The organism is Streptomyces sp. NBC_01214 (assembly GCF_026340975.1).
In the GTDB taxonomy this organism is placed as follows: domain Bacteria; phylum Actinomycetota; class Actinomycetes; order Streptomycetales; family Streptomycetaceae; genus Streptomyces.
Genome location: NZ_JAPEOS010000003.1, coordinates 1 through 57671, shown reverse-complemented (window position 1 = coordinate 57671; position 57671 = coordinate 1). Strand labels below are relative to the sequence as shown.

Below are 57671 nucleotides of genomic sequence, written 5' to 3'. Positions count from 1 at the left end.
GAGGCAGGGCGACGGCGGCCGTAGCGAACGCGGCGTTGAGGAAGTTCCTGCGACGGAGCATCACGAATCTCCCGAGGTCGGTGGCGTTGGCCAGTGGATCGGCCCCCAGGGCCTCGCCGGTGCCTGCGCAGCCTAGACCGATCTCTGTGGGCGTGACCTTCCGCTTCATCCTTCTGGTGAGGGCTTCGGCGATGTACGAGCGGGTCTGACCGCTTGGTGTACCACCCATGACCCAGGAGTGAACGGCCGAGCGGGAGGTATGCAGCGTCACCCCGGACTCGGCGGCCACCGCACGGACGTCCCTGGCCAGAACCCCGTAGGTACATCCGGCCTCGGCGATGACGTCTGCCAGCGCGGTGTTCGGACTACGACTCTCCGCCAACTCGCACTCCCCGCAGCGATCTTGAACAGATTGAACAAGGTGCCCCGCCGCCCACGGTACCCCCACCCGATCACCGTGAGTTCAATAGCCGTAACGCCAAACGCGATCGGCCCGGAACCTGTCCGGAAACCCGGCCCCACGCCGACGCTTCGCCCTACACGGACCACCGCGAAGAGGAGCCAGGGAGATGTCTCGTACGACAGCACCGCTCCACCCCAGGACCGGCGTCACCTCCGCCGGGCCGCGTACTCCCGGTCGCCTCCTACGCGGTGGCGAGGAACGACACGGCCCGCTCGTCCAGCTCGGCCGCGCAGCGAAGCCCCCGTGCCCGGAAGGGTGCGAGGTCGGCCCGCATGGTCTTGACGGCCTTGCGGGTCCGCACGGAGCGGACGCCTTCCATGTGGTCCATGGCCTGCCCGAACGTGGCGCACGCCTGCTCGATCCGGCCGCGCTTGAGGTGGAGCTCCGCCCCCGCGACCAGGTCCAGGGCCACGATCCGGGCGTAGGTTCCGGCGGGCCTCGTGGCGGCGGCGTGCAGGTACTCGGCGGCGGCGGCCCGGTGGTCCCCGAGGGTTTCGAAGACCTTCGCCGTCCGGGAGAACACCGACGGCGCCACAGGCCCCCACGCCAGGCCCCAGAACGGCACCTCGTCGCCCCGCTGGCTGCCCTGTTCCAGCAGGGCGCGGGCTCGGCCGACTTCGGCGAGGGCGGCGGCCGACAGCCCGGTCTTGGCCAGGGTGTGGGCGTGGACGACGCGGAAGAGGGCTTCGGTCTGGGAGTCCACGCGGCCCTTGGCCCGGGTGAGGCCGGTCTCGGCGAGGCCCTGGCAGTGCTCGGGACGGTGCAGCTTGAGCCCCTGCATGGCCATGGTCCGCATCACGAACCCGTCATGGCCGGGCAGTCCGGACTCTACGGCGAGCCCGTAGGACTGGAGGTAGTAGCGCTGGGCAAGGCCCTGCTGTCCGGCGTCGTAGGACTTCCAGCCCAGCAAATGGACGCCCCGGCTCGCGGCGGACAGCATCTGGGCACGGATCTCGTCCGTGCGGAACCGGCCCCGGCACAGCGGCGCGACGTCGTCGCGGAGGTAGGTCACCAGGGCGGAGCGGCCGTGCTGGCCGCCATGGCGTTCGTCCATTTCGGAGAACATGCCGATCATGTCGCGCACGGCGTTGACCTCGGCCATCCCGATGACCTGACCGGTGCGGGCGGCTGCGGTCCTCTCCGCGATGTCGCGTACGTACGCCAGGGGCAGGGCTGCGGCGGCCACCGAGTAGGCGGAGGCCGACAGGAAGCGTCTGCGGTCCAACTCGGCCCTCCACATCGGGATCAGGGAGTCGATCGGATCGCCCCCCAGCGTAAGACCGATGCTGTCATGGCCGCCGTCCGGGTCGGCGTCGGCGAGGCCCAACTCCACGGGGGTCAGGAGCCGGCCCAGGCGGCGGGAGAGCGCGACGGCCAGATAGCGGGCCGTGTCGGGCTGTGGTCGGGCGCCCTGCACCCAGTGGTCCACGGCCGACTTGTTCGTCCGCAGAGCCATCCCGCACTCGGCCGCGACGGACCGGACCGCCTTCGCGACGGCTTCGTACGTTAAGCCGGACTCCGCGATCAGATCGCGGAGACGGTCGTTCGGTGTGCGTGTGGCCATGAAGCACCTGCCCGTATACCCGATATACCGCTTGCCCTCGCCGACACGGTACCCCTGCCCGATCACCGTGAGTTGAATAGTCGTCATGCCCGAGGAACCGGCCGCCCGGCGGCCTTCTCGGTGCTGCTCTCATCCGGATCAGCCGTGAACAGGAGCTTTGGAGATGTCCCGCACGAGCGCACCGATCCTCCCCGCCCGGCCCAGGGCCGGCATCGCACCGCCGGCCCAGGTACCGCCGGTCACCTCTTCCGTGGACGTCGCCTGCGACATCGACACCGCGCTCGCGCTCGCCGACCACGCCCCCCACGGCACGGCCGCCGCGCAGATCCGGGAGCGGCTGCGGCAGCACATCACCAACCTGGCCGGGCCCGCACAGGAGTTCGCCGACTGGATGCCGGACGGCCGGGGCCGCGACATAGCTCTCGCCACGGTCCACCACGCCCGCAACATGGCCGCCACGCGGGGCGGGGACCCGGCCGCCTCGCTGAGGCTGCTGGCCAAGCTCGCCCAGCACCTGGCCCGGTACGCGGCCGACAACCACTCGCCCGCCAGACGGCGGGCCGCCTGACCGGCCCCGGCCGTGGCCTGGCCTTGGCGGCCATGGCCGGGGCCCTCCACCCGCGGCAGGTGCTCCACAGCACCTTCGCCGGCGCACCTGCTCCACACCACCTTCGACCGTCATCGAGGAGCCCACCGTGAACACCACCGTCAGCCCGGACAACGTCTTCGCCTACGCGGACGAGCGGATCGCCCAGGCCGCCGCCGCCCTGTGGCCGGACGGCCCGGTGGTGGTCGGCCCGCACATCCCGTCGGTGACCGGGTATGTCCGCCGGGTCGAGGCCGCCGGACGGCCGCTGTTCGCGAAGGTGTCCCTGCTGGGGGTGTCGCTGGCGTCGGTGCTGCGCGGCACGCACGGGGACTGGGCGGAGGTGAGGGCCAAACAGGCCGCGTACTTATCGTCGCCCGGCGCGCTGCTGGAGCGGGAGGCCGCCCAGTACGGGGCACTGGCCGGAGCCGGACTCGGGACGGCGACGGTGGCCGGACTGGCCGGCGGGGTCCTGTTCACCGAACCCGTGGACGGTGTGACGCTCGGCGAGATCCTGGCGAAGGACCCGCACCGCACGTTCGACGTTTTGGCGGGTGTGGCGGAGGAGCTGGACGCGCTCCAGAAGCCTGCGGTGGCCGCGCTGGTGGGGGGCGCTGCGATCCGTGAGCGGTCCGTCCACGGCACGTTCGCCCGCAAGTTCAACGGGATCTCCGGGGACACGTACGTGTCCCTGACCGGGCCGTCTGCGCCGGTACTGGGGGCCGTCGTGGCACGGCTGCGGAAGATGCGGCTGTCCGGCACCTACGGCATCGGGATCGTCTACGGCGACTTGAAGCCGGAGCACGTCGTCTTCCCGGACGGGCCGGAGAGGCGGCCGACGTTCATCGACCCGGGCCTGGCCTTGGGCCACCCGGCGTCCGACGTCGCCAAGCTCGTCTCCCGCATGGTCCTCGGGCTCATCGTCCAGCCCCCAGCCGGGCCCGGCGCCACCGCAGTCCTCCAGGGCATCGGCCAGTTCACCGACCTGGCCACCTACCGGCTGACCCCTGCGGAGCGGGCGGCGTGGCTGAGGCAGTTGGTCGTCCTGTGGCTGATGGACACCGTCAACATCTTCACCACCTACCTGACAGCTCCCACCGGCCTGCCCCTGCCGGAGTCGGCCCGCACGCTGATCGCCCAGGCCCCCGTCGTGTGCACGCTCCTCGACCGGGTCTCCGCTCTCCTTGCGGCCGTGTCGATGGACGGCCGCACCGTGTGGCGCCTGGCCCTGGATCACGCGGCAACGGCGGCCGGACGATGAGCTCGCGCACCGGCCCCGTCGGGGTCATCGGAGCCGGAGCTGTCGGCCAGACCGTCTCAGCCCTCCTCGTGGCCGCCGGATGGTGCGAGGAAATCCTGATCGCCTCCGGCAGCGACCGCTCGGCCGCCGCTCTGGTCACCGACCTCCAGGACATGGCCCAGATCGTCGGCTCGCCCGTCCGGGCCCAGACTGCCCAACCCGCCGACATGCGCGACTGCGCGGCCGTGGTCGTCGCCCCCCGGGCGAAGTTCACCAACACCGCGACCGCCGACGTCCGGATGGCCGGTCTGGAGGCCAACGCCCCGCTGATCGCCGCCCTGGCCCGCTCCCTGACCGGGTACGAGGGGACGGCCGTGGTCGTCACCAACCCCGTCGACCCTTTGACGTGGCTGTTCGCCCGCGCCTCCGGCGCGGCCCGCGTGTACGGGGTCGGCTCCGCCACCGACACCGCCCGCTACCGCCTCGCGCTGGCCGCCGAACTCGCCGTCCCCGTAGAGAGCGTGGCCGGGCACGTGATCGGCGAACACGGCGACGCCTCCGTGCTGTGCACATCCACCACCCGGATCGACGGCCGCCGCGTCCATGTACCCGTCCGGGCCGTACGGGCCGAGCTTGGCGCCCGCCCACGCCGCATCAACGCCGGGATCGGCCGGGGCCGCTGCGGCCCCGCCGGCGCTGTGCTCCACGCCCTCACCCACGCCCTCGGCCTTGAGGACGGGCCGGTTGAGCTGTCCGTCGACCACCAGGGCGCCCAGCTCGGCCTGCCCGTCCACTTCACCGCCGGACGCCCGGCCGTCCGCCTGCCCCGCCTGGACCCGGCTGAACGGCGTCTCCTCGCCGCCGCCGACCACAAGATCCACCTCGCGTGCAAGATGATCTCCCACCACCTCGAAGGAGCCCGATGACCCTCGCGACCCGCATCAGCGCCGCCCAAGCCCACGTCACCGTTACCAGCAGTACGGCGGTGATCACCGACTGGTCCATGCGCTATTTCGGCCCGTGGTGGAACGCCGTGGACGCCGTCGCCCCGCACGCGGGTCCGGTCGTGGCCGCCGACGTCGAGGCGGTCGAGGTTGCCGCCCTCGCCCAACAGATCGGCGAGGGCCGGCACCAGGAGTGCGTGTACGCCAACGAGCCCATGCTCTACGCCCGGGGCAACGACGGTGTCGTGGCCGCTGTCCAGCCGGGCGAGCGCCTGGCCTACCGGTACGAGCCCGGCCTCCTGCGGATCGTCGGCTGCGACGAGGTGCCCGTCGCGCTCGCCGCCGCCCGCCTGGCCCGCGAGGTCCTGCGCTCCAGGCTCCTCACAGACGGCTGGCGCATCCTGCACGCCTCCGCCGCCGTCCGCGACGGGCGTACCGTGCTGGCCCTCGGCGAGAAGGGCGCGGGAAAGTCCACCGTCGGGTTCCTCCTGGCCCGCGCCGGCTGGCAGCTACTGGCCAACGACCGCGTGTTCGTCCGCCCCAACGAAGACGGCGGGGTCGCCGTGCTGCCGTGGCCGTCGGCCGCCGCGATCGGTCTCGGCTTCCTCGACGCCATCGGTCTCTACGACGACGTACGTGCCCGCGTCCTCTCCGGGGAACAGCTCCACCCCACCCAGCACGAGTCCGTCACCCGCGCCCTTCTGGACGGCCGTCGCCTGCCCATTCGCTCCTCTTCCGGCAAGGAGCTCAAGCCGCAGTTCTTCCCGGACCAGCTGGTGACCTGGCTCGGGTTGACCCTGGCCACCGAGGGCAGCGCCGCCAAGATCGTCTTCCCGCGTATCGACCCCGACGCCGCCCCGGCCGTCCTCAGCGAGGGCAGGGCCTTGGGCGAGGACGACTTCTTCACTGGGGCCACCGAGGACCGCTACCCCGACGTCTTCGGCCTCGCCCCCACCGGCGAAGCCAGCCGGGTCACCCGCGAACTCCTGGCCACCCGTCTCGCCGACCTGCCCCGCCACAGCGTGGTCCTCGGCCACGACGTCAAGGCGAACGTCGAATTCCTCGCCGAACTCGCCACCACCTGAACCCGCGGCAGGTCCTCAACAGCACCACGCCGGCGTGCGTGCTCCCGGTCACCTCCGCCGGGCGCGTCCCCACCAACACCACACCCGGTATGGCCGGTGGTGTGAGCTGAACCCCCGCCACGGGCCCCCGGGGCGGGACGTGGCGGGACCTGCCCCGGAGACCGACAAGAAGGAAGAGAGACGTTGACCGACACGACGGATGACAATGCGGCCGCGCTGCGCCAGGCGATGACCAGCGACATGGTCAAGGCCGGAATGATCACGAGCGAGCGGGTCGAAGCCGCGTTCCTGACGGTCGCCCGTCACCGGTTCGCGCCCGAAGCGACGCCCGAGAAGGCATACGAGGTGGAGTCGGCGGTCCCCACCAAGAGGGACCAGCACGGCATCGCCGTCAGCTCGGTATCGGCGCCGCGCATTCAAGCCATGATGCTGGAGCAGGCCGAGCTGAAGCCCGGTCAGGACGTGGCCGAAGTCGGATCGGGCGGCTGCAACGCCGCGCTCATGGCCGAACTCGTCGGCGACGACGGGGTGGTCACCACCGTCGACATCGATGCCGACGTCACCGCGCGGGCCCGCAAGCTCCTGGACGAGAACGGCTACGCCCGGGTCAAGGTCCACACCGTCGATGCTGAGGGCGGTATCCCGGACACCGGAGCCCTCGACCGGCTGATCGTCACCGCCGGGGCCTGGGACATCCCGCCCGCCTGGACCGACCAGCTGAGCGACGGCGGGCGCCTCGTCGTCCCGCTGCGGATGCGGGGCCTGAGCCGGTCGGTTGCTTTCGACCTCGACGGCGACCGGCTCGTCTCCCGGTCCGCCCAGATGTGCGGCTTCGTCACGATGCAGGGCGCCGGAGAACACCAGGAACGCCTGCTCCTGCTGCGGGGCAGGGAGATCGCCCTGCGCTTCGACGAGGGCTGGCCCGAGGACCCGGAGGCCCTGAACGGTGTGTTCGACACCGAGCGGGCCGAAGTCTGGTCCGAGGTCACCGTGGCCATGAGCGAGCCGTTCACCGGCCTGCAGATGTGGCTGGCGACCGCCCTGGACGGCTTCTGCCTCATGTCCGTGGACGGGGACCTGGACACCGGTCTCGTCGCCCCGCAGAACAAGTCGGCCTGCCTGTCCCTCCTCGACGGGGCTTCCCTCGCCTACATGACCATCCGACGCAACGGCGACCGGGCCGAGTTCGGGGCGCACGGCTACGGCCCCGACGCCAAGGCCGTGGCCCAGGCCCTGGTGGAGGAGATCCGCGTCTGGGACCGCGACCACCGCCGCAGCGAGCCGGTGATCTACGCCTACCCCGCCACGACCCCCGAGTCCGAGCTGCCCGCCGGTCGGGTCATCACCAAGCGGCACCGCCGCATCGTCATCTCCTGGCCCCGCGAGGACCAGGCCAACAAGAGCACCACCGCGAACAAGGAGAAGTGATCATGACCAAGCAGATCGCCACGGCAACGACCGGCCTGAGCGGCGAATTCAACCTGGACGTGCGCGTGGTCGAGGCCGGGGCGCCCGTCGCGAGCCTCCTGCGCAGCACCGACGACGGCTGCGGCTCGACCTGCTCCAACGGCTCCACCGCGTGCGCGTCGTCCGTCAACGACCCCTCCTGACCGGACCGCCGCGAAGGTGAGGCGGAGCAGGGAGGCCGGCCGCCGTGCTCCCCGTCACCTGCACCATCCCCGCCGCCGGGCACACGTGTGTGCCCGGCGGCACCACGACCACACCACGACAGCTGCCAGGGGGCGAAGAGTTATGGGGCGCGGAGCACGGCTGTATCGGCACACGCAGGCCCTGATGGTGCGGGCCACCACGCACCCCGGCACAGGGGTTCCCGCGTCCGACGTGGACCCGTCCGGGCCCGGCGGGCCCGAACGCGGCCGGGCCTGGCTGGCGGCCGTCGGGGAGCATCCCCAGGCCCGGCAGGCGCTGGAGGCCGCAAGCCCCGTCCTGGCCGCGCAGACCACGGCCCTGCTCACCGCTCCCGTGCCGTCCGGGAAGGAGGTCCGGCGGCTGGTGCATTCCACAGCCGCCTACCTGCTGCGCTGGCAGGGACGGGCCACCCCGTTCGGGTACTTCGCCGGAGTCGCGTCGGCCCGCACCGGGCCCACGCCGCAGGCCCTGTGGGGTCCCGGCCACCGGGCCGTGCTGCGGCCGGACGCCGTCTGGCTGGGCGCCGTGACCGACCAGCTCGCCTCATACGCTGGCATCCGCGAACGTCTGCTCGTCGTGGCGAACCCGGCCGCGTGTGCCCGGGGAGGCCGGATCGTGGGGCCCGGCCGTACGCCCGCCGACGGCCTCTCCCCGTTGGAGGTGTCCGTGGCGGCCACCGGGCCCGTCCGTACCGCCCTGGCCGCCGCCACCGCCCCCGCCTTGTTCCCGGACGTCGCCAAAGCCGTCGCCGCCGACTACCCGCACGCCGACAACGAGAGCGTCCACGGCCTCCTCGTCCAGCTCTTGGAGCATGGCGTGCTGCTGTCCGTCCTGGATGCCACGGCCACGGCCGCCGACCCGCTCGCCCACCTCCGTTCCCTCACCGACCCCACCGTCACGCCCGGTCCTCTCCTGGCCCCCACCACGGAAGTGACCGGCAGCACCTCGCCGTCCTGGCCGGACGCCGTCCTCGACGCCCAGGTCACCATTCCCGCCGGCGTGCTGTCCGAGGCCGAGTCGGCGGCTTCCGTGCTGGCCCGGCTCTCGCCGTACCCGTTCGGGAATCCGGCCTGGCGTGACTTCCACCAGCGATTCCGGCAGACGTACGGGGCCGGTGCTGCCGTGCCCGTCATGGAGTTGGTGGGTGACGGGGGGCTCGGCTTCCCGCCCGGGTTCCTGGGGTCTGACCGCCCGACCCCGGCCCGGATGCTGTCCGCCCGCGACGAAGCGTTCCTCGCACTCGCCCAGCAGGCCGCCCTCGACGGGGCCCGCGAGGTGGCCCTCACCGAACCCCTCCTCGCCTCGCTGGCCGTGGTCGACGCCGACGAGCTGGTGCCGCCGCCCTCGGTGGAGCTTGCCTTCCAGCTGTACGCCGACGATGCGGACGCCGTGCGGCGGGGCCGGTTCGAGCTATGGCTGACGGCAGCGGCCCGGCCCTCGTCGTCCATGGTCGGACGGTTCGCCGACCTCCTGCCCGAGCAGGATGCCGCCGCGCTGGCCGCCGCCTTGGCGGGCCCGGCCGGGCCGCTGCCCGCCCAGCTCGTCTTCCCCGCCCGCAGACGGCGCAGCTCCAACGTCATCCGGACCCCGCGCCTGCTGGAGCACACGGTCTCCCTCGGCTGGCCCGAACCCGGGCCCGGCAGCATCCCGCTCGATGATCTCGCCGTCACCTGCGACGCCCGCCACCTGTACCTGATCCGCTGCTCCACCGGACAAGTCCTTGAGCCCCGCGTGCTGCACGCGCTGGAGCCGCGCGTGCAGACGTCGCCGCTGGCTCGGTTCCTCGCCGAAGTCGCAGGCGCCCGCCGTGCCGTCTGGCGGCTGCCCGACTGGGGCGCCGCCTCCCGCCTCCCGTTCCTGCCCCGGGTCCGCCACGGCCGGACCGTCCTGGCCCCGGCCCGCTGGCTACTGGCCGCAAGCGCCTTACCCGGCCCGGCCGCCGCGCGCTCCGAGTGGGAGGAGGCATTCGCCCGGTGGCGGAACCGGCAACGCGTCCCGGCGCAGGTGGTCCTGGCCGAGACCGAGATGCGGCTGCCCCTCGATCTGGACGTGCCGCTCCACCGCGAACTCCTCCGGGCCCGCCTGGATCGGGCCGGGGAGGTGGAAGTGCGTGAAGCACCTTCGCCGGCCGCAGGCTCCACGTCACCTGTCGCGGGCGGGTTCATGGGCCGCGCCCACGAGTTCCTGACCGTCCTGCACGCCACCACCCCCACCCCCGCCCCGGTCGGGCCCGCCGTCCCAGCGGCCGTACCACAGACGCCCGGTGTCTCCCCCATGGTGTGCGCGCACCTGCACGGGCACCCCGCCCGGCAGGACGAGATCCTGACCGAGCACCTGCCCCGCCTGCTCGACGGATGGAACCCGGCCCCAGGCTGGTGGTTCACCCGCCACCACGACGCCTCCCACCCCAACCGCGACCGCCCCCTGGTCCTCAACCTCCACCTGGACGGCGCCGCCGCTTATGGGCAGGCCGCCGAACGGCTCGGTACCTGGGCCGACGAGCTGCGAAGCCTCCATCTCGCCTCCCGGCTGGACCTGATCGCCTACCGGCCGCAGGACGGCCGTTACGGGCACGGGGTGGCCCGCGATGCCGCCGAGCGGGTGTTCGCCACCGACAGCGCGGCCGCGCTCGCCCAGATCGCGTACGCGGCCCGTACCGGCCTTCCGGCCCAAGCGGTCACCGCCGCTTCGCTCGCCGACCTCGCCACCGCGTTCGCGCCCTGCCCGGCCGACGGCTGGGCGTGGCTCGTCGCAGCCCTGCCGCGCGAGAGCGGACCCGTCGATGCCGCCCTCATCCGGCACGTGCGTGCCCTCACCGCCCCTGGCGCCGCCTGGCGCGACGACCCGGACGCCGCTGCCGTGGCCGGGGCGTGGGCGGCCCGCGCCGACGCACTCGCCGCCTACCGGAACACCCTCGCCGAGCAGCGGGAACCGATGACCGTGCTCCGCTCCCTCCTCCACCTCCACCACGTTCGCGCCCTGGGAGGCGGCCCGGACGCCGAGCGGGTCACCCATCGCCTCGCCCGCACCGCCGCCCTCCCGCACACCCACCTGCGCAAGGCCCTCCGGTGAACGCCGCCACCGTCCTCGAGACTCGCTTCGGCCCGCGTCTGGCCGCCCCCGACCCGGCCGGGGACACCGCGCTCGGGCAGTCCCTCGTGGCTGGTGCGGCCGGGGTCGCCCTGTGGCACATCGAACGCGCCCTGACCGGGGCCGGTACGTGGGAGCAGGTCGGAGCATGGCTGACGGAGGCGACCCGCGCGGAGGTGACCGCAGCCGACACCGCCTGCCTCAGCTACGGCGCCCCCGGCCTGGCGTTCGTCCTGCACACGGCCGCAGCCGACGGCCACGACCGCTACCGCACCGCCCGGGACCGGCTCGATGCGGCCACCGCCGCCCTCGCGCACCGTCGTACCGAAGCCGCCCACGCCCGCATCCGGCGCGGCGAGCTGCCCGCGTTCGCCGAGTACGACCTGCTGCACGGCCTGACCGGCATCGGCGTGCACCTGCTGCACCACACCCCCGGCAGCGACGCCCTCGCCGCAGTCCTCACCTACCTCGTCGCCCTCACCCGGCCACTGACCGTGCACGAGGAGACGTTGCCGGGCTGGTGGTGCGCCCACGACCCGCACCGCTTCTACACCCCGGGCGGACACGGCAACTTCGGCATGGCCCACGGCATCACCGGCCCCCTTGCCCTCCTCGCCCAGGCCCAACGCCGGGGCGTCGCCGTGGACGGGCAGCGCGAGGCCATCGCCACCATCACCGCCTGGTTCGACCAGTGGCGCCAGGACGGCGCGAGCGGCCCCTGGTGGCCGGAGACGATCACCCGCGAAGAGGCGGCGGCGGGACGCCCGAACGCGACCGGGCCGTGGCGGCCGTCGTGGTGCTACGGCACCCCCGGCATCGCCCGCGCCCTCCAGCTCGCCGCCATCGCCACCGCCGACACCCGCCGCCAGGAGGCCGCCGAGCACGCGCTGCTCGCCTGCCTCGCCGACCCCCGCCAGCTCGCCAAGGTCACCGACGCTGGCGTGTGCCACGGCGCGGCGGGACTGTTCCAGACCGTGTGGCGGGCAGCCCGCGACGCCCGCACCCCGGGCCTTGCCGTCGCCGTGCGCCGCCTGGCGGACACGTTCACCGGCCAGCACGCGCCCGAGGACACCGGGTTCCTCGAAGGCGCCGCCGGACAGGCCCTCGCCCAGGCCACCGCCCTCTACGACCGGCCGCCCGCCTCCGGCTGGGACGCCTGCCTCCTCATCACCTGACCCCCGCACCGGCCCAGCTGCTCCAGAGCACACGCGCCGGCCGCGTGCTTCCCGTCACCTTCCGCGGAGAGGAACCACCCCTGATGAACGCCCCGCACGCCCCCCAGAGCACTGAACACGCCGTCCTCGCCGTCCTGTCCGGGCAGTCCCTCGCCGCCACCGCCGCCCGTGCGGGCATCGACGCCGAAGAACTCGGCGACGCCGTCACCCTCTACCGGGCAGCCGGGCAAGCCGTCCTCGCCGAGCAGGCCGCCCGCCGCGACTGGCACCAGGTCCGCATCGAGTTCGCCGACTTCGACCGCGCCGAAGACGCCGCCGCAACCCACCTCGCCCCCCTCCTGCGAACGCTGGAGGACAGCGGACTCCTGGCCGCGTGGTGGTACATCCGCAAGGCGCCATGCTGGCGGCTTCGGCTGTTGCCCACACGGGGCGCCGACCCCGCCCAACTCCACCTCGCCACCTCCCAACTGCTCGGGGCGCTCGTCCAGTCCGCAGAGATCATCCGCTGGTGGCCGACCGTCTACGAGCCGGAAGTCCTCGCCTTCGGCGGCCCGGACGGCATCGCCACCGCCCACGGCCTCCTCCACGCCGACAGCCGCTACTTCCTCGCCCGCACCCACCAGCCCCAGGGGTTGGGACGGCGCGAGATGTCGATGCTGCTGTGCACCGCCCTGTTCCGATCTGCCGGGCTGGACTGGTACGAACAGGGCGACGTGTGGGACCGGGTGGCCCGGGTGAGGCCCCTGCCCGAGGACATCACCCCCGACCACCTGAGCGGCATGGGCGGCGGACTGCGGAGGCTGCTGTCCCTCGACACCCGCACCCTGACCGGCCCCGGCGGCACGATGGAAGCCGCCGCCCCGTGGCTCGCCGCGTTCACGACTGCCGGGCAGGCCATCAGCAACGCTGCCCAGAGCGGCATCCTGCAACGCGGCCCCCGCGACATCCTCGCCCACCACGTGATCTTCCACTGGAACCGTCACGGGCTCACCGCACGCGCACAGGCCACCCTCGCCCACGCCACCCGAGCCGTCATCATGAACGCGGCTTCCGCCGACCAGGAGCCGTGACAGGACGGGTTCCCGCACGCCAGATCCGGTCGGCCTGCCATCGAGGGCAGGTGACCGGCAGCACCTGCGCCGATTGCGGTGCTCCTTCTCACCTGCCGGGCTGCTGCCAATCTGCGGGCGTCGGGCAGTGATCTGAGCACCGCTACTGCCGCCAGCCCCTCAAAGCGTGGGTGACCGAGTTCTCCGCAGCCAGCCTCGCTATGACCGCCTCGTCGAATACTAATCCGCCGCCTCAACTACGGCGTGCTGGAGCTCGGCGTCCCGCTGATCGTCGTCCTGGGCCATCAGGGCTGCGGGGCGGTCGCCTCGGCCGTACACGCCGAGGCCGGTGGCGAGCTCCCGGCACACATCCGCTATCTGGCGGACCGGATCCGACCGGCGATCGACCACCGGCTTCAAGGCAAGGCCCGGATCGACGCGGCGGCCACCGAGAACGTGCGCCGGGTCCGGGCACGCCTTGCCGACGAGCCGGACCTCGCCGCCCGAGTCGCGGACGGCCGCCTGGCCGTGGCCGGCGCCCGCTACGAGCTGACCAGCCAGCGGGTACGTAAGGTTCCCTGACCAGCCGGGGCAGGTGAGATCGGGTAGCCGGCCTCACCACTCACCATGAACCTCCTGACGGACCCACACCCGGTAGACTTGCAGAGTTATGCAATTTACGAATTCTCGATACGATGGACGGGGGTCGCGGTGTGGCCGGGTTCAAGGAAGCGGCGCTGGAACGGGTCCGTGTGGCGCGGGCTCGTCTGCAGGCTGCACAGGAGGCTGACGACGCCTTCGAGGAGGCGCAGGCCGCAGAGGAGCTGGAGGACGCATTGCGCGTGGCCCACGATCACGGCGTCGCCACCGACGCTGGGGACAGCCGGTGAACCGGACAGTGTCACCGGCCGGTCTGAGGCGTCGGTGACGGGCCGGCACCCCGGCGGGCAGCAGGCCGTCGAGGGGCGCAAGCACGTGTGGACGGTGCCGCTGGCGCCGGGTTCCGTACGAGCCGTGCGCGAGCGCAGCGAACGCGCCCTGGTCCTCTTTGGCCTGGATAGCTCCTCCACGCTCTTCGGGGCCGTGCTCCTGGTGGTCAGCGAGCTGGTGACCAACGCCATCCGGCACGCCCAGCACTCCCCGGATGCGGAGGTCACCCTCCACATGACCGAGCACTTGCTCGTGGTATCCGTCGGGGACCTGGACTCGCGCCCGTTAACGCTGGCCGATGCCAGCCGGACCTCCGGGCAGGGGCTACGCGCGGTGGCTGACCTTGCGCGTGCGTTCGGCGGCGACGTCCGCATCGAGCCCTCCTCCGGAGGGCGCGGCAAGACGATCGTCGTCCGCTTCATCCTGCCGGAAGGCACACCTTGACCAACATCACCCAACGGGCCGTCCCGATGTACGAGATCACCTACCTCAGCACCGGCCCCAAGCAGGACGTCCGCACAGTCGAGGCCGGGGAAGTCGCGGCCGTCATCAAGTACGCCGGCGAGCACGGCATGCAGGTTCTCGTCCGCCCGTGCACCGACCTGCTCCAGGAGCCGGACACCGGGAAGGAAGACGCATCATGACGGATAACCCGCCCGAGAAGAACACGGCGGCGGACCAGGAGAAATGGAAAGAGAAGGGCGTCGCCCTGCGCGCCTTCTTCTACATCTTCGGCACGCACGTGTTCGCCGGGTTCATCTGGCTGCTGTTCTACCTGGGCCAACACGCCCAGAAATGAGACCAGGGCTGAAGCGGCGCCCGGCGGGATCCACGGACGGCAGGGCGGTTGAAGGTTCCGTCTCGGTTCGTCCGTCGAGCCCGCACAGCTGAATGCGGGCCACCCTCGGGGCCAGCGGTATCCGTGGCCGAGCCGTCGGTGCAGAACACAAGAGGGAGCGGCCGTCTTCCGGTGTCAGAAGCGCGTTGAACCCGCACTAACGGAAGACGGCCGCAGTATGTGGGGTGCGGGCCCCGCAGGGCCGGCACCGTGGGGCACCGCTCAAGCGTGGCGGCTGGCCTTGAGGTCGGCCAGAAGTTCGGCCTGGCCCTCCAGGACGCCGGAGAGGATGCCGCGGGCGACCCGCAGGAGTTCGGCGATCTGGGGGTGGGTGAGCGTGTAGTACACGTTCGAGCCCTCCCGGCGGGTGACCACCAGGTTGGCCTTGCGCAGGACGGCCAGCTGCTGGGAGAGGCTCGCGGCCTCCACCCCTACCTCGGGCAGCATCTCGGCGACCGCGTGCTCGCGTACGGAGAGGAGTTCCAGGACTCGGATGCGGACCGGGTGACCCAGCGTTTTGAAGAACTCCGCCTTCAGCTGGTACAGCGGTGTGCTCACCTTCGTACCTCTGTCCTGACTGCCCATCTCATCCACCCGGAACCGTTCCTTCGCAGGGGCATCCGTTCGCCCCTCTTCACACCTTGTGACCTCCACAATTGCAGATCCCTGCAACTCACGGGACCCGGGCGGGGCACCTTCGTGACGTTCGGACCCCCAGGGCGGGTCCTTCGCCGGTCAGGCCTTCTTGAGGAACTCGGTCTTCAAGACCAGGCCCTTGACCTTCTTGGTGTTGCACTCGACCTCGCCGGGGCGGGAGGTGAGGCGGATGTTCTTGACCAGGGTGCCGCGCTTGAGGGTCTCGGAGGTGCCCTTGACCTTCAGGTCCTTGGTCAGGGTGACCGAGTCCCCGTCCTCCAGGACGGTGCCGTTGGAGTCCTTGAAGATGATGTCGCTCATGGTGCAGGTGTCCTTCGTCGTTCTCGTGAATGGTCGTGCTGGTCTCAGGTGAGGGCGGGTTCCTCGGGGGAGGTGGGCCAGTCATCGGTGGTCCACTGCTTGACCGTGCCGTGGGCGCCGTGGGCGGACAGGGCGGCGGCGAGGTCGCAGTGGACGGTGACGGGCGGGCAGGTGGCGTCCGGGACGAGAGATCCGTCCGCGGGTATCGCGGCGAGCTCGAGTCGGCGCCCGCTCTCGCCGAGGCGGCGGGCGGCCTGCGCGACCGCGATCTGCCCGCCGGCCGACCAGCCCAGCAGACCGGTCAGGTCGAGGATGACCGGGCCGGTACCCCGGGCGAGCGCCCAGCCGATGGCGCCGGTGAACCGGTCGGTGGCGTCCGCGCCGAGATACCCGGCCAGGGACAGGACCCCCAGGTCCTGACTGGTCGTGTAGCGCCATTCGATCGTCATCGTCAGCTCCTCGGCTTCACAGGGGAAGGGTGATCCAGATGGCCTTGCCGCGACCGTCCGCATCCGCCCGTACGACAGCGGTGCCGCCGAGCTCCATGGTCATCTCGACCACCATGGCCAGGCCGCTGCCCGGGGCGGTGCCGAGCGCCCCGAACAGGGCGGGCTGGTAGGGGTGGCGGTCGTGGACGGCGAACGCGAACGCCCCCGGCCCGTGCGCGTAGGTCACGGTGATCATCGGGGAGGACACGGCGGCGTGGCGGACCGCGTTGGTGACCAGCTCGGCCACGATCAGCAGCGCCGGCCCGACGCTCGGATGGCGAAGGCCCACCCCGCATTCCACGAGGACCAGTTCGGTGGTCTCGCGGGCGATGCGGACGGCCGAGCCCATGGCGGGCACGTCCAGCACGTGCCGGTAGGGCATCGTCTCGACCTGGACGATCACCGGCCCGCCTCCGTCGCGGTGCGGGCCAGGCGGAATCCGGAAACGGACTGCGGGTGCAGGCGCAGCAGGGTGTCGTGGGGCCCGTGCGCCCAGCCAGGCAGGGTACGCCGGTAGTGGGCGGCCTCATCCGGGTCGGCGATGACATCCGCCGGGCCGTGCGCGCTGACCGTCCAGCCGGTGCCGGCCGGTGTTCGGATCTCATCGACCTGGTAGGTCAGCAACGCGCGTCCGGGAATCGTGGCAGCTTGAACGGGGGCGCGGACGACGAGCCGTCCGTACTCCATCACGTGTGCGGCGGGGCGGACGACGGCCAGCTCGCGCTGGACGTAGACGAGGCGGCCTTGGGCGGAGCCTTCGAGGAGCCACAGAGCTTCGGTGCCGGAGACCTCGATCATGCGGCGGTCGGCGGGGACGGTCATCGAGCGGCCTTCCGGGTGCGGTGCGGTAGGTGGTGCGTACGGGGCAGCAGGCCCGCCTGCTCCAGGTGCTTGTGGGCTCCGGCGATCGCCTCCGGGGTGGTGGCGTACTCGCGGCCCTTGAGGCGCAGCAGCTCCAGGGCGCCTACGGCGTCCAGGGCTTGACGCTGGCCGGGCCGGATGCCGGAGGTCATCACGGCGATGCCGCGCCGGTTCAGCTTCTCCACGGCGTCCTTGAGGACGAGGGCGCCGGTGGCGTCCAGGGTGGTCACCCTCGCCATGCGCAGGATGACGACCTTCACGTCGGCGACTTCGGAGAGTTCGAGGAGGAAGCGGTGGGCGCCGGCGAAGAAGAGGGGTCCGTCGATGCGGTAGGCGACGATGTGCTCCGCGAGCAGGGCGTGTTCCTCGTCGCTGTGCTCGCCGGGCAGGTCCGGGCGGAAGTCGACCTGCTCCATCCGGGCCTGGCTCGCCACCGCCTTCAGGGCGAGGGCTCCGGCGACGACGAGGCCGATGATCACCGCGTATACGAGGTCGAGGATCAGGGTGGCGGCGGCGGTCAGGACGAGGACGACGGCATCCGAGCGGGTTGCCTTCGCCATCGCGCGCAGCGAGCCGACCTCCACCATGCGGATCGCCGTGGCCAGCAGCACGCCGGCCAGGGCGGCGAGGGGGATTTTAGAGACGAGGGGTGCTGCGGCGAACACGATCACCGCGAGCACCGCGGCGTGGGTGAGCGCGGCCAGCCGGGAGGAGGCACCGGTACGGACGTTGACCGCGGTACGGGCGATGGCGGCGGTGGCGGGAACTCCGCCGAACAGCGGGGCCGCGAGGTTGGCGATGCCCTGCCCGAACAGTTCCTTGTCCGGATCGTGCTGCTGGCCCACCGTCATCCCGTCCGCCACGGTCGCCGACAGCAGGGACTCCAGCGCGGCGAGCGCCGCGACCGCGACCGCCGGAGCCAGCAGCGAGCCGAAGGCGGAAGCGTCGAGGAAGGCCAGGGACGGGGCGGGGAGCCCGGAGGGCAGGTCCCCGATCGGCGCCGCCTCGTCAAGGCGGAAGACCTGCACGATCACGGTCGCGGCGATCACCGCGACGATGGAGAACGGGATCGTCGGCTTCCACCGCGCTCCGGCCAGCATGACCACCGCGACCCCCACGGAGAGGCCGATCGCCGTCCAGTTCGGGAAGGCCACGAACTCCACGAGTGCCCGCCAGGCCACGAGCAGGACCTTCTCGCCCTCGGGCTTGTCGACCCCGAGTGCGTTGGGTATCTGCTGGAGGCCGATCACGCACGCGATCCCCAGGGTGAAGCCCTCCACCACCGGCGCCGGCACGTACCGCATGTACTGACCGGCCCGCAGAAGGGCGAGACCGACCAGCAGCACCCCGGCCATCAGGCCGACGGTGAGGACGCCGCCGGGCCCGTACTGGGCAACGATCGGCACCAGGACCACGGTCATCGCACCGGTCGGGCCGGAAACCTGGAGGTTCGATCCGCCGAACAGCGCGGCGAGCGCGCCCGCGACGACGGCGGTGGCCAGCCCCGCCTCGGCGCCCAGGCCGGAGGAGACACCGAATCCGAGGGCGAGGGGAAGGGCGACGATCGCCACGGTGAGCCCGGCCAGGAGATCCCGGCGGGGGCTACGGGCCATGACCACGTAGTCGGCCCGGGCGGGCAGGACGGAGCGGGCCCTGCCGAGCACGGCCGTCACCGCAGTATTCACGCTCACGAGGCCGGGACCTCGGACTCGCGCAGTTCCTCCAGCAGCTCGCTCTGCCCGGTCAGCACCTCGGTCAGGATCCGCCGCGCCGCCAGCATCAGCTGCGCAACGTCCCCGCCCGCCAGTGCGTAGACCACGGTCGATCCGTCGCGGGTCGAGGTGACGATCCCCGAGCGCCGAAGGACCGCGAGCTGCTGGGACAGGGCGGAGGGCTCGACCTCGATCGCGGCCAGCAGGTCGCGCACCGGCATCGGCCCGTCCTGCAACAGCTCCAGAACCCTTATCCGCACCGGGTGCCCGAGCATCCGGAAGAACTCGGCCTTGGCCTGATACAGCGGAACCGTCATGGCCGCGCACCCTTCTCACCACCCCGAGCGGGGCAAATGCCTGGTGCTGTGCCGCGGCTACCTATGGACACAGCAATCACAGCATCTATTAAATTGCAGACTTCTGCAATTCACAGATACTGCGACCCGCCCCCGCCCTCAGGAGTACGGTTCGGTCGGGACCTCGCCGCAACCCCCGTCGGCGAGGCCCCTTTCGATCTCCGACGGGCACACCCACCACTTCTCGTCAGGCCGACATGATCCGTGGTGGGGCGACTGCTACGGCTATTGCCAGGACTGGTACACCCGGCGGTTCTGGCAGGCCCCGCCCTACGACACGCTGCTAGCGACATCGAAGCACTCGCCACCCCGTCCACTCCGGGGCGCCACCATGTTGCTGAACCTGGTCCGGGCCTCCGCAACCATGGTCATCTACGCCTCGGGCATCGCCGCCCCGGCCAAAGGCCGCTGGCTCGCCCTCGTCCGCGTACCTCGAGCAGACCACAAAGAGGACCGCCCGTTGTCTCGTCGACGGTTCAGCTGTTGGCGGCCTGGGTGGCGTCGGCGTAGTTGTTGAACACGTCGAGTTCATCCTGCTCGAAGCGGCGGATACCGCCCCGGATGGAGTCGTAACCGGCCACGACGGAGGTCGCGGTGGCGTAGACATGCTCGTCGCCCTTGACCTCGAAGTGGAAGGTGAGGGAGACGCGCTTGACGTCAGCCACCCAGGCTTCGATGCGGACCGGAGTCTCCCAGGTCTCAAGCGGGTGCTGGTAGCGGATGGTCTGCTCGCGCAGCAGGAAGTTGCGGGCCAGGCGCTCGGCGGGGTCCTTGGGGACCAGCATGCTGAACATGCGCATGCGGGTCTCTTCCAGAAGGACGCCGTAACGGGAGCTGTTGAGGTGTCCGTTCGCGTCGAGGTCCGACCAGCGAACGGGGCAGTCGTAGATGTGTCGGGACACAGTGACTCCTGAGATTCGTGGGATCTGCCGTCTCTTCGAGGCGCTCGGCCGATCCGAGGACGGGCTGGCGCACCCTCCGGCGCCTACGGCCCAGGAGCTGCGGGGATCAGCCGTCCGGACGTTCTCTGTCGTCCGGACGACCGCGCCCCGACCCCCAGGCCCCCAAACGGAGACAGCATCAGGCGTGACAGTAAGTGACTTTCCTTGGTCGGCGGGCTATCCACACCGGCTAGCGGGGCGGGCCCTCGCCCTCTTGGAGGTCGTTGAAGATCTCGCGAAGGAGGGCGGCCCGGAGGTCAACCTGGGGCAGTTGCCCGTGGAGCCGGCTGATGGCCGCCTGGTCGGAGTCCGGTAGCGAGGCGCGCAGAAGTAGCTTCAGCTCCGCTCTGGCCTGGGGGTCCACGATCGGCCGGTGGATGCGGTCGACGACGGCTCCGGCACCCAGCTGCGTGATGCCCCACTCCCCAGGGACTTCCTGGATCGCCCACACCACGGAGTGATTCTCGGGCGACAGGGTGAGTCGGCACTCCGGCCCGGCCAGCACGCTGAGTGCTGGGAGCGGGACGCCGTCGGGGCCGGCGAGCGCTGCGGCTTCGTCTGCGCTGTCGACGACGAGGCGGGCGGTGAGCGCGCGGGCCGCGCGGCGGCGGGCGGCATCGGCTTCGGCCTGGGCAGAGGGCTGCGGAGTGGACGTGCTGGGATCGGCATGGGCCCAGGCGTTCCGCTTGCCACCCAGGGCGTCGGTCTCGTCATCGGAGGACTCGGCCTCGACCCAGGTGATCACCACGAACCGGCAGTGCGGCATCGACGCCGGGTACAGGACGTGGGAGACGACTTCGACGGTTTCCCAGCCCAGGGCAGGGATGATCATCCGGAAGACGTGGCCGTCCCTGTCGGCCTCCAGGTCGGCCTCGGTGCGCCATATCCGCTCGACGTCCGGGTTCTGGCGAACCTCGGCGATCAGGTCGATGAGCTCGACGTTGTCCTTGTGGGTGGCCTGGGCGAACTTCAGCAAACGGATGTAGGCCGCGGCGTGCATTTCCCAGTCGTGGTATTGGGTGCGGGCCTCGGGGTTCGTCAGGGCCCAGCGCATGAGGTTGGCGCGCGGCTCCATGACCCAGGGCCACCACTCGGCCATCGCCGCGTTGTACGCGAGGATGTTCCAATTGCGGTCGGTCAGGTACGTAGGCGAGGGCATCTGCCTGTCGATCAGAAGGCGAAGTGCCCGGCGCAGCTCCGGACTGGCGTCGATCTGCGGGTCACCGTCGAGCGTGGTGCCGATGTTGTAGAGCAGCAGGGCGTGGCGCTCGCTCTTGTCGAGCCCGAGCAGATCCGCGAGCGCTTCGCACTGGGGCTTGGTGAACCGGGGCGGAACGGCCCCCTTCTCCACGTTGCGGTAGGTCCGCACCCCCATACCGAGGGCCTTGGCCACCGGGGCCTGGGTGATCCCCGCCGCTTGGCGCCATCGCTTGAGCCAGCCACCGAACCCCATGAACTGACCGGCGATTTCTCCGCCGCGTGCGCCCTTGTTCTCGGCGCGGTCATCGCCGAAGGGGACTATCCCCTGAGCAACCATGAGGCTCTTCCTTGTCTCCGTGTTTTACACGGGAGGCACCTGCCTGAGGGCATGAAAAACGGGGGGCAGCGTGAATGCTGGCCCCCCGGCCTGGTGTCTCCCACAAAGACGATACGCCCAAGTAGTACCGATCAGTAATTTGTGGCCTCGACCACAGGGCCGTTGGTTAAACGTGCAACCATGTCCGCCGACACCCGGTGGCCCTCCACGGCGAATCCGGACATTCCCTCACCTGCGGTTTTCCATGATCGAGAAAGCGGCAAATCCTTGCCGGTTTTTCTTGCAAGGTGGTGAATGATCATTCACGCCACAGACGATCACCGAAGCAAGCTAGATGGCGCTATCCAACCCCCTTGAGAGTAAGGGGCGTTACCAGGACTCCCCATGTGACCTCCACACATCCCACACATCCATCTACGCGCGTGGATTCACTCTTGAGATGCCGTTGACGAAGCCTTTGCCTGCGGGCTTAAATCCAAACCTGACCAGCCGGTACAGAGCGACAGCCTGCCGGTTCATGAACGTGGGGGCTCTTTTGAAGATCTTTATTGCGGCGCCCGGAGTGCGCATGGGCGGCGCCACCGAACAGCGGCTCACATCCACACGCGCTAACACGGCAGCAAAATGCTTGGCGTGTACATCTTTTCACGGTCCGTAGAGCCAGGTCTGGATCTTGTGCGGGCGTCTGCGTATGTTCGTCGTCCCCCACCGGGAGGCAACCCGGTGACCGGCGATTGGAACGCATGCAGGACGCACCGAGCGGCTATTCCGTAAAAGCAATCGGCGCCCGGGAGAGGCAACTCCCGGGCGCCGGACGCGAAGAGTCTTATCTCCAGCCGAGGCAAAGGCCGGAGAGACCCGTCATCACCGCGCCGGCCCTTCCAACGGGGCACACCGGCTGCGGCATCACTCAGGGAGAGTTTTGCATGGGCACGCCCCTGCGCGAAAGGCCGGATCCTCGGGCCGCCGCTGCGGACTGTGGAGCGGATACCGCTCACCCGCCCATTTCGGGCCTCCGGTGCGGGGGTGAAAGCTGATGGCACGCATTCGCACCATCAAGCCCGAGGCTTTCGAGTCCGAGGACCTTGCCGCCGTCGATGTCACCGCGGTGCTCACGTTCTTCGGGCTGCTGACCCAGGCGGACGACTCCGGCCGGTTCCGCGACCATCCGGCCGTGATCGCGGGGCGGCTGTGGGCGCTGCGCCCGGAGCACACCCCCGCGCACGTCGCCCGTGACTTGGAGCAGCTGGCCGGGGCCGGCCTGGTGTGCCGGTACACCGGCTGCGACGGCAAGTCCTGGCTGCACATCGTGACTTGGGACCGGCATCAGAAGATCAACCGTGCTTCAGACTCGCGACTGCCCCGCTGCCCGACCCACGAGGCGGCGAAGGCGTGCGGCGAGTGCGACCGTCCCCAGTGCCACACCCAGATCCCTGCGGCGGCCAGCCCACGACAGGCGCCCTCCGAAGTCCACGGGGCGCCCGCCGGCATCGTCGGCGGAGGCGATTCCGCGAATGCTCACGGAGCACTCACGCGAACCGTTCCGTCCGATTCACCCGCTTCCACCCCCACCGTGATGCACACCACTCCCACCCAGGAGCGTGAGACCGAGGCCACATCGCCCCCCTGCCCGCCCCCCGTAACACCCGCGAAGGAATCTGCAGGTCAGGGCGGTACAGGCCGAGCAGATGACGTGATGGGCGCCACATTCACTGAGGAGTCACGGTCTGGATCTAGGATCTTGGATCCTGGATCTTCCCGTAGGGAGCGCGAGGCGCCCGCACTCAGCTCCTCCCCGGAAACGGTGCTCGAAGCAGCCGACGCAAGCGAGTGGTCGGCGAAGGTCCTGATGGCCGAGTACCTGCGTGACTGCCCCGGAGGGCGTCCGCCGAAGAAGGTCCTCGGGCACCTGGGCAAAGAGATCCGCACGCTGCTGGACGAGGGCTACGGCCCCGACGTCCTGAGGCCGGCACTGGAACGGCTGCGAGCCAAGGGGCTGAACCCCAGCGTCCTGCCGAGCCTGGTCAACGAGTTCCTCAACTCCGGGCCAGCACCGTCGTCGAGCTCGAACCCGTCCTCCGCCTCCGGCGCGGGGCCCTGGACCAGCGCCTCCCCCGCCTACACGCCGTACCGCAACCCCACCGAGCCCGCCGGAATCTTCGGAGTCGCCCTGTGAACCGCACCAGGCTCGCCGACCCCCAGACCACTGCGGACAACGCTGCGATGGCCTGGATGCGGCGCAAGCTCGCCGAGCGCGGCATCGACCCCACCGCCCCAATCGCGGACACCCCGGAAGCGATCCCCGCGCTTGAGGCCGCTCAGCTGCGAATCCCGCGCGATTACCGCGAGGCTCGCGTCGAGCACCCAGCCGTAGCCGATTGGGTCCGCACCATCGCCGGCAGCGCCGTCGGCCACGCGGCGAACCCGCTGAACCCGCACTTCGGGGCTGCCGGGCAGCGGGAGATCACCCACGGCCGCAGCCTGCTGCTGTGGGGCTCCACCGGCGCCGGCAAGACACACCAGGCGTACGCCGCGATCCGCGCCTTGACCGCCTCCGGGTGCGGGGTGCGCTGGCACGCCACGACCGCCGCCGACCTGTACGGCGAGATGCGGGCCCGGGGCGGTGGCGATCCCGAGTACCTGCTGCGCCGGATCGTACGGATCCCGCTGCTGCTCCTGGACGACCTCGGCGCCGCGAAGGCCTCCGAGTGGAACGAGGAGATCACCTTCCGCCTGCTGAACTGGCGGGCGCAGAACCAGATGCCGACGATCGTCACCTCCAACCTGCCGCCGGTGCGTACCCCTGGGATGGCGACCGGGCAGCCGGTGCTGCGGGACAAGGTCGGCGACCGAGTGATCTCCCGCCTATCCGGCATGTGTACCCCGGTCCACCTCGACGGCCCTGACCGCCGCTTCCGCGCCGCCTGACCACCTGCGCCCACCACCTTCCACCGCCCGGCCAGCGAGCCGGTCAGCTGGCACCCACCGCTGCGTGCCGCACCCGCGCGCCGCTATCCGGCATGCCCTGGAGACCCATCCCATGCGCCAAATCACCACCAACACCCAGCCCGTGCCCGACCTGCGTGGCATCGCCGACATCTCGTGGCACGACCGAGGGAACTGCCACGACCTGGACACTGCCGAAGCGGACCGGATGTTCTTCCCCGCGCCGCGGGCCCACGCCGACATCGCCGAGGCCAAGACCTTGTGCGGCGCCTGCCCCGTGCGGCAGGAATGCTTCACCCATGCCATGGACAACGACATCCGCTGGGGCCTGTGGGGCGGGCTGACCGAGGCGGAACGCAAGCCCTGGCGGGCCAAGGTCGCCAAGCGACTCGACTACCAGCGGGTCCGCGCCGCCCTCATGGGCCGGGACGTCCACCTTTCTGCCGCCGAGCGCGACGCCGTCACCCGCGCCGCCCACGTACGCGGCTGGAGCACCTCACGGCTGGCCTACGTCCTCGGGGTCGATTTCGACCACGCCCGCGACCTCCTGCGCCGGGCGGCGCACGCAGTGGCAGACCGCGACCGGTACTGGAAGGTCCCCGCCGCGGACAGCCAGGCCAGCCCCGCCGGCAGCAACGACGAGGACGACCACGGAAGCGCACCCGAGGAAACGTTCTGCCAGGTGCCGCGCCAGGCCCAGACGCGCGAGCTCAACGACGCTCTGCGGAAGGCGGCATGACCTGCCCGGCGCCACCTCCCGCCCGGTCGGCCATGCGCGCCGCCGACGGCCACACACCACGCCCCACAGCAAGCCCGGAGAAAGGGAGCCCTTGACCGAGGAGACCGCCGACCGATACGCCCTGATCGCTGCCGGGACGGTGATCATCGTCTTGACCGGCGCCGGATTCTGGCTCTCCTACGCCCACCTCGCCGAAGTCGCTGGGAGGCACGGCCTGGACCGCTCGCCCATCCGGCAGTGGGCCTGGCCTGCCACGCTGGACATGTTCATCGTGGCCGGCGAGCTGCTGATGCTGCGAGCGGGTCTGCGCCGGGTGACGGACTGGTGGGCAATCGGGCTGACGGCCGCAGGGTCGGCCGGATCGATCGCGCTGAACGTCGCCGGCGTCAGCGGCACCACCGGCAGTCCGGTCCCGCTCCTGGACTACGTGGTCGCAGCCGTCCCTCCGACGGGCGCGATGCTGGCCTTCGGAGTCCTGATGCGGCAGATCCACCAGCGCATCGCCCGGCCCCTGCGGAACGGCCCAACCGAAACCTGGACCGGCCCCGGCCCGCGCCGGACCACCGCACCACCGGACCCGGCAGAGACCCGGACCGGACCGAACCCGGACCACGACGAAACCCGGACCGACACCCCCGCCGGACCGGACCGCCCCAGCCCGAAACCCGGACCGGCCCCGGACCCAAGCCGGACCACCGCACCACCAGACCCGGCAAAGACCCGGACCGGACCGAACCCGGACCACGACGAAACCCGGACCGACACCCCCGCCGGACCGGACCGCCCCAGCCCGAAACCCGGACCGCGGCGGACTCGGACCGGACCGGTACGTCCCCGGACCGTCCGGGCGAAGGTCCACGCCGGACGGTCCGAGCGCCGGACCGGACCGCGCCGCCTGTCCGAGGAAGAGGTTGTCGAGCTGGTCCTCCCGGACGTCCCCGCAGCCCTGGCTGCGGATGGGAACGAGCAGATCACCCGAACCCAGCTGCGGAGCATCATGCGCGCCCGCGGCATCCCCCTCGGCAACGAGCACATTGGCCCCGTCCTGACCGCGCTTCGCTCTGCGACCGCCTCCCCCAAGTCCCACGAAGGAGCCACCCACCGATGAAGACCTGCACCCGACTCGCCGACATGAAGGCCGGATACGAGCGCGACATCGCCTTCCTGCGCGGCCATGCCGCCCGGCACGAGGGCAGCAGCGCGGCGAAGGCGAGCACCCGGCACGCCTGGGGCATGAAGCAGAACATGGCCAGGGCCCTGGCCAGGCACTTCGAGCGCTGCGCCCTGTGCCAGTGACCAAACCCTGTCCCGACGGCGGCCTGGACCAGTACCAGGGCCGCCGTCCCGTTCCCCCACCACCTGGCCTCCCGGAAGGAGCCAAAGCGCCCATGCAGTCTGCTGAACACCAGCGCGAACCGGAGCTGAACAGGACCGTCAGGTCGGCCGAATCCTGCGCCCGCGAGGACCGTTCTCCCGACGTCAACTCACTCCCAGGAGGAGCAAGTTATCCCTTTGGGCACTCCACCATCGGCGGAGTGTCCAAAGGGTTCCCTGCCCCTGGTGGGCAGGGCCTCGTCCGGCGCCGGGGGACGCCCGACGAGGAGGCTGCGACCGAGGGCGGATCGCAGCCAGGAGGGGACCAACAACCCACGCACGAAGCCGCGTCAGCCTCAGCTGCACCCTCAGCCGCCCGTACGCGACGCCGTACGTACAAGCGCCGTCAGCGCCCCAACGTGTGCAGCGTCCGTATGAGCGACGACGAGCTCGTGCTCGTCGCGACCGCTGCCAAGACAGCCGGCGTCACCCTCGCCGGCTTCTTCGCCCGCGCCGCCCTCAGCGCCTCCCGCGATCCGCAGACCAGCGCTGCGGCCATCGCAGGGCGCCGCGAGATGGTCGCCGAGCTGTTCGCTGCCCGTCGCCACCTCGGACAGATCGGCAACAACCTGAACCAGCTGGTCCGCGCGATCAACTCCGGTGCCCAGCCGCCCGACGCCCAGCTCGACGCCGTGCTCGACGCGGTCCACCGCGCCTCCGCCCGCGTCCAGGGCGCCACCGCCCAGCTCCTCGAACACAACTAGGACTCCACACCACCATGGTCCCCAAAATCCACAAGCGCGGGCAGCGCACCATCGGCCTCCTGTGCTACCTGTACGGGCCCGGCAAGGCCGAGGAGCACGTCGACCCGCACCTGGTGGCCTCCTGGGACCATGGCGCCCCCGACCCCGGCCGCGATCCCGAGGTCACGTACAAGCAGCTCCAGCAACTCCTCGACCAGCCCCTGGCGCTGCTCGCCGAAGACGAGCGGCCGGCGAAGCACGTGTGGCACCTGTCGGTTCGCAACGGCCCCACCGACCGGACCCTGTCCGACGAGGAATGGGGCGACGTCGCCCGCCGCATGGTCGCCGCCGCCGGCATCGACGACCCCGACCAAGGCTCCGGCTGCCGCTGGGTCGCCGTACGGCACGCGGACGACCACATCCACATCCTCGCCACCCTGGTACGCGAGGACGGCAACCGTCCGGAACTCGACTTCGACGCCGTCCGCGTCCAGGCCGAGGCCCGCCGCCTGGAAGAGGAACTGGGGCTGCGCCGCCTCAACCCCGGTGACGGCACCGCCGCCAAGCGGCCCACCAGCGCCGAACGCCACAAGGCCGCCCGCCAGGGCCGCGAGCGCACCCCCCGCGAGGAACTCCGCGAGACCGTCCGGCGTGCCGTGGCCGGCGCCGAGAACGAGAAGGAGTTCTTCGACCGCCTGGGCGACGCCGGCGTTCTGGTGCGCACGCGCGTCGCACCGTCCGGTGACCTCCTCGGGTACACGGTCGCGCTGCCCGGAGACGTCAACGCCCAAGGGGAACCGGTCTTCTACCCGGGCTCGAAGTTGGGCCCGGACCTATCCCTGCCGCGGATCCGGGAGCGCTGGTCCGGCCGCCGGACCAGTCAGGGCGCTGAGCAGTCGGTGCCGTCGGGGCCCGCATCGGCGCGGCGCCGGGCAAGCACGGCGCTGTGGCAGGCGGTGCTGGTCATGGACGGGGCGGACGACGGGGTGGCCGCGGCATACATCGCCGCTGCCGGTGAGGTCCTGGACGCGCTCTCGAAGACGTCCGCCGCCCACACCCGGCGCGAACTACGAGACGCCGCATTCCTGTTCGAACGAGCCTCCCGCTCCCACGTGCGGGCCGAACGCGGTCACGACCGGGCCCTTCGCCAGGCTGCCCGCGACCTCGTCTACAGCGGTCCTGCACTCGGGCGGGGCGAGGACGGGGCGACGACCGCAATGGTGATCGACGCCGTGTTCTTCCTGGTGACCGTAGCCGCGCACTGGCACGGGAAGAAGGCACACGCCCAGCAGGCCTCTGCCGCCCAGCAGGCTGCCCATCACCTGCGCACGGCCTACCGGGCCGCCTCCGCGCAGCCGATGGGCGTGCTCGCCGTACGGGGCCGGTCGCTGGCCCTTCCAGTGCTGCGCCGCCAGGTCCTCCGAGTCCGGGAAGCGCTGCCGGCTGAGCTGGCGGAGCAGGTCCTGGCCGAAGCCGGATGGTCGGCGCTGGCGGCGACCCTGGCCGATGCCGAGGCAGCCGGATACGACGCCACCGCCCTGCTGGCCGACGCCGCCACCCGACGGGAGCTGGGGAGCGCCGAGTCGGTGTCCGACGTGCTGGTGTGGCGGCTGCGCCGCGCTGCGGACCTGCCGGCCGACGCCCAGACGATGGCCTTGCCCGAAGGCGCCACCGCCTCGTCGGGCGGCGCCGGACCGAAGGCCGAGAGCCCGGCAGCGAAGGGCACGCAGCGCCGCCGGAGGTGACCTGGCTTTCAGGAGTTCGCGAGTTGCCGCTGGTGGGGCCTATGGGGCACGCTTCTTGACCCACCGCCGTGTGCGGGGAGCCGACTGGGAGGGGAGCCCAAGTGTTCGGTCGCAGGAAGGCCAAGCAGGAGCGTTCGGAGCTGGGGCCGACGGGTGTCCCGTGGCTGGCGCACCCGGAACCGCAGTGGCCCGACCCGGTGCAGCAGACGCCCGCCCCCGCTCCGGCCGCCCCGGTGGTGGACGACTTCCTGCCGCCGGAGTTCCGCATGGACACCGATGACGACCTGGCGGGCCGGCTCATGCCGTGGCCGCGCCTCCTGGTCGTCGAAGGCGATGTCCGTGCCTGCCCGCAGTGCGCGGCGTACCGGGACTGGGTCGTCCTGTGCACTGAGGGGCGGATCTGGCTGCGCTGCCGCGCCGGCCACGAGACCTTGGAGCCGCGGCTGGACGTGGCCTGGTACAACCGCAACAGCGGCCCGAGCAATGGCAAGTTCGGCACGCTCGAGGAGGGCCTGCGCTCCATCGGCCACTGAGCGGGTACCGCGCCCATGGACTCTTGTGTTCCTTCCCTGCCGCTCTGAGGAGTCGGCCACGGTCAGCACACCCGCATCCGACCCAGAGAACCCGAATGCGCCTGCGCCATTCCACCGTCCTCACCAGCACCTGCCTCGCCCTCTGGGCGCTGACCAGTTGGTCCGCCCCGCCCTCCGCCACGGCGTCTGCAGCACCTCGGGCGGAAGCCTCCATACCCACCGCCAGCGACCACGAAGTGCTGCCGTCGGAGCGGCTGGCGGACCGGCTGCTCACCGCCGACGATCTCGGCCCCGGCATCGCTGCCCGCCCCGCTGCATCCGCGGCTTCGCCCGAGGCGTCCGTCGTGGGCTGCCCGCAGCTGGAGCAGCTGGGCAGCGCCGCGGGCAACCCGTACGCGGTGTTCCCGAACCAGGGGAAGCGGGTCTTCTCCGGCCCCGGCGGCACCCAGCTGGCCGAGGAGCTGTACTCCGCGCCGCCCAAGGACCTTGCTGTGGGAGTCGGACGGATCATGACCGCGATGGGCGCCTGCCCTTCGTACCAGCTGGTCACCGCCACCACCGTGGCAGAGGTCCGCACCCAGACGGTGCCGGTGCCCCGTCTCGGTGACAAGCAGTGGGGACCGGCCCTCACCGTCACCGCCGACGGGCGGCGCACCGTCGTCCAGCAGAACGTGATTCGCGACGGGCCGTGCTGCTGGTCGTCTCCGGCAGCCCGGCGGAAGTCGCGGTCCACGGGCAGACCGCCCTGGCCAAGGCATCGGCCCGCTGAGCCTGCTACCCATCTCACGGAAGACCTGGCCGCAGACGGGAGTCTTCCAGCTGCGCACTGGCACCAGCCCGGCGACCAACCGCCCGGAGGTACCACGGGTCACGGCCGCTGACCGGTGGCCAGAGGCGACCGCCTGAGCCTGGCGCCCCGCCGGACTCGCACACAAGCGCTGAGGCCGGGCGGGTCGTCGGTCATCGGTCGTCGGCAGCATCGCGACCGTCTCCTAGAGCGGCAAATCGATCGATGAGCGTACTGCTAGGAAAAGGCCGACGGCCGGACCCATGGGGGTCCGGCCGTCGGCGTATCAGACAGTCGGCTGCACAGTGAGCTGGCCCTCGCTGCTCTCCGGCAAGGAGTGGCGCAGCACCGGTGCGGGTGAGGCCAGAGAGGCGGCGAAGGCCGCAACGAGATCATGCGGCGTACTGGCGGAGAACATGGCAGCCCACAGGAGACCAGCGCCCATCCGTGGTTCACACCATGCCTGCCATCCCGCCGCTTCCGCCTCAGGATCAAGGACGAGCGGGTCGCCGTCCTGAATGCCCTCATCCGGCAAAGCGGTCAAGGCCATGGTGGCGGCCAGCCGCGGGTCGGACATGGCGGTTGGGTTATCGATGTCACCGATCCAGCCGCTGCCGACCAGCGCGTCGAGAACCACCTGCGGTCCGGCGTAGCCGTGGGCGGGATCCGGGCGGTCCTCCAGGGCGAGCAGGAAGTCGGTGACAGCCTCGGACGGGGTGCCGACGGAGAAGTACGCATTCCACTGGGGAAGGCTGGTGGGGGTGGCGCGGGCAGAAACCGTCCATGCCACCGGCTGATCGCCCAGGAGGATGGGCTCGTCGGCCAGCACCCACTGCGCCCAGCTCAGTGCGTCCGAAGCGATGTACAGGACGGTGCTGCGGAGAACCTGCCGGGCGTCGTCCGATTCGTCGGGCTCACGTCGGCCCCGGACGAGGGTGAGGCTGGTCCAGCCCGCCGCGGTGAGGTGGGAGCCGACCTGGTCAGCAAGGAGGCCGTCATCGCCAGCGAGATGGCGCGGGGTGACCCAGTACGCGGGAAGGGAAGGGAAATCAGGGGACGGGGGCAGAAGTGCTCCTTGTCGTCAGGGAGTGTCGCGGCTCGTATCGTCGTCGGAGACGGCGCGCAGCCGCCGTCCACGGACAGGCGGCTCGACCGGAGGCATCCAGGTAAGGGCTTCGGCGACTGGCCTGGGGAGGTACCCGTACTGCACCGCCTCCGCGCCCTCGGCAAGATAGACAATCGGGCTCCCGTCCTGCTCCGTGCCCACTGTCACCGTGCCCATCTTGTGAGCCATGGGAAAGAAAGGATTGATCGCGAGCCGAACGCGGGCGGCAGGGGCTGCCGCAGACAGTCGTTCCATCAGGTCGGCGACGGTCATCTCGGCGCCGGGCTCGGGCTGGGGGGCCACGGTTCTCCTCACAGGTGGAAAGCGTTGTGGTGGGTGCGAATGTGCGCCGCGCGGCCTGCGGGAACGGACCACGGAAGGACGCGCGAGCCAATGGAGAACGGGAGGCGAGCGCACCGGCCTCCAGGCGGCGTGGGCACTACTGCCGTCGAGCGGTGGCGAGCACCTCGGAAACGGTAGCGACCACGAGCCGTGCCGGGGTTTGCGGGTCGAAGACGACACGGTAGCCGGGAACCTTCGCGGTGCCGGTGACGGCCAGGACCCAGCCCTCGTCCTCGGCCCCGGGGCGGCCGTCGGGAAACCACCCGAGATAGAGCCTGCCGTCGGCCGAGGAGATATGGGTGTCGGCCCTGTCGTCGACGATGAGGGTGAAGTCGCCGTTCGCCTCGGGGAAGCAGTCGATGACCTCGGTCGGCTGACCGGGCCCCAAAAGCCAGCTATGCAAGCGCAACCTCTCGATCGTGGTGCGAAATCCGGCGTTCGACAGCTCCACGGCCACAAGCATCACCTCTCTGACCTGGGAAAACCCCGAGTCGGGGGAAGGTCGTCTAGGTTGACATGCACTCCAACGCTGCACCAGTCCTTGCGGGGACTTTCCTGTCTGCCACCGGCGAACTCGACCTTGGGGCAGTGCTGTGGGCTCTCAACAACCGACTCACGCAAAGCCGCCGTGTGAGACGAAGTCACCGCACGACGGCGGGCGAACGTTAGGGCGCGCGGCCGGTTCGTCGTGCGGTCCAGCGTCGCCGCAACCAGTCACCGGCTTCACCCACCGCCACCAGGAGGGCGGCTGATGCGGCGGATTGCGCGAGCTGCGCGGGTTTTACCCAAGAGCCTTGCCCGCCACCCAGAGGCCGCGCTCCACGGGCTGTTGGCCCAGATCAGCGCGAGGACGGCTGCGCCGAGGAGGACCAGGCCGCCTACGGTCTCAGTGCGCAGGGCGCGGGTGATCGCCTGCCGTTCGGGCAGAGGGAGCAGCCCGAGGAAGGGGAACGGGTGCCGGCCATGGCCGTGAGCCTCCGGAGGGTTTCAGCGACGAGAGGGCAGCCTGCCCCCAGGACGCCGACCAGACTTCCCGGCACACCGCGCGCCACTCTTGACGCGTTCTTTACACCGTATCCACCGGTGGCCAGGCTGCCTGCCCCGCGCGCTTCCGCATGATCACATCGGTGTCAGGTTGTGATCAGCCCTGGCGGGAGGCGCACCACCAAGCAGCGACGGCGCCGAGCGCCAGTGCGGCGGCCGCGTACAGGCCAGTCCGTTCGGCAGGCATCGCGTAGAGGGCGGCGCCCGCGATCGTGAGGATTACGCCCATCACCAGCAGGGGCGAGGCCGGACAGCGGCCGGGGCGGCGGGGCATCTCGGGTCAGGACCCGGCCGGTGCGGCCTGGTGCAGGCGCGTACGGAGCGTTTCGGCGAAGTCCTCGGCGCGGGCCAGCTGGACGCGGAGCTTGTCGACCTGCTCGGCGGCGGCCTGCTCGAACTCCCGCACCCGCCCCAGCAGGATCTCGCGCTCCCCGGTGTCAAGGCCGGACTCGTTGTCGAGGCGGTCGGTGGCATCCAGGAGGTCGCGCATCTGATCGAGGGTGAAGCCGAGCGGCTTCATGCGGCGGATGACCATGAGCCGGGCGACGTCGGTCTCGGTGTAGAGGCGAAAGCCGCCCTGCGAGCGGGCCGAAGGGACGACCAGACCGGTCTCCTCGTAGTGCCGGATGGTGCGCAGGGACAGCTCTGTCCGCGCGGCGACCTCGCCGATCTGCATGTGCCTGTCGTCCACGCCCGCGGTCCCGGCCCTTCTCGTTGTAGCGGGCCGCGTGCCGTGCGACCTCACCGATCTCTACTCTAACGTTAGGGTAGAGTCGCTATTGGCGAGGGCGGCCCGTCTGCCCCGCGACTGCCGTTCCGGGGCCGATGGCGCCCCCGGCGAAGATCCGATTGTTGCAGGAGACAAGCGTGCGCGAGCTCATGACGCCGATCGCCGCCGTCTGCCCGCCGTGATGCTCTGCCTCGGATGCGAGCTGCTCGGCCGCGCACTGCGCAGGCCCGCCGCATCCACCTTTCCGATCTTCCGGCCCGTCTGATGCTCGGGTCGTCCGCGGGGTGCCGGCCCGGCTCCTCCGCGTTCTCCCGCACACCTCTGGCCTGCCAGCGGAGTGTGCCCGAGCTCGACAGGTTCCCATTCTCTTGTCTTCTTCCGTTGTGACTCCCGCCGCGCGGCTGCGCGGCCTGCGCCCGGACTGGCTGAACAATCCGAAGGTCTGGCGCACCGAAGTACTGGCTGGCCTGGTCGTCGCGCTCGCGTTGATCCCGGAGGCGATCTCGTTCTCGATCATCGCCGGCGTCGACCCCGCGGTCGGCCTGTTCGCCTCGTTCACCATGGCCGTGGTCATCTCGATCGTCGGCGGCCGCCGGGCGATGATCTCCGCGGCGACCGGTGCCGTCGCGCTGGTGATCGCGCCGCTCAACCGTGAGCACGGCTTCGGCTACCTGGTCGCCGCCGTCATTTTGGCCGGTGTCATCCAGGTCGCGCTCGGCGCCCTCGGCGTCGCCAAGCTGATGCGGTTCGTGCCGCGCTCGGTGATGGTCGGCTTCGTCAACGCCCTCGCCATCCTGATCTTCATGGCCCAGGTCCCCGAAATGCACGACGTCCCCTGGGCCGTCTATCCGCTGATCGCGGCGGGGCTGGCGCTGATGGTGTTCTTCCCGAAGGTCACCACCGTGATCCCGGCGCCTCTGGTCTCCATCGTCGTCCTGACCGTCATCACCGTCGCTGCCGCGATCGCCGTGCCGACCGTCGGCGACAAGGGCGCCCTGCCGTCCTCGCTGCCCGTCCCGGGCCTGCCCGACGTGCCGTTCACGATGGACACCCTGACCACCATCGCCCCCTACGCCTTCGCGATGGCGCTGGTCGGCCTGATGGAATCCCTGATGACGGCCAAGCTCGTCGACGAGATCACCGACACCCACTCCTCCAAGACCCGCGAATCGGTCGGCCAGGGCATCGCCAACATCGTCACCGGGTTCTTCGGCGGCATGGGCGGCTGCGCCATGATCGGCCAGACGATGATCAACGTGAAGGTGTCCGGAGCCCGCACCCGCCTGTCCACCTTCCTCGCGGGTGCGTTCCTGATGGTGCTGTGCATCGTGTTCGGGCCGGTCGTCTCCGACATCCCCATGGCCGCCCTGGTCGCCGTCATGGTCATGGTGTCCTTCGCGACGTTCGACTGGCACTCCATCGCCCCCAAGACGTTGAAGCGGATGCCGGCCGGTGAGATCGCGGTCATGGTCATCACCGTGATCTGCGTGGTCGCCACCGACAACCTCGCCATCGGCGTCGTCGTCGGCTCCGTCACCGCGATGGTCATCTTCGCCAAGCGCGTCGCCCACCTCGCCAACGTCACTGCCGTCACCGACCCCGACGGCAGTACGGTGGTGTACTCGGTGACCGGGGAGCTGTTCTTCGCCTCCTCCAACGACCTCGTCGGCCAGTTCAACTACGCCACCGACCCCGACAGGATCGTCATCGACCTCTCCGCCGCCCACATCTGGGACGCCTCCTCCGTCGCCGCCCTGGACGCCATCGAGACCAAGTACGCCCAACGCGGCAAGACGGTCGAGATCACCGGCCTGAACGACCCCAGCGCCGACCTCCACGGCAAACTCACCGGCGAACTCACCAGCCACTGACCGCAACCCCGGCCGCAGACGACTGAACACTCCCGAAGCACAAGCAGCCGTGCCCCTATAGGCGATGCGCAACTGGCGGCGAGGTTGCTGGCAGCACCACACCGGCCACAGGGGGAAACGCAGTCGGCCCCGGGAACCTGTCTGGTTCCCGGGGCCGGTGGTGGTGAGGTCAGTTGTCGTCGGTACGCCGGTGCTGGCCGGTGCCGGTGTCGCTCTCGCCGTTCTTGCGGCGGCGGGCGGCGTAGACGGCGCCGCCTCCAGCGGCGAGGAGAAGGCCGCCGGCTGCCAGGAGCCACCCGTTGGTGCTGTCAGCGCCGGTGTGGGCGAGGGAGCCTTCGGGCTTGGTGTCAGGTGCGGTGGGGGTCGCGGGAGCGGTGCCGATCTCCGGGCTGCTGGAGGGGGATGCCGCATCGGTCGGCTCCCCTGTGCCGGTCGAGGACGAGCCGGTCGGCGTCGGCTGGGAGGTGGGGTCGCCGGTGGGCTTGGCCGTCGGCTTCCCCGTCGGTTCCTCGGTGGGCTTGGCGGTGGCCGCGTTCGTGAAGGCCGCAGTGGTCTCGGCTCCGGGCTTGGCCGTGATCTCTACCGGGGTGGTCTCCAGCCGGTAGCCGTCCGGGACCTTGGTCTCGGTAGCGGTGTAGGCGCTGCCAGTCTTCTTACCGACGAGGAGGGGCGCCTTGGCGGTGCCGTCCGGGCCCGTGGTGAGGGTGAAGGTGCCCTTGTCGTCCTTGGCGTCCTTCGGGGCGATGTTGACGATGGCTCCGGCCAGGCCCTTGCCGGTGGCCTTGTCGGTGACCTTGAGGGTGAGGCCGGCGGACTTGTACGGGTCGGTGATTGCCAGGGCCTTGGGCTCGCCGGGGGCGACGACGACGTCTTGGTCGGGGACGGTGCCGAGCAGCGGGCTGCCGGAGGCGGTCTCCTTGAGGCGTACGACGCCGGGGGCGAGGTCGGAGAAGGTCAGGGTGCCGTCGGCTCCGGTCTTGCCCTCGGCGAGCGTCTTGCCCGCGGAGTCGAGCAGCTGGAAGGCGGCTCCGGGGACGGGCTGGCCTTCGGGGTCCGTCTTGACGATGCGCAGGCCGGCCTTGTCCGCCGGCGCGGGGCCGCCTTGATCCTTGGGGGCTTCGGCGGACGGGGAGGGGGCTGCGGTGGCGATGGTGGCCGGGTTGGTCAGGACGGCGACGGCAGTCAGGGCGAGCGCGGTGAAGAGGAGGGGGCGGTGCTTCATCAGGGGTGCTCCGGGCGGGATCGTGCGGTGCGGGACGGTGTGGCGCGGGCTCCGAAATCGGGGCCCGGCAGCGCGAGGGGTCAGCTGGGGGCGTCGCCCGTACGGCGGCGGCGGTTGAACAGGTAGAGGCCGCCGCCTGCGGCGAGCAGGGCGGTGGCTCCGACGGCCAGCCAGGTGGTGGCGTCGGCGCCGGTGTGAGCGAGGGATCCGGGCGGCGTCGTCGGCGGGGTGGTGGCCGGGGGTGTCGCGGGCGGGGTGCTCGGGCTCGGCGGCGTGGTCGCGGTGGGCTTGTCGGCGAGGGTGACGGTGGCGTCGGCGCCGGGCCGAGCGGTGAACGCGACCGGTGAGGCGTCGAGTTGGTAGCCCTCGGGGGCCTTGGTCTCGCCGGCCCAGTAGCGGGTGCCCGCCTTGAGCGTGACGTCAAGGGGCACGGTCGCGGTGCCGTCGGTCCCGGTGGTGACGCTGGTGATCACCTTGCCGGGGGTGTGCTTGCCGGTCTTGTCCGTCTCATCGGCGCGGATGGCGATGACCGCGCCCGGCAGGGTCTTGCCGGTGTTCTTGTCGGTCTTCTTCACCGACAGGCGGGCCTTCTTGAACGGGTCGACGAGGTCAAGGGCGTTGGCCTGAGCTGTGCGTCCGGCGGTGATCGTGATGGTCTGCTCGGCGATCAGGTCGTGGACGGGGCTGCCGGAGGAGGTCTCGCGCAGCCGGTAGGTGCCGGCAGGCAGCTTGTCGAAGACGAGGTTGCCCTGTTCGTCCGTCTTGCCTGCGGCGATCTGCTTGCCGTCGGAGTCCAGGAGCTGGAACGCGGCGCCGACCAGGCGGGTGCCTTCGGGGTCCTTCTTGCGGATCGTCACGCCGCCGGTGGCCTCGCCGACGGTGATGGCGGCGGAGTCCTTGACGCTGGTGGTGCCCCCGGCGAGCAGCATCCGCTGGGCGGCCGGGTTCTTGGGCGTGAGGACCTGCAGCCCGATGGCGGGCAGCCCCTCGGCCGTCGCGGTGACGCTGGCGGTCCCGGGCTTCTCGGCGGTGAACTCCCAGGCGCCCGTGCCGTTGTCGTTGGTGGTGACCTTGCCGGAGGCGGTGCCGGAGCCTGACTCGGCGAGCGTGACGGCAACCTTCGGGACCGGCGTGCCGGCGGTGGTGGTGACCTTCACCGCGACGGTGACCTTCGTCCCGGTGGTGGTGGTCTTCACCGACGGCGTGATCTGGAGGGTGTAGGGGCCCGCGAGCTTCTTGGCCTCGGCGACGTAGCCCAGGGCGAGGGTGCGGGCGGTCGGGGAGACGACCGGGTACGCCAGGCGCTGCTTGCCGCGGTCGCCGTCGAGGGCGTAGGTGCCGCCGGCCAGGTACTCGTACACCACGGCGTCGACCGCGGCGGCCTGTGCGTTGTCGCGGGTCTGCCCGTACTTGCCGATCACATAGGCGGCCTGTGCCAGGTTGTCCTTGGTGACGGGCTTCCCGGTCGCCGACGACGTCCAGGACGGGACCGGCTGCGGGTCGCCGTAACCTCCGGCGTCGGCCGGGCCCGCCTTAGGAACAGTTCGACTGTCTCAGCCGCTGAACTGTCTCACCTGGGCGTCAGCGACGGGGTATGCACGCGGCCCTGCTTCAGAGGCCAAGGTGTCTCAACGATCCGGGCGATCCATTGCCGATTTTTTACCATCTCGGCCGGGGAGTCCCCGCCAACCTCGACCAGTCAGGCGACATCTGCGCCATGCCATCTGCCGGGTGCTTGAAGTTCAAGAGATTCCGGATGAACTTGCACCCGAGAGCATCCCCGGAAGCGTCACGGAGCGGAAGGCCACCGCGGCGGCCGATGTGGACGAACCTGGCCAACCATTGATCCGAAACAGTGTGAAACCGGCGAGTGAGCTCGGATGATCCAGCCAGCGCCACTGGTCGGTGCTGAGGGTGCCGGGGGCGTCGATGACCTTGGGGCTGTGGGTGCGGGTGGCGAGCCACTTGGGTTGGGCCACTCAGTGAGATCCAACCGGCACCAGCCTGCCCCGCCGCGACCAGCAACCCGGTGAACCTTTCCGGTCACAGCACGAGGGACGTCCAGGCCTGGCGGGCCGCCGGAGCCCGCCTGCTCAGCGGCTGCTGCCGGGTCGCCCCTGACCGGACCGGGTCCCTCGGGGCGCGCCTTACCTGACCCGGGCGGACAATGGAGTCGTCCCCTCGGGGGCAACGGGGCAGGGGGCGCAGGGGGCTTGGAGCCGACCATGCCGACCGCATACCGAGGGCGGCGCTCCGCCGCCGCGACGGGAGCCGTGGCCCTGTCGCTAGGACTGTCACTGGGCCTTGCCGCGCCGCTCGCCACGGCTGCCGGGTCGCCACCGCAGGCTGCCGGGTCGCCACCGCAGTACGTGGTGGGCTCGTGCCTGTTCACCGACCGATCCGTCGCGATCGCGACTGGCTTCGAGGGCATGTACTCGCACCACGCCGATTCAACCTCGGGGTGTTCGGTCGTCAAGAACACCTCCACGGACCGGGTGCTCCAATTCTGGGGGCCGGGCCGCATTGACCCGCCGACGCGGTTCGCCGACTGGATCGGCGATACCAGGGCCGCGCAGATCGCTCGCAGGCTGCCACCGGACAGGGTTATTGTCCTACCCGGTGAGAAGGCTGTCCTGTACGAGCCGCCGCCGACCTACTACGTCGCTCTCGCCCCCGCGCCAGCCTTGCTGGGTGACCGTGTCTCGGAGGGCCTCGCCGACCTCGCCCAGATGATGGCCTCCCGTCCGGGGCCGGCGACCCGCCTCATACTGGGCCCGCAGTTGAGAGACCTCATCAACAACTGCGCAATGGCGGCAGACGGTACGTGGCGGGAGCTCCGCGAGGGCGAATCGCTGCAGGACATTTACGAGGAGGCGAAGCTTCTCCCCGCCTGTAAGAAGGCCTACAACTACATCGACCCCACCTACGGAAACCCCGACAAACCCCCCGGGTGGCAGGTCTGGCGCGACCGGCTGGTCACATTCAACGAGCGATGGGTGGCACAGATGAACGACGACCTTGCCCGGACTCTGACCAGGGCGCTGGGACGGATTCCGCGAGTCGGTTGAATGTCAGGCACACCCTAGCTAGCGCTGTGACCGGGAAGGTTCGCCGGGTTGTTCCTGGTGCTGGTTGGAAATGAGCTCTCCAAGCAGCATGGGGAGGCGGGATGGCGAAATCGGTCCGGGTTCGCGGGCTGACGGAGCAGGAGGGCCAGAAACTCCAGCACATCGTCCGGCGGGGCAGCACGAGTTCGGTGCGGTTTCGGCGGGCGATGATGCTGCTGGTTTCGGCCGGCGGCAGCACGGTCCCGGTCATAGCCCGCCTGGTCCAGGCGGACGAGGACACCGTCCGCGATGTGATCCACACGTTCAACGAGATCGGGCTCGCATGCCTGAACCCTCGGTGGGCGGGAGGCCGTCCCCGCCTTCTCAATCGTGACGACGAGGACTTCGTCGTCCAGACGGCCACTACTCGTCCGACCGTGCTGGGCAAGCCCTTCACCCGCTGGTCGATCCGAAAGCTCGCCGATCACCTGCGCAGGAACACTGCCCGGCCTGTCCGGATCGGCCGGGAGGCACTGCGGTGCTTACTGGCCCGCCGCGGGATCTCCTTCCAGCGCACGAAGACCTGGAAGGAGTCCCCGGATGAGGCCTTCGACGCGAAGCTCGCCCGGATCGAGAACGATCCGTGCCGCCCGCCCGGACTGCGCCCCGATCTACGTGATCCTCGACAACCTCTCCGCCGACCGCCCCTTCCACACCCAACGTGGTGATCGTTATGGGGAGCTGGAAGGTAGCGGCGCCACGTGCGTGGCCAGACCTCCCGGTATCGCGAAAGGGCCCCGCCAAGCGAGAAGTCCGGACCTGGGATTTTCGACCTCGTCACGGACGTCGGGCCGAGCAGTGCGGACTGGGATCTTCAACCCGAAGCCCCGCCCCTCACATGGCGTATCAGAATGTGCACCAACGCGCTGGGACCGGCATGGTCGAGGAGACTGGCGGGGGGCGAGTGTCCGAACTGGAAGTTGAGAAGCTCATGGTCTTCTGTTCAGACAAGACGGCGACCTACCTTGCCGGCCTCGGTTACAACGTGATTCGACACCCCTACGCGGACCTGCGCCCTCCAGTGGTGATCGGACGCACAAGCGCCGGCACCGAATGGCTCGGAGATCTGACAGACCTGGTCAAGGATCCTCAAGCCAAGCTGCCAGAGACCGTCGGACCAGTACCGGAAGCCGACATCAGCGGGAAATCGAGCAGCGCGATGTCCTTCAAAGTCGGCACTGACCTCCTCTCCGCGTTCATCGGCGCCATGGGAGGAACGCTGGGGGCGGCTGTCAACTACACGGATGCCAGGACAATGCTGTTCAAGTTCCAGGACGTCCACAAATACCAGGTGAAGCCCGCTGCCGTGTCCGACTACATCGAGTCGGGAGACCTGAAGTGGGACAGTCTTCTGTTCAGACCCTACCTGGAGGGTGAAGGGCAACTCTTCGTGGTTTCGAACGTTGTCACGGCCACCTCGCTGACGGTGAGTTATGAGCGGGGCCATGGAACCGGAGCAAAGGTCGAACTCGAGCCCCTAGAAGATCTACTGGGTGCCACGGTCGACGTGTCTAGGGCTGCAGGCCGTGCGCACGAGATCACCTACTCGGGGAAGCAGGATGTGGCGTTCGCGTTCAAATGCTTCGAGTTCGGGTTTTTTGACGGCAGGCCGAAGCTGTTGAACGTCAAGGCGGGAGGCGTGGCACTTGACGTTGAGGGCTCCGTCTCCACAGACGGGTACGCAGCGCGCGGGGAAGGGGCCGTGTTGACGACATCCGATGCTCCGCTGCTAACGCTCGAACGACGAGAGGGGTGAGAGCATGGCAGGGATCCGGCCCGGTCAAGTCATGGGCGTGCTGGACACGGAGCAGCCAGATTGGGCTCACTACGCGGCCACGGAACTCATCCTTCTGCCCTCCTTCGGGTTGGAGGGCGGGCCTGCCGAGAAACTTCTGTACCGCCTTCATTGGCTGTTGTTGGAGGACGGAGTCCGCTTTTTCGCCGTGGACGACAAACACGAGATCGGGGAGGAGAACTGGCTGCGACCCGTCGAGAAGCCGGACGACGCGCAGATCCACCTGCTGGCCTCCGCCTTCCCTAACGGTCCGAAGTTGGTCCAGGTCTCACCTGACCTCCTCCAGCGTTTTCGAACCGACCCCGGGCCGTTGCGCCTAGTGCCCAACTGCCGGTACCAGACAGTCTCGTTGCACCCTGGGCCTGACCCGAGCCCGATGCCGGGAAGCGCCCCAGTTCTGACGGTCGAGGTCGTCGACGCGACGAGTGGAAAGGCGGTACCTGGGGCTGGCGTAGAGCTGTTCGAGGACGTCCCGCACGCAATTGGGGACCTAGGTACCAGCGATAGCGCAGGACGTATTGACCTGAAGGTGGCCGGCGTCCCCCTGAAGGTTGAGCGCCTATACGTGACGCCACCTGGCACCGGCTACTGGGGCAGATTCGCCGAGAACATCGTGATCACGTCCTCGCCCTATCAGGTGGCCCTAGACCCGGTGGCCGCCGCGCATGTCGATGCGGCACGGCGTGTCTATCCGTCGGTGGACACCAACGGAGCCGGCGTACGGGTCGGGGTGGTGGACCACGGCATCGACGCTGGCGAGGTGCCCGTGGCTGGCGGATGCAACCTGGTCTTGGGTGAGCCAGACGGTGATCACGGTGATGACGGGACCGGGCACGGCACCCATGTGGCGGGAATCATCGCAAACAAGCAGGCTGGGGCCCCCGGCGGTATCGCTCCGGCTGCCGAGATCTTTAGCTACCGCGTGTTTGGCGTGGGGATGGACGCCACTTCGTTCTCCGTGCTCATGGCGGTAGTCGCGGCAGCTGGCGACGATTGCCATCTGATCAATCTGAGCGTCGGCGGCCTCGCCCACGACGCCATCCTGCGCGACCTGGACATTTGGGCGGCCGACCACGGCAGCGTGCTGTTCGCGGCGACGGGCAACGACTGGGGTGGCAATGTCACAATTCCCGCCGCGCTCCATAGCACTCTCGCCGTGGCCGCTGTAGGACGAGTCGGAACCTTCCCCGCCGGCTCCCTTGAGGATGCCTACATCGGCACCAGATCGACCACCGACAACGACGACTTCTTTGCGTCCTTCGCGAACTACCTCCCCAACAGAGCCGTGGACCTCATCGCTCCCGGAGTCGGCATCCTGTCCGTCCGGGAGGGCGGAGGGTATGGGCCGCTCAGTGGCACGTCGCAGGCCTGCGCGGTCGCGACCGGAGCCGCAGCTCGGGCCCTGACCAACGCCTCCTGGCTCACCGACGCGGCCGACCTGGCCCGCTCCGCCGCAATGAAGAACCACCTGATCCCCAACACACAGAGAATCGGCCTTCCACTCGATCTCGAGGGCTCAGGGCTGCTGCCGTAAGGTGGTCGCGTGCGACGACTGGTCATCTGGTATCGCGGAGAGCGCACAGTTACTGCCGACGAGCTCCTGGCGCTGCTTCCCGCTGGGGCCCGCCTGATCCACCAGCAGATGCCGAACATCTTCTTGGTCGAGTCGGACGAGGCCGGAGCCCGGCACGCCCTGCGGTCGGCCGACGGGTGGAGCGTCGCTCCTGAGCAGTTCGGACAATCAGTACAGGTCGGGACCGGCCGGGACCCGAGGTAGGCCGAACCGTCTAATCGACCCACACGAACCGGGGCTGCGGACTCTGCCCACCACGGTCGGGCGGGGTCAATGGCGGCGCGCAGCGGGGCCTCGCGAGGCGACATGCCGGGCCGCTGAGTGAACCTTGGCCGGACGTCGGTGCTCTCCTCGAAGATCTCCCCCGCCAGTAGGGCAGCCGGGCACGTCCCACGGTCGGGCATCGTCCAGCGTTGGGGCGCCTCGGGCGCGCGGCGCTCGGAGAGGAACATCTCCCTCTGCCCGGCTGGCGATCAGACAAGGCAGCAGCTGGGCTCGCCGGACGGCCAGCGCTTCCAAGTCCTTAGTTCGCTCAAGATCCCCCCACAGACCAATGTAGCGATCCTCCATTCGACTGAAGTCAGTATGCAAGTCAAGCGATCTAAACTAAAGTGAATCGGGTTGGGGTGCGCTTCAGCGGGAAGCGCAGAGGGAGGGTGGCGATCGTGAACGATGTGCAGCACGCCTCGGCGTGGGCCGCTCGGCTGTTTGGTGACCGCCAGGAGGGTGTGCGCCAGCGGATTGGCCAAGCGATCCGCGACCGCCAGGAACGTGCGCTCACATGCCAAGACATCGCCGGCGGGAGCACGAAACACGCCTACGGCGGCGCCAGGTACCCCGGCTTCCACGAGAGCTTGATGGAGGAGTTCGCGCGGATTGACGTAGATGATCCGGATTTCAACAATGAAGTTGACTTCGTCAACCCGGATGGCTTCTTCAGGGAGATTGATCTTGTCTGCTACGGAGGGGCCCTGCTGTGGCCCTTCCGGTTCTCCGACCGAGACACCTCCGCAGAACGCGCGAAGCTTTCGAACAGCCGGCTGGTGCGCGAGCTGATGGGGTTTGCCCCGTCACCACCACCGGTGGAGGACTTGTTCGGCACGCACCTCCCCCACAGTCGTTCCATCGATATGCGACCGCGGCTGGCCGCCCTCCCGTCAGATACGAAGCTGCTGCTCATCCCGTTCAGCAGCAACGCGAACGGCCTGTTGAAGGCCTACTGGGGCATCGGCACCCTGATCGACGATCTTGGCACCATCGCATGGTCTGATGGCCCCGACCCCCTTCCCCTGCCAGCGACTCCCACCCGCCGCGGCCTCACCCTCCTGCCTCCTCAGACGCATCTCACGGATCTTCCGAGCTTCGACTCGGGCGCCCAGCCGGTGCCGGAACTCTTCTCACGCCCGGACGCCGACGAGAAGAACCCCGGCCTGTCTCCGCAGTCCGAAAAGCAGGAGCACGAGCCCCTGACCACCGAAGAAGAACATGAGAACTGACCAGCCACTCCTTCCCGGCCTCGGCGACGCGAACTTGTCTCCACGGGCTGTGTACGACGCCTTCGACCCTGCTCGGCTGACCCAGGCTCGGCGCCTGGCAGGGATGACGAAGAAGGAGGTGGCAGAACGTATCGGTGTGACGCCTGCTGCTGTCGGACAGCACGAGACTGGCGTGGCCAAGCCCAGGCCTGAACTCATTCCACTACTGGCGGACGTCTTGGGGGTGCCGCCCGGCTTCTTCGTCGTAGGGCGTCCCAGTAATCGCCTGGATGCCTCCATGGCGCACTTCAGGAGCTTGCGCAGCACGCCGAAGGCCCAACGGGAACGCGCCTTGGCGTACGCAGAGCAGGTGTGGGAACTGACCTACGCCCTCGAGAAGCGAGTGCAGCTCCCCCTCGTCGACCTCCCCGGCTTTGCCGGCGGGGAGGTGCACCCCGGGGAGGTGATCTCCGCCGAGCCTCGAATCGCTGCACGGGAGCTACGCCAGTTGTGGGGCCTGGGCAACGGTCCGGTGACGCATCTCGTGCGCCGGATGGAGACTCACGGAGTCATCGTGGTCACACCCGGCGAAGCGGACGAGGCCGCCAGTACCGTTGACGCCTTCTCCTCGCGCTCTGCGCGACCGCTTGCGGTGCTCACCCCTAACCGAGCCGATGACGTGTTTCGGCATCGCTTCACCGCGGCACACGAGCTGGGACATCTTGTACTGCATAGCGACGCAACAGGCGACAGCAGGCAGGAGCGCGAAGCCGATGCCTTCGCCGCCGAGTTCCTGACTCCTGCCGAGAGCCTCCTGCCGCTACTGCCTGCACGCCTCGACCTTGTCGCTCTCGCCGAGCTTCGGCGTACTTGGGGTGTCAGCGTTCACTCCTTGATCTATCGCACACGCGAGTTGGGCCTGATTTCCGACGCAACTGCAAGCCGTGGCTACCAGCGCCTGCGCGCCCTCCACCAGCAGCCAGGATTTGCCCCGGAGCCCGTCAGCGACTACCCGGGAGAACAACCGGTGCTCCTGGCCAAGGCATTTGAACTCGCTGAGCGTGAGAAAGGGTTGACAGTTGCTCACCTGGCGCAAGAACTCGCCTGGAATCCCTCCCGAGTTCTGGAGTTGCTCGGGATGCCAGAGCAGGCGAGGCCGGTGTTGCGCCTGGTCTGAGAGCTCTCAGACCGAGGTGATCCGACCCGTGCCAGAACAGCGCGATACCGGATGTTCCATCGCTCCACGGCCAGTGAGCCCAGACGGTTAGCCTCCAACGCAGCGGCGTCGCAGACTTTGGTCGCCATGCGGAAGGGACCGGCTCGTCAGAGCCGGTCCCTTCCGCATGGGGGTGGTGGTCAGATGCGGCCGAGGGCTCGGGTCAGCCAGCCGGCCTCGCGCCACTGGTCGGTGTTGAGGGTGCCGCGGGCGTCGATGACCTTGGGACTGGTGGTGCGGGCCGCAAGCCGCTTGGGGTCAATGCTGGAGAACTGGTGCCACTCGGTCAGGTGCAGCAGCAGGTCGGCGTCATCGACGGCGGCGATGAGGTCTTCGACGTAGTCGAGTTCGGGGTGGAGCTTGCGGGCGTTGTCGAGGGCCTTGGGGTCGGTGACGGTGACGGTGGCGCCGAGGTCGTGGAGGGCCTGGGCGACGGCGAGCGCGGGCGAGTCGCGGATGTCGTCGGTCTCGGGTTTGAAGGCGGCGCCCCAGACGGTGATCCGCTTGCCGCGCAGGTCGGGGCCGAGTTCCTCGCGGGCGAGGTCAATGACGTGCTGGCGGCGGCGGGCATTCACCGTGGCGGCTTCGCGGAGGATGCCGACTGCTTCTGCGGCGTCGAGTTCGTCGGCGCGGGTGATGAATCCGCCGAGGTCCTTGGGAAGGCAGCCGCCGCCGAAGCCGAGGCCGGGTCGCATGCCGTGGCGGCCGATGCGGTGGTCGTGGCCGAGGATTTCGGCGAGCTCGGCGACGTTGGCGCCTGACTTCTCGCAGACCTCGCCCATGGCGTTGATGAAGGAGATCTTGGTGGCGAGGAAGGAGTTCGCGGCGCCCTTGGCGAGCTCGGCGGTGGCCCAGTCGGTGACGATCGTCGGCGTTCCTGACTCGATGATCTTGGCGAACGCCTGCCGCAGCAGGGCCTCGGCCCAGGAGTGGTCGGAGTTGAAGCCGAGGACGAGCCGGTCCGGACGGAGGGTGTCATCGACCGCGAAGGACTCGCGGAGGAACTCGGGGTTCCAGGCCACCTCGATGAGGTCCCCGGCCGGTGCCATGCCGCGGAGGAGTTCGGCGACGCGGGGTGCGGTGCCGACCGGGACGGTGGACTTGACCGTGACGACGGCCGGGGTCGTCAGGCCGGGGGCCAGGCGAGTGATGGCGTCGAAGAGGTGGGTGAGGTCGTAGGCATCGGTGCCGGGCTGCGGCGGGGTGCCGACGCCGATGAAGTGCAGGTCGGCGAAGTCGGCGGCCTCGCCGTAGGAGGCGGTGAAGCGGAGCCGGCCGGAGGCGGTGTGCTTGGTGAGGAGGTCGTCGAGGTCGCGTTCGAAGAACGGGGCCTTGCCGGAGTTGAGGGTGTGGACCTTGTCGATGTCGGAGTCCATGCCCAGGACCTCATGGCCGAGCTCGGCCATGCAGGCGGCGTGGGTCGCGCCGAGGTAGCCGCATCCGATGACGGTCATCTTCATGAGCGGGGTCGTCCCTTCGGGTGGGGCCGCCGATAACGGCCCCACCCTTCCCCTCGCCCGGAAGGGCGGGGTGATCAGGAGGGCCTGGCGGCCAGATGGCGGTAGATCCCGTCCCGGATGAACGGTGGGATCGTGAGGATGTCGAGGTAGTCGGGGGCGAAGAACTGGAGCTTGACGCCTTCGGCGAGAAGGAGGTCCGTCTCGTCGCCGTCCCAAGAGGCAGCGAAGAAGGTGATGATCTGCCCGGAGCCGCGACGGTCAGGGATCTCGAACAGCTCGGTCAGGTTCTCGGGGGTCAGACCCGCTTCTTCATCGAGCTCGCGGACGATCGTGTCGGCTGGGGATTCCCCGGGGTCGCAGCCGCCACCCAGGACGGACCAGTGGGCGGGCCAGGCGATCTCGGGGAGGTCGTCGCGGAGGTGGAGGAGGACTTCGCCGCGGCGGTTTGTGATGATCGCGACGGCTCCTCGGGCGGCGGCCGGCTCCTCGGTGGCGGTGGTCTCGGAGTGCATCCCCTCACCGTAGTAAGCGAGTTGGGGATCATGCGGCAGCCCTCACCGTCTGGTCAGAAAACCAGGCGGCTGCCATGAGGGCCTGCATGCGGGTTCGGTCGAAGCGGCCGCCGGGCTTCAAACCCCCCTCGAGGAGGGGGCGGAACGGAGGCGGAGCATCGGTGAGGGCCATGCGGATCTGGGTGTCGGCCCAGGCCGCGAGGTCGCCGTTGAGCCAGACGGGGACCGGGGAGGCGAACCCGAGCTTGTCCCGGCTGGCCCAGACCTCCTTCGGCAGGCCGAGGGCCTTCGCGGCGTCCCGCAGGATCCGCTTGCCCTGGGCCGGGTCGGCGATCTTGTGCTCGACGGGCAGCCGGTAGGAGAACTCGACCAGGTCGCGGGCCAGGTAGGGGGACCGACGTTCGAGCGCGTAGGCGGAAGCGAGTTTGTCGCTGGTCATCACCAGCGGCCTCCAGGCCGTCGCCAGGTCCGCCAGCGTCAGGCCGCGAGCCAGATCCCCGCCCGCGCGGGCCATCGCGTCCGCGACGAGATCGCGAAGACGGCCGTCCGGGTCCGGGCCCCGAAGGATCAGCCGGGTGACCGCCTCCGCCGGGTCCAGGGGCACGTCGGCGGCGTGCATGAGCTTGGCGGCCAGCGGCCGGTAAGCCTCCAGGCCAGCGTTCAGGACAGCGTCAGGGCCGAAGAGGACCAGGGCCTGGCGGACGTAGCCCATCAGGAACTCGTCCGGCCCCAGCCCGCCGATCACGACCCGCAGGCCCAGGTCGGAGATCTTCCGATAGGCCATGTGCTCGGAGAACGTGGACGCGTTCCCCATCGGGTAGTCCAGGGCCCGCATCATGTGCGGCAGAGCGGTGGTGAAGTCGACGTGGTCGGGCTCGACCACCACCAGCTCGGCCTTGATGTCCCGGGCGATGACCGCCGCCGTCGACGACTCATCGAGGCGGTCCTGGCCCGGGTAGCGAACGGTGACGCAGACCGGCGGCCGCATCAGGTAGGCCAGCACCGCCGAGTCCAGCCCGCCGGAGAGGAGGAGGGCGAAGTCGCAGGCCGGCGACCTGAGCGGGATCTGCTCGGCCAGGACCGTGGAGAACTTCGCCAGGGCCTCGTCGTAGGTGCCGGTGAACGGGGACCGGTCCTCCAGGTGCCACCAGGCCATCTGGTCGATCGAGCTCGTCGTCGTGTCGAAGGTCAGCAGCGTGGCCGGCGCCAGCAGCTGAATCCCCTGGAACGGAGTGTCGACCCCGGTCGGGGTTTCGATCGCGGTGACCTCGGGCCGTAAGACCAGCGGGGCCGCCCCGTAGCCCGTCAGGGAGGTCACTTCGGAGGCGAACGCGAGCCGGCCGCCGTCCAGGCGCCAGTAGAGCGGCTTCTCCCCGAGCCGGTCGCGGGCCAGGAACAGCTTCGCGGTCCGGGGGTCATAGACGGCAAGGGCGAACATGCCGTCCAGGCCGTCCAGGCAGGACGGGCCGATCTTGGCCCAGGCCCGCAGCAGGAAGTGGGCGTCCGACTCCCGGTCCCGGACCTCGATGCCCCAGGCCGTCGCCTGCTGCCGCCAGTTGTAGATCTCCCCGTTGAAGGCCAGCAGCACCCCCGTAGTCCGGTCGAGGTAGGGGCCGGGCATGGCCTGCGGGTCGACGATCAGCAGCGTGTTCATGGCCAGCACCGCCCGCCGGTCGCTGCTGGCGGCGTGCATGGTGCCGTCCGGGCCGCGGTAGTGCTGCGAGGCACCCATCGCGGCGACGGTCTTCTCGTGCCGGACGGCGTCGCCTCCGGCCAGTCCTGCAATTCCGCACATCTGGTTCACCCCCGAGCGTGAAGTCGTGGTGCCTTGGCGGCGGCCACCACCGGGAGCCCTTCCTGGCGTCCCGGCGGTGACCTGCGTCCTCATCACATCCGCCGGCGGCCCATGCCAGCGAGGGCTCGCAGGGGGGCTCACAACTCGCAAAGCAGGTTCACCCAGGGTCCGCAGGGCAATACCCTCAGTGCCTCAAGACGCGGGAAGAGCGTGCGGCTTCCCGCGCCCAGCCGGAATGCGCCGACCGGAAATGCCCTGTCGACGTAGCCGGCCCCGTGGCGTTTCCTCGTCAGCAGCCATGTTGCTGACCTGGTGGAAAAGGGGATTCGGGTGGCGTCGACCAGCCGCCGGAAGCGTCCGCCCAACGCGGACCTGGACCGGCTCATCGAGACCTGCGGTGCGAGCCACAAGTCTCTGGCCCTGCGGGTCAACCAGCTCGCCCAGCAGGCCGGGCTGGAGACGGACTACTCGCATACCTCCATCGCAAACTGGTGCCAGCGGGGCATGATCCCCAAGTGGCCGGTGCCCACGTTCCTCGCGCAGGCGATCGCCGAACGGCTCGGCCGTCCGGTGGCGCTTGGCGAAATCGGTATGGGCGATGCGGAGACACCGGACGCGGATGTGGGGTTGGATTTCCCGCGGGACCGTGCTGATGCGGTCCGAGTGGCCACGTCGTTCTGGAGTTTCGTGAACCGCCGCGACTTCTTAACCGGATCCGGCTTTGCCGTGTCCGCGTTCACCACACCCGTGACCCGCTGGCTGGTCACCCCCGCCGACGAGGCCGCCGATGTGGCCGGCGGCAAGAAGCAGGTCGGCCGGGCCGACCTGGAAGAACTCCGGGATGCAGCCGACGAGGCCCGCCGCTGGGACTCCAAATACGGCGGCGGGAACTGGAAGGCCAACTCCGTCACCGTCTGCCTCCAGGAGAGGGCCGCCCCGCTTCTGCGGGGATCCTTCACCGACGCGGTCGGCCGTGACCTGTTCTCCGTCACCTCCGAGCTGTCGAGGCTGGCCGGGTGGACGGCCTTCGACGTCGGGCAGCACGATGTCGCCCAGCGGCACTTCATCCAGGCCCTCCGCCTGGCCCGCGCAGGCGGGGACGTCGAGCTCGGCTGTTATGTGCTGACCACGATGGCGATGCAATCGCTGCTGCGGGGCTTCGGCTCCGAGGCCGTCGATATGGCCCAGGGCGCCTTCGAACGCGCGAAGGGCCAGGCCGCCCCGCGTGTCCTGGCATTCACCAAGCTCATCGAAGCCCGTGCTCATGCCCGCGAGAGGGACGCCAGGGCCGCCTCACGGGCCCTCGCGGCCTCCGAGGACCTCCTGGGTCAGGCTGATGCCGCCAGCGGCTCAGAGCCCGCCTGGATCGACTTCTATCACCACGCCAGGCTGTCGGCGGACGCCGCCGAGGTCTTCCGGGACCTGAAGAACCCCAAAGCGGCCCTCGCCTGGAACCAACGGGCCGCCGCGATGCCCTCCGGGGTCTTCACCCGCTCGGTCGGAATGCGGCTGGCGATCGTCGGAACCGCCCACCTTCAGGCCCGCGACCTCGACCACGGCCTAGAGCTGGGCAACCGGTCCGTCGACATCCTCGCCCGCGTCCAGTCCTCCCGGGCCAAGGACTACGTCCGCGAGTTCAACACCGCCCTCGGCCCCTGGCGCCGCGAGCCGGCCGTCCGCGAGTTCATCCACCGCACCCGCACCGAACTCGGCATCACCGCCTGAAACGACTTTCCCCCCTCCTCGGGGGGAAAGTACCGGCGAACGTCCCCAGTCGCGTACGACTTCCTCGTGCACCATCGCGTACGGACTTCTGTGCTCAGCCGTCTGTTCGAGCGTGGTCGGGCTCCGCAGCGGGAGCTGGCACCGAGGCCAGCCGCCTGCGACCGCCGGTCTTCTTCTTCAGGCTCTGGTTCTCGGCGTATAGGTTCGCGGTCACGGTCGCCAGAGCGTCCAGCTTGCCCTGAACCGCGGAGACTTGGGCCTTCGCCTCCCGCAGCTGCTTGCGCAGGTCGGCGATCGTCTCATCGCGCTGTACTTCGCCGGGGGTGCGAAGCACCGGCCGGGCGACCTTGGCGTCCCACTCGGCCAGAACGCCCTCGGCCCGGTGAACGGTCGCATGGCTGACCTGGGCTTCCCGGGCAAGGTTCTCCTTGGAAAGAGCCCCGTCGGTGTGCAGGGGTTCTCCGGCCAGCAAGCGGGCCATGGCCTCCCGCAGCTTGGCCTCGGTCACGGCGGACACCGGCATCAGAGGTTGTCTCCCATCTCATCCTTCAGGGCATCGGTGATGCGCCGGACATCGGCCAGCCGGATCAGCACGGACTCCCGCCTCGGCGGCGCCATCCGCCGGTCCTTCGCCATCACCATGAGGTCGTCCTCCTCGGAGATCCAAATCGGTGCATGCGAGCGTGTGACCACCGAGTTGCGGCAGCGGGACGGCTCACAGGCGCCAAGCAGGGGCGCCTGCCCGCGCTGGTCTTCGGGCAGCTGGTCCTGGCACTCCGCCTGCGGCGCATCGAACATGCAGTGGTTGACGGTGCCCAGGTGTAGTTCGGGGAACTCAGACGCCAGCAGGGCCGCCTCGACCCGCTCGTCGGCGATCTGTGCCCGCAGCTGCGGATCGCTGTTCATCGTCTCGATGACCTTGTCGAGTCCGGCATGCAGGCGGGCGGCGCCGGGGCCGACCGCCACGGCCTCGCCGTCACGGCGGGCACTGAGGAAACCGACCAGCTTCAGGGCAGCGACCTGCTCGAGTTCCTGGTCAAATTCCTTGGCCCATTCGGGGTCCATCTTCCCGTAGGCCTGGGAGGTGCGGTTGGCCATGGCCCGGCGGGCGGCATGCTTGAGCTGCAGCCCCACCGCGATCTCGGAGTCCGGTTCCCGGGCCGCGATGGCCGACATCGTCTTGCGGAACATGTGCGGGCGGACATGGGCGGCGGGAATCTCCTCCACCCCCAGGCGGCCGTGGGTGGTGTTGATCCGCTCAATGAAGAAGTCGATCTCATCGCCGGGCGTGATGCCGTTGCGACCGACCTTCCTCGGCCTGCCGTCGCTCCGCCGTGGCCGCGTGCTTTGCCGCGGCGGCTCCAGCGTGGCGAACAAGTGGGTGGGATGCCAGGACAAGGCCTCGGCCACCGCGACGGCCTCCGCGACCGGCTCGGAGATCCACCAGAACAGTTCCGGCCGGGCCGGATCGAGCTTCGTCTTGCGGGACGTGATCGCCGGCGACCCGAAGTAGGTCACCAGCGGATTCCGCTCGATTTCCTGGACTTCCGAGTCCCGCATCATGCTCAGGGCGGCGATGAAGATATAGCAGGCTGCCCGCAGCATCCGCAGTTCGTCGTCCAGTTCTCCTTGGGTGATCTGGGTGCGCCAGGGGCCCGAAGTGCCGTCGGTGCGGGTGACCACGGTTGCCTGGGGGCAGGCCATCGGCAGCGAACGCCACCCCGCGCGGGACCGCTCGGCACTGTCCACCAGTACGACCTGCCCGGTCTCGATCGCCCTCATGATCATCTCGGAGCGGGCCCGGTTCGCCTTCAGGCAGGGGTGGGACCGGGCCGCGTCCCGTGGCCCCCAGATCTGGCGGGCGAGCGTGGCCCAGATCGGGGTTCCGGCCTTGTCGTGGAGATCATCGACGGCCCGCACCGGGATGCGGTTGTCCGGATCAGCCAACCAGCGCTTCACGTCCTCATCCAGCTGGGCCCCGGGGGCCGGACGGCGCCCCTGCGGCTGGTAGGCCGGGGTTCCGAGCGTGCTCCAGGCGGTCGGTCCGTGGACCATCACGCAGCGGCCCGCTGCGACCGCCTGGAGCACGGCTGCCCGGCGTGACGTGACGCGCTTGGTCAGCCGGTCCCGGCGGGCGGTGAACAGGTCCTGGTTCCGCCCGTTGGTGATGATCCGGCTGAGGGTCTTCCAGATCGGTGTCCCGGCCGGTGAGCCCTTCCATTCCTGGGCCAGCAGTGGGACGAGGTGATCCGGATCGGCCAGCCACGTGTTCAACAGGGCGTCCAGGTCAGCCGGTTTGAGCGACTCGACGCGCTCGGCCCGCGGCTTCGGCTCGGGCAGAGCCGCGGTGCGGCGCTCGAAGACCTCGCGCCAGCTGAAGATGTCCGGGGCCAGGACATGGATGTAGGTCCAGGCCGCCCGCAGCAGTGCCCACCAGGCGCTTGGGGGGATGTCGGGTGTGGACAGGCCATCGGTCTCGGCGCTCTCGTCCGGATGCTCCTGCAAGGCGACCTTGGTGGCCGCGAGGCCATCCCACGGATCGTCGAACGGGTCGATGCCCGAGACGACAGCCGCCACTCTGCGCAGAGCTCGCACCCCGCTGACATAGGTCGCGACGGTGCTCGGATCGAGTTCAGCGCCCTGGTCGGCGACGATCAGCTTCCAATCCTCCTTGTCCCATCCGCCGAGCCCTCGGCCCAGGCCCAGTTCACCGCCGCGTCGGGCGAGGGCCTGGAGTTTGAAGCAGTGGGCCTTGACCGTGCCGAACGCCATCGGCTCGGCCGCGAGGAAGACACCGGCCCGCCGAAGCACCGCGTGAGTGGGGTTCAGCCAGGCGAAGGCCACCTCTCTCAACTGCACGTTGACCAGCGGATCTTCCTCCGGAAAGGCCACCTCCCAGTCCGCGGGCTGCCGGTTGGCGGGGCGGCCGATGCATTCCCCGGACCAGCGGCCCACATCCCCGAACACCGGAACGGTGAAGCCGTCCAGGACCTGATGCCCGTCGCCGAAGACCGGCTCGTCGTCGCGGAAGCTGGCCGACGACAGCGGTGCGGGGGCGGGGCGGCCCATCATCGGTCGAACTCCGTTCGCTGGCCAAGGGGCAGGTCCAGGCGCAAGCCCAGCTCGGTGATCTGCTGCCGGGCGCCGGGCAGCCGGTCGGCGCACTCCGCGAAGACCTCGTCCAAGGCGGCACGTTGCTGCCCGTAGATGGCGTGCCACCTCGGCGGCGGCAACGCGGTCCGCATCCGTTCGATTCGGTCGGACAGGAGAAGCAGCCGCGGCAGCTGCGAGTAGAAGATGACGGCATTACGGCAGAGCATGCACATTGCCGGCGCGACGTGGCAGAGCTTGTTGTCCGTTCGCTGCGGGGAGTCGTAGGGATTGCGGCAGTTCGTCAGCCCCATGTCCAGCTCCCCGGCCCGCATGGCCTTGGCGACCTCGATGTCCATGCCGAGCTCTTCGGCGACCTCCGGCTCCTCCAGCCTCTCCTCGGCCGCCTCGTCGACCAGCACCGGCTTGTGTACGACTCGCTGGAAGACCCACTCCTGGGACCGGTTGATGGCCCGCCCGGCCATGATGTGGGCGGTGGTGCCGTGGCCGTAGTGCCCCCGGTAGACCTCGACGTGGTGATCATCGCCCGCCAGGTCCGAGACCGTGCCGCCCAGGGCGACCGCGCGCACGACCTTGGTGGTCTTGCGCAGTCGGCGCACTTCGTGCGGTTCAGAGATCTTCAGAGGACGCCCCTGCGCGTCTCGCTGGGACGCGATCCAGAAGCCGAAGCGATAGCGGCGCGATTTGAACTGTGCGACCTCACCAGCGAGTTCACCATCGAAAGCCACTTGCCGCACTGCCACAAACAGGTAGGGCTCCGGATCGAATGCCTCCCGGATCAAGGCCGTGGCCGCCAGCAGGCGCCGCATCAGGCCCGGCACATCCCAAGCTCCGCCACCCGTGAATTCCTCGCCCTCGCCGTCCTCATCCCCGCCCTCCAGATCGACTTCCGGGTGGAGATCCGCACGGATCCGCGAGGACCGCATCTTCGTCTGCACCAGCCGCAGGCCGCCGTCGGTGAACTCGATGTCGTCCATCTGCAGGTCATGCAGTTCCTCCGGGGTGGTGTCCGCCATCCCCAGCAGGAGCAGGACACGAAACGCCTGCAGATCGAACTCATCGGGGAACAACAGGCGACCCAGTTCCAGCCCCAGCGCTCGAACGCCCGGGCCTCTCGACGCACCTTCCGGGACCGGCAGCAGGCCAACGACCTCCGGCGGCCACCACCGCGTCTTGGCCGGCAGGTGCGTCTGCAGCGTCTGGGAGTTCACCATCCGCATCCGGGTGGCCCAGACGAGGTTGGGAAGATCGCGCCAGCCACCGTCCCGTGGGTCGGCGCCCGCAGCCAGTAGCTCACGCCCCCGGGCCAGCCTCGCCTCCGTAGCCCGCACTCCCGCGCGGGCCGCGTCCCGCAGGGCAATCCGCTCCGCGTTGGAGAACTCATCCAGCGGCTGAGGCGTCGGCTTGCCATAGGACGCCGGCGCCTTGGCCCGCTTCCGCAGACGCTCGGGAATCCCCTGTGTGGCGGTGGCCCGCTGGTCGATCAGGGCCAGCAGCGCCCGCGCCCGGCGGTAGGGCTGCTTCGACTTCGGCCCGTACCTTTGCCGCAGGTCTCCCTCCCACGCATAGAGGACTTCCACCAGATCGACGGCGTAGCCGTCCAGCCGGGCCTCCGCCGGGTCCACGCCCGCCTCGGACAGGTGCTTGTCCGTGAACTTGGCGAAGCTCCGCACCGCACTGGAGTACTCGGATCCGCCTCCGCTCAGCGCCGCGTGGCGCGTCATCTTCAGCCATTCGTCCGCCAGTTGGGCGGCCAGTGTCGTGCACTGGTAGCCGGACGGGTCGATGGCGTGCCGGGTGGTGCGGCCTCGGCGATGTTCCAGGAACACCCGCACTCCGATACGTCCCGGCGTCACCTGGGTCTTGGCCGGGACCTTGCTGCGGACGCGCGTCTTGCGCTCGCCTCGTCTGGGCATTACGCGACCTCCCTGTCCGCCAGGGCACTCGCGTAGTCCGCGTAGGTCGACTCCCGGTCGTTCCACTCGGCGATGGCCTTGGTGACCAGCGCGTTCGTGTCCCGGATGTAGGTGAGGTAGCGCAAAGTGGTCTTTGGGCTTTGATGTCCCAGGATTCGCTGGAGGATCAGCAACGGGTTCCTCGACAGGTGATCCGTGAAGAAGGCCGAGTGGTCGCCCGCCAGGTAGCGCTCGGCCTCCTCGCGGAGGAGGAGGTGGGTGAGCACGTGCAGCATGTAGATCGCGAACGTGTGGCGCGTGTCGTGGATCCGAAGCCGGGCGGGCATCACGACCTCGGACTTGTACTCCTCGCTCAGCCGCAGAGCCCGCAGGTGGGCCTCGTCAAAGATCTGCCCCCAACGCTGCTTGGACAGCATCCGGCCGCCCCGGCCGAGGAACAGGGCCATCGCCTCGAGTCCCCGGTCGCCTTCTGTGACAGCGATGCGGCGGATCTCCGCCGGCATCCCTGCGACCTTGAAGGTGCGGCGGCGTCCGTGCAGCACCCCCTTCAGCTCCATCTTCCGCAGGTCGATGTCATCGACGACGAACAGCTCGGCGCGGGCCTTGTAGAGGGTCTTCGCTGACGCCCGCACCATCGCGGCTCGCTCCGTGCGGCGGTAGAGGTCCAGCTCACGCAGCGTCGGATCCTGAACCGCTGCTGTGCGTGGCCATCCGCGCTTCGCGGTCGCCCTCAGCTTCACCTCGGCCGGTGATGCGTCCCGGCGGGGCGGCCCGACCTCAATGTCCAGCAGCGAGCTGAACTCCCGCGACCGCATCCCCGTCGTGATCGCCAGCTCCGGAGCCGCACTGTTGCGCAGCGGTGTCCTGCACCGGAATGCTGGGTCGACCCGGCCATCGGGCAAGTAGCCGCGCAGGCCCACCTGTTTGAGGAAACGCCACTGCCGATAGGTCAGGTGGCGCACGTCCAGCTCGCTCACCGCGCCCCAGGAAAGCACGTCCCGTCCGTTGGGGCGCCGGTAGTAGGGGCGCTCCTCCAGCAGCTTCGTCCTCGGGTCCGTCGCCCAGTCGTAGAAACTGTTGATCGTGGCCCGGCGCCGCTTCCATGTGGCCGGTTCATCTGGCTTCTCGCGGTACTCCGTGCAGTCCTCCCGGTAGGCCACCAGATCCTCTTCGGTGGCCGACAGCAGGTCAGCGGGCGGATCGAGCTCGGCCAGGAACTCCACCACGTCCATGGCGTCGTAGCCGTAGTCCTGAAGGGACTTCGCCTTTAGCGTCTTCGACAGCTCCAGGAAGAACGAGCACAGCGGCTCCAACGGGCGCATGTCCGAATCGAGGTAGAACGGCGTACCCTCCTTCACCGCTCCCGGCCGTCGTACGTACGCCTCTGCATCGAAGTCCG

55 protein-coding genes and 3 pseudogenes (1 of these 58 running past the window's edge) are annotated in these 57671 nt (G+C 69.9%); 32 read left to right on the top strand and 26 right to left on the bottom strand.

All coding sequences use genetic code 11. The features are described from left to right. Both OG594_RS36645 and OG594_RS36640 read right to left on the bottom strand, forming a co-directional pair. Positions 1-382 carry the 5' portion of a tetratricopeptide repeat protein gene (locus OG594_RS36645; protein WP_266606725.1) on the bottom strand. 980 nt of this gene lie to the left of the window's left edge, so 382 of the gene's 1362 nt are visible here — the first part of the coding sequence; it begins with the start codon at positions 380-382; the stop codon falls past the left edge of the window. 262 nt (positions 383-644) lie between these two features. After that, positions 645-2027: a hypothetical protein gene (locus OG594_RS36640; RefSeq protein WP_266354044.1), complete on the bottom strand. Its 1383-nt coding sequence runs from the start codon at positions 2025-2027 to the stop codon at positions 645-647. Positions 2028-2190: 163 nt separating this feature from the next. On the opposite strand from OG594_RS36640, the gene OG594_RS36635 reads away from it, so the two are divergent. The 14 genes from OG594_RS36635 to OG594_RS36570 all read left to right on the top strand — a co-directional run bounded on the left by OG594_RS36635 (position 2191) and on the right by OG594_RS36570 (position 14575). Beyond that, positions 2191-2595 (top strand): hypothetical protein, encoded by a 405-nt coding sequence (locus OG594_RS36635; protein ID WP_266606724.1) that lies wholly within the window; start codon positions 2191-2193, stop codon positions 2593-2595. A gap of 127 nt (positions 2596-2722) precedes the next feature. Further along, a complete protein-coding gene (locus tag OG594_RS36630) occupies positions 2723-3874 on the top strand; it encodes a hypothetical protein (protein WP_266606723.1) in 1152 nt (383 codons plus the stop codon). After that, entirely contained in the window at positions 3871-4779 is a 909-nt protein-coding gene (locus OG594_RS36625; protein WP_266606722.1) for an NAD(P)-binding domain-containing protein, read from the top strand. The genes OG594_RS36630 and OG594_RS36625 overlap by 4 nt, the downstream gene beginning before the upstream one ends. Next, positions 4776-5882 carry a hypothetical protein gene (locus OG594_RS36620; RefSeq protein ID WP_266606721.1) on the top strand — a complete coding sequence of 369 codons (1107 nt, stop codon included), beginning with the start codon at positions 4776-4778 and terminating at the stop codon, positions 5880-5882. The genes OG594_RS36625 and OG594_RS36620 overlap by 4 nt, the downstream gene beginning before the upstream one ends. 183 nt (positions 5883-6065) lie before the next feature. Next, positions 6066-7310, top strand: coding sequence for a methyltransferase, FxLD system (gene fxlM, locus OG594_RS36615; protein ID WP_252310325.1), 1245 nt, complete (start codon positions 6066-6068; stop codon positions 7308-7310). A 2-nt stretch (positions 7311-7312) separates the two neighbouring features. Further along, positions 7313-7492 (top strand): FxLD family lanthipeptide, encoded by a 180-nt coding sequence (locus OG594_RS36610; RefSeq protein ID WP_252310324.1) that lies wholly within the window; start codon positions 7313-7315, stop codon positions 7490-7492. Between the two features lie 142 nt (positions 7493-7634). After that, the gene (locus OG594_RS36605; protein ID WP_266606720.1) at positions 7635-10604 is read left to right on the top strand and encodes a lantibiotic dehydratase; all 2970 of its coding nucleotides are present in this window, start codon (positions 7635-7637) and stop codon (positions 10602-10604) included. Further along, positions 10601-11797 (top strand): lanthionine synthetase C family protein, encoded by a 1197-nt coding sequence (locus tag OG594_RS36600; protein WP_266444658.1) that lies wholly within the window; start codon positions 10601-10603, stop codon positions 11795-11797. Before OG594_RS36605 ends, OG594_RS36600 begins: the two co-directional genes overlap by 4 nt. A gap of 83 nt (positions 11798-11880) precedes the next feature. Then, positions 11881-12867 (top strand): thiopeptide-type bacteriocin biosynthesis protein, encoded by a 987-nt coding sequence (locus OG594_RS36595; RefSeq protein WP_266444655.1) that lies wholly within the window; start codon positions 11881-11883, stop codon positions 12865-12867. Positions 12868-13083: 216 nt separating this feature from the next. After that, complete coding sequence (locus OG594_RS36590; RefSeq protein WP_323185483.1) at positions 13084-13428, top strand: carbonic anhydrase; 345 nt, start codon at positions 13084-13086, stop codon at positions 13426-13428. Positions 13429-13559: 131 nt separating this feature from the next. After that, entirely contained in the window at positions 13560-13736 is a 177-nt protein-coding gene (locus OG594_RS36585) for a hypothetical protein (RefSeq protein ID WP_244290821.1), read from the top strand. A 34-nt stretch (positions 13737-13770) separates the two neighbouring features. Further along, positions 13771-14220 carry an ATP-binding protein gene (locus OG594_RS36580; RefSeq protein WP_051763362.1) on the top strand — a complete coding sequence of 150 codons (450 nt, stop codon included), beginning with the start codon at positions 13771-13773 and terminating at the stop codon, positions 14218-14220. Further along, a complete protein-coding gene (locus tag OG594_RS36575; protein WP_033221495.1) occupies positions 14217-14420 on the top strand; it encodes a hypothetical protein in 204 nt (67 codons plus the stop codon). Before OG594_RS36580 ends, OG594_RS36575 begins: the two co-directional genes overlap by 4 nt. Further along, positions 14417-14575, top strand: a complete 159-nt coding sequence (locus tag OG594_RS36570) for a DUF6126 family protein (RefSeq protein WP_167745551.1) — start codon at positions 14417-14419, stop codon at positions 14573-14575. Before OG594_RS36575 ends, OG594_RS36570 begins: the two co-directional genes overlap by 4 nt. 261 nt (positions 14576-14836) lie before the next feature. Here OG594_RS36570 and OG594_RS36565 read toward each other — a convergent pair whose 3' ends face one another. The 9 genes from OG594_RS36565 to OG594_RS36525 form a co-directional block, all read right to left on the bottom strand. Beyond that, positions 14837-15172, bottom strand: a complete 336-nt coding sequence (locus OG594_RS36565; protein WP_266444646.1) for a helix-turn-helix transcriptional regulator — start codon at positions 15170-15172, stop codon at positions 14837-14839. 177 nt (positions 15173-15349) lie between these two features. Beyond that, entirely contained in the window at positions 15350-15571 is a 222-nt protein-coding gene (locus tag OG594_RS36560) for an alkylphosphonate utilization protein (RefSeq protein WP_030648694.1), read from the bottom strand. A 44-nt stretch (positions 15572-15615) separates the two neighbouring features. Continuing rightward, the gene (locus tag OG594_RS36555) at positions 15616-16020 is read right to left on the bottom strand and encodes an STAS domain-containing protein (RefSeq protein ID WP_266444641.1); all 405 of its coding nucleotides are present in this window, start codon (positions 16018-16020) and stop codon (positions 15616-15618) included. A 16-nt stretch (positions 16021-16036) separates the two neighbouring features. Then, positions 16037-16462, bottom strand: a complete 426-nt coding sequence (locus OG594_RS36550) for an ATP-binding protein (protein WP_208869364.1) — start codon at positions 16460-16462, stop codon at positions 16037-16039. Continuing rightward, positions 16459-16881 (bottom strand): pyridoxamine 5'-phosphate oxidase family protein, encoded by a 423-nt coding sequence (locus OG594_RS36545; protein WP_033221501.1) that lies wholly within the window; start codon positions 16879-16881, stop codon positions 16459-16461. The genes OG594_RS36550 and OG594_RS36545 overlap by 4 nt, the downstream gene beginning before the upstream one ends. Further along, positions 16878-18533 carry a SulP family inorganic anion transporter gene (locus OG594_RS36540; protein WP_266445582.1) on the bottom strand — a complete coding sequence of 552 codons (1656 nt, stop codon included), beginning with the start codon at positions 18531-18533 and terminating at the stop codon, positions 16878-16880. The genes OG594_RS36545 and OG594_RS36540 overlap by 4 nt, the downstream gene beginning before the upstream one ends. A gap of 74 nt (positions 18534-18607) precedes the next feature. Next, positions 18608-18949 (bottom strand): metalloregulator ArsR/SmtB family transcription factor, encoded by a 342-nt coding sequence (locus OG594_RS36535; RefSeq protein ID WP_033221504.1) that lies wholly within the window; start codon positions 18947-18949, stop codon positions 18608-18610. Positions 18950-19464: 515 nt separating this feature from the next. Further along, positions 19465-19890, bottom strand: coding sequence for a thioesterase family protein (locus OG594_RS36530; RefSeq protein WP_266444638.1), 426 nt, complete (start codon positions 19888-19890; stop codon positions 19465-19467). A 229-nt stretch (positions 19891-20119) separates the two neighbouring features. After that, positions 20120-21466 carry a helix-turn-helix transcriptional regulator gene (locus OG594_RS36525; RefSeq protein WP_266444636.1) on the bottom strand — a complete coding sequence of 449 codons (1347 nt, stop codon included), beginning with the start codon at positions 21464-21466 and terminating at the stop codon, positions 20120-20122. A 1036-nt stretch (positions 21467-22502) separates the two neighbouring features. Between OG594_RS36525 and OG594_RS36520 the strand changes: the two genes are divergently transcribed. The 9 genes and pseudogenes from OG594_RS36520 (at position 22503) to OG594_RS36480 (ending at position 30367) form a co-directional block, all read left to right on the top strand. Beyond that, the gene (locus OG594_RS36520) at positions 22503-23642 is read left to right on the top strand and encodes a hypothetical protein (RefSeq protein ID WP_266606719.1); all 1140 of its coding nucleotides are present in this window, start codon (positions 22503-22505) and stop codon (positions 23640-23642) included. Continuing rightward, on the top strand, positions 23639-24394 hold the full coding sequence (locus OG594_RS36515) for an ATP-binding protein (RefSeq protein ID WP_033221511.1): 756 nt from the start codon (positions 23639-23641) through the stop codon (positions 24392-24394). The genes OG594_RS36520 and OG594_RS36515 overlap by 4 nt, the downstream gene beginning before the upstream one ends. A 112-nt stretch (positions 24395-24506) precedes the next feature. Continuing rightward, entirely contained in the window at positions 24507-25151 is a 645-nt protein-coding gene (locus OG594_RS36510; protein WP_252310317.1) for a WhiB family transcriptional regulator, read from the top strand. A gap of 91 nt (positions 25152-25242) precedes the next feature. Beyond that, positions 25243-25662: pseudogene (locus tag OG594_RS36505) on the top strand (DUF2637 domain-containing protein); the annotation flags it as partial. A 593-nt stretch (positions 25663-26255) separates the two neighbouring features. After that, positions 26256-26447, top strand: a complete 192-nt coding sequence (locus OG594_RS36500; protein WP_266354034.1) for a hypothetical protein — start codon at positions 26256-26258, stop codon at positions 26445-26447. 452 nt (positions 26448-26899) lie between these two features. Beyond that, positions 26900-27229: a plasmid mobilization relaxosome protein MobC gene (gene mobC, locus OG594_RS36495; protein WP_252310314.1), complete on the top strand. Its 330-nt coding sequence runs from the start codon at positions 26900-26902 to the stop codon at positions 27227-27229. Between the two features lie 14 nt (positions 27230-27243). Beyond that, on the top strand, positions 27244-28953 hold the full coding sequence (locus tag OG594_RS36490) for a mobilization protein (protein WP_266606718.1): 1710 nt from the start codon (positions 27244-27246) through the stop codon (positions 28951-28953). A 101-nt stretch (positions 28954-29054) separates the two neighbouring features. After that, positions 29055-29486, top strand: coding sequence for a hypothetical protein (locus OG594_RS36485; protein WP_244290823.1), 432 nt, complete (start codon positions 29055-29057; stop codon positions 29484-29486). A gap of 95 nt (positions 29487-29581) precedes the next feature. After that, entirely contained in the window at positions 29582-30367 is a 786-nt protein-coding gene (locus OG594_RS36480) for a hypothetical protein (RefSeq protein ID WP_158711864.1), read from the top strand. Between the two features lie 192 nt (positions 30368-30559). Here the strand turns inward: OG594_RS36480 and OG594_RS36475 are convergent, their stop codons facing one another. The 6 genes and pseudogenes from OG594_RS36475 to OG594_RS36450 form a co-directional block, all read right to left on the bottom strand. After that, entirely contained in the window at positions 30560-31120 is a 561-nt protein-coding gene (locus OG594_RS36475) for a DUF317 domain-containing protein (RefSeq protein WP_266354105.1), read from the bottom strand. A gap of 234 nt (positions 31121-31354) precedes the next feature. Further along, on the bottom strand, positions 31355-31681 hold the full coding sequence (locus OG594_RS36470) for a hypothetical protein (RefSeq protein ID WP_244290828.1): 327 nt from the start codon (positions 31679-31681) through the stop codon (positions 31355-31357). Positions 31682-31817: 136 nt separating this feature from the next. Then, positions 31818-32183 carry a DUF317 domain-containing protein gene (locus OG594_RS36465; protein WP_266444623.1) on the bottom strand — a complete coding sequence of 122 codons (366 nt, stop codon included), beginning with the start codon at positions 32181-32183 and terminating at the stop codon, positions 31818-31820. Between the two features lie 353 nt (positions 32184-32536). Next, positions 32537-32656 (bottom strand): annotated as a pseudogene (locus tag OG594_RS36460) (Na+/H+ antiporter NhaA); the annotation flags it as partial. Positions 32657-32861: 205 nt separating this feature from the next. Next, entirely contained in the window at positions 32862-32993 is a 132-nt protein-coding gene (locus OG594_RS36455; protein WP_266354032.1) for a hypothetical protein, read from the bottom strand. Positions 32994-33044: 51 nt separating this feature from the next. Continuing rightward, on the bottom strand, positions 33045-33455 hold the full coding sequence (locus tag OG594_RS36450; RefSeq protein WP_208869365.1) for a MerR family transcriptional regulator: 411 nt from the start codon (positions 33453-33455) through the stop codon (positions 33045-33047). A 407-nt stretch (positions 33456-33862) separates the two neighbouring features. Between OG594_RS36450 and OG594_RS36445 the strand changes: the two genes are divergently transcribed. Further along, a complete protein-coding gene (locus OG594_RS36445; protein WP_266606717.1) occupies positions 33863-35365 on the top strand; it encodes a SulP family inorganic anion transporter in 1503 nt (500 codons plus the stop codon). Positions 35366-35534: 169 nt separating this feature from the next. Here the strand turns inward: OG594_RS36445 and OG594_RS36440 are convergent, their stop codons facing one another. Continuing rightward, positions 35535-36587 (bottom strand): collagen binding domain-containing protein, encoded by a 1053-nt coding sequence (locus OG594_RS36440; RefSeq protein WP_266444619.1) that lies wholly within the window; start codon positions 36585-36587, stop codon positions 35535-35537. Between the two features lie 80 nt (positions 36588-36667). Then, on the bottom strand, positions 36668-38008 hold the full coding sequence (locus OG594_RS36435) for a SpaA isopeptide-forming pilin-related protein (protein ID WP_266606716.1): 1341 nt from the start codon (positions 38006-38008) through the stop codon (positions 36668-36670). A gap of 804 nt (positions 38009-38812) precedes the next feature. Between OG594_RS36435 and OG594_RS36430 the strand changes: the two genes are divergently transcribed. From OG594_RS36430 to OG594_RS36400, 7 genes and pseudogenes are all read left to right on the top strand, one after another. Further along, complete coding sequence (locus OG594_RS36430; protein WP_266603276.1) at positions 38813-39655, top strand: hypothetical protein; 843 nt, start codon at positions 38813-38815, stop codon at positions 39653-39655. 101 nt (positions 39656-39756) lie between these two features. Further along, positions 39757-40269, top strand: a pseudogene (locus tag OG594_RS36425) (transposase); the annotation flags it as partial. A gap of 302 nt (positions 40270-40571) precedes the next feature. Next, positions 40572-41450: a hypothetical protein gene (locus tag OG594_RS36420; RefSeq protein WP_266603274.1), complete on the top strand. Its 879-nt coding sequence runs from the start codon at positions 40572-40574 to the stop codon at positions 41448-41450. 31 nt (positions 41451-41481) lie between these two features. Then, the gene (locus OG594_RS36415; protein WP_266603272.1) at positions 41482-43023 is read left to right on the top strand and encodes a S8 family serine peptidase; all 1542 of its coding nucleotides are present in this window, start codon (positions 41482-41484) and stop codon (positions 43021-43023) included. 9 nt (positions 43024-43032) lie between these two features. After that, positions 43033-43266: a hypothetical protein gene (locus OG594_RS36410; RefSeq protein ID WP_266603270.1), complete on the top strand. Its 234-nt coding sequence runs from the start codon at positions 43033-43035 to the stop codon at positions 43264-43266. A gap of 461 nt (positions 43267-43727) precedes the next feature. Beyond that, positions 43728-44558, top strand: coding sequence for a hypothetical protein (locus tag OG594_RS36405; protein WP_266603268.1), 831 nt, complete (start codon positions 43728-43730; stop codon positions 44556-44558). Next, a complete protein-coding gene (locus OG594_RS36400) occupies positions 44548-45714 on the top strand; it encodes an XRE family transcriptional regulator (protein WP_266603266.1) in 1167 nt (388 codons plus the stop codon). The genes OG594_RS36405 and OG594_RS36400 overlap by 11 nt, the downstream gene beginning before the upstream one ends. Before the next feature lie 179 nt (positions 45715-45893). Here the strand turns inward: OG594_RS36400 and OG594_RS36395 are convergent, their stop codons facing one another. The 3 genes from OG594_RS36395 to OG594_RS36385 form a co-directional block, all read right to left on the bottom strand. Next, positions 45894-47213 carry a UDP-glucose/GDP-mannose dehydrogenase family protein gene (locus OG594_RS36395; RefSeq protein ID WP_266603264.1) on the bottom strand — a complete coding sequence of 440 codons (1320 nt, stop codon included), beginning with the start codon at positions 47211-47213 and terminating at the stop codon, positions 45894-45896. Positions 47214-47287: 74 nt separating this feature from the next. After that, the gene (locus OG594_RS36390; RefSeq protein ID WP_266603262.1) at positions 47288-47725 is read right to left on the bottom strand and encodes an NUDIX domain-containing protein; all 438 of its coding nucleotides are present in this window, start codon (positions 47723-47725) and stop codon (positions 47288-47290) included. Between the two features lie 28 nt (positions 47726-47753). Continuing rightward, positions 47754-49520: an asparagine synthetase B gene (locus tag OG594_RS36385; protein ID WP_266603260.1), complete on the bottom strand. Its 1767-nt coding sequence runs from the start codon at positions 49518-49520 to the stop codon at positions 47754-47756. Between the two features lie 330 nt (positions 49521-49850). Between OG594_RS36385 and OG594_RS36380 the strand changes: the two genes are divergently transcribed. Next, the gene (locus OG594_RS36380) at positions 49851-51245 is read left to right on the top strand and encodes a sporulation protein (RefSeq protein WP_266606715.1); all 1395 of its coding nucleotides are present in this window, start codon (positions 49851-49853) and stop codon (positions 51243-51245) included. 94 nt (positions 51246-51339) lie between these two features. Here OG594_RS36380 and OG594_RS36375 read toward each other — a convergent pair whose 3' ends face one another. The 4 genes from OG594_RS36375 to OG594_RS36360 form a co-directional block, all read right to left on the bottom strand. Next, positions 51340-51768, bottom strand: coding sequence for a hypothetical protein (locus tag OG594_RS36375; RefSeq protein WP_266606714.1), 429 nt, complete (start codon positions 51766-51768; stop codon positions 51340-51342). After that, a complete protein-coding gene (locus OG594_RS36370) occupies positions 51768-54317 on the bottom strand; it encodes a hypothetical protein (RefSeq protein ID WP_266606713.1) in 2550 nt (849 codons plus the stop codon). Before OG594_RS36370 ends, OG594_RS36375 begins: the two co-directional genes overlap by 1 nt. Next, complete coding sequence (locus OG594_RS36365) at positions 54314-56272, bottom strand: hypothetical protein (protein ID WP_266606712.1); 1959 nt, start codon at positions 56270-56272, stop codon at positions 54314-54316. The genes OG594_RS36370 and OG594_RS36365 overlap by 4 nt, the downstream gene beginning before the upstream one ends. Next, positions 56272-57671 (bottom strand): site-specific integrase (locus tag OG594_RS36360; RefSeq protein ID WP_266606711.1); only part of this gene is annotated, 1400 nt, incomplete at its 5' end. The genes OG594_RS36360 and OG594_RS36365, both read right to left, overlap by 1 nt.

Excerpts from the sequence above, each read along its gene's own strand:
- OG594_RS36400 (WP_266603266.1), top strand. The coding sequence starts at position 44,548 with ATGAGAACTGACCAGCCACTCCTTCCCGGCCTCGGCGACGCGAACTTG.
- OG594_RS36535 (WP_033221504.1), bottom strand. The coding sequence starts at position 18,949 with ATGACGGTTCCGCTGTATCAGGCCAAGGCCGAGTTCTTCCGGATGCTC.
- OG594_RS36375 (WP_266606714.1), bottom strand. The coding sequence starts at position 51,768 with ATGCCGGTGTCCGCCGTGACCGAGGCCAAGCTGCGGGAGGCCATGGCC.
- OG594_RS36390 (WP_266603262.1), bottom strand. The coding sequence starts at position 47,725 with ATGCACTCCGAGACCACCGCCACCGAGGAGCCGGCCGCCGCCCGAGGA.
- OG594_RS36635 (WP_266606724.1), top strand. The coding sequence starts at position 2,191 with ATGTCCCGCACGAGCGCACCGATCCTCCCCGCCCGGCCCAGGGCCGGC.
- OG594_RS36395 (WP_266603264.1), bottom strand. The coding sequence starts at position 47,213 with ATGAAGATGACCGTCATCGGATGCGGCTACCTCGGCGCGACCCACGCC.
- OG594_RS36415 (WP_266603272.1), top strand. The coding sequence starts at position 41,482 with ATGGGCGTGCTGGACACGGAGCAGCCAGATTGGGCTCACTACGCGGCC.
- OG594_RS36500 (WP_266354034.1), top strand. The coding sequence starts at position 26,256 with ATGAAGACCTGCACCCGACTCGCCGACATGAAGGCCGGATACGAGCGC.
- OG594_RS36525 (WP_266444636.1), bottom strand. The coding sequence starts at position 21,466 with ATGGTTGCTCAGGGGATAGTCCCCTTCGGCGATGACCGCGCCGAGAAC.
- OG594_RS36570 (WP_167745551.1), top strand. The coding sequence starts at position 14,417 with ATGACGGATAACCCGCCCGAGAAGAACACGGCGGCGGACCAGGAGAAA.
- OG594_RS36555 (WP_266444641.1), bottom strand. The coding sequence starts at position 16,020 with ATGACGATCGAATGGCGCTACACGACCAGTCAGGACCTGGGGGTCCTG.
- OG594_RS36365 (WP_266606712.1), bottom strand. The coding sequence starts at position 56,272 with ATGCCCAGACGAGGCGAGCGCAAGACGCGCGTCCGCAGCAAGGTCCCG.
- OG594_RS36465 (WP_266444623.1), bottom strand. The coding sequence starts at position 32,183 with ATGCTTGTGGCCGTGGAGCTGTCGAACGCCGGATTTCGCACCACGATC.
- OG594_RS36440 (WP_266444619.1), bottom strand. The coding sequence starts at position 36,587 with ATGAAGCACCGCCCCCTCCTCTTCACCGCGCTCGCCCTGACTGCCGTC.
- mobC (WP_252310314.1), top strand. The coding sequence starts at position 26,900 with ATGAGCGACGACGAGCTCGTGCTCGTCGCGACCGCTGCCAAGACAGCC.
- OG594_RS36605 (WP_266606720.1), top strand. The coding sequence starts at position 7,635 with ATGGGGCGCGGAGCACGGCTGTATCGGCACACGCAGGCCCTGATGGTG.
- OG594_RS36545 (WP_033221501.1), bottom strand. The coding sequence starts at position 16,881 with ATGACCGTCCCCGCCGACCGCCGCATGATCGAGGTCTCCGGCACCGAA.
- OG594_RS36480 (WP_158711864.1), top strand. The coding sequence starts at position 29,582 with ATGCGCCTGCGCCATTCCACCGTCCTCACCAGCACCTGCCTCGCCCTC.
- OG594_RS36560 (WP_030648694.1), bottom strand. The coding sequence starts at position 15,571 with ATGAGCGACATCATCTTCAAGGACTCCAACGGCACCGTCCTGGAGGAC.
- OG594_RS36620 (WP_266606721.1), top strand. The coding sequence starts at position 4,776 with ATGACCCTCGCGACCCGCATCAGCGCCGCCCAAGCCCACGTCACCGTT.
- OG594_RS36540 (WP_266445582.1), bottom strand. The coding sequence starts at position 18,533 with ATGGCCCGTAGCCCCCGCCGGGATCTCCTGGCCGGGCTCACCGTGGCG.
- OG594_RS36520 (WP_266606719.1), top strand. The coding sequence starts at position 22,503 with ATGGCACGCATTCGCACCATCAAGCCCGAGGCTTTCGAGTCCGAGGAC.
- OG594_RS36420 (WP_266603274.1), top strand. The coding sequence starts at position 40,572 with ATGGTCGAGGAGACTGGCGGGGGGCGAGTGTCCGAACTGGAAGTTGAG.
- OG594_RS36430 (WP_266603276.1), top strand. The coding sequence starts at position 38,813 with ATGCCGACCGCATACCGAGGGCGGCGCTCCGCCGCCGCGACGGGAGCC.
- OG594_RS36640 (WP_266354044.1), bottom strand. The coding sequence starts at position 2,027 with ATGGCCACACGCACACCGAACGACCGTCTCCGCGATCTGATCGCGGAG.
- OG594_RS36385 (WP_266603260.1), bottom strand. The coding sequence starts at position 49,520 with ATGTGCGGAATTGCAGGACTGGCCGGAGGCGACGCCGTCCGGCACGAG.
- OG594_RS36610 (WP_252310324.1), top strand. The coding sequence starts at position 7,313 with ATGACCAAGCAGATCGCCACGGCAACGACCGGCCTGAGCGGCGAATTC.
- OG594_RS36595 (WP_266444655.1), top strand. The coding sequence starts at position 11,881 with ATGAACGCCCCGCACGCCCCCCAGAGCACTGAACACGCCGTCCTCGCC.
- OG594_RS36370 (WP_266606713.1), bottom strand. The coding sequence starts at position 54,317 with ATGATGGGCCGCCCCGCCCCCGCACCGCTGTCGTCGGCCAGCTTCCGC.
- OG594_RS36625 (WP_266606722.1), top strand. The coding sequence starts at position 3,871 with ATGAGCTCGCGCACCGGCCCCGTCGGGGTCATCGGAGCCGGAGCTGTC.
- OG594_RS36510 (WP_252310317.1), top strand. The coding sequence starts at position 24,507 with ATGCGCCAAATCACCACCAACACCCAGCCCGTGCCCGACCTGCGTGGC.
- OG594_RS36455 (WP_266354032.1), bottom strand. The coding sequence starts at position 32,993 with ATGGGCGTAATCCTCACGATCGCGGGCGCCGCCCTCTACGCGATGCCT.
- OG594_RS36490 (WP_266606718.1), top strand. The coding sequence starts at position 27,244 with ATGGTCCCCAAAATCCACAAGCGCGGGCAGCGCACCATCGGCCTCCTG.